Genomic DNA, 56,809 nt, shown 5'->3' with positions numbered 1-56,809 from the left:
GCTCCTGGACGGCAGTCTCCTCGACCCGCTCTCCGGCAACGCGGTGCTGAACGGCGTCCCGGTGGCCGTGGACCCGCTCGACACGCCGGTGGCGGCGGCCCCGGGGAGCTGATCCCGCGCCCCCGGGGGGTCGCCGCACGGGTGCCGCCGGACCGTGCCCGCCCGCCGGAAGACGCGCCGCGCAAGCCCGCTGACCCCCCGTCACACCCCCGTTACGCCCTCCCCGCCGCCCCTCGTCAGCCCCCGGCACGCCCCTCCCTTGCTCCGCCCGAGCGATATCCGGCGACACGTCCGGTGTCGATGCCGTCGGGCGGGGCGTGCATGCGTGACAGTCCCAACGAAAGGTCGGTTTGTATGAAAATCGTCTAACTCGGAGGAGCTTGCATGCCCACCCACACGCTTCCACGTACCTTCTCCCGCGCGGGAGCCACCGTCGTCCTCACCGCCCTCGCCGCGGCGGGCGCCTCGTGGGTGGCGGCGCCCCCGGCCCTGGCGGCCGGTGAGAACGGCGACATCCGCATCCACCGCGAGGGTGTCCCGTTCGGCGTCTCCAAGGACGACCCCACGGTCTGCAAGTTCTACCTGGACGCGGCCAACTTCGACGTCCTCCCCTCGATCGCGTACACCATCAGCCCGCAGCCCCCGCTGCCCACGGCCGCCACCGTCGCGGGCACCATCCAGCTCGCGGGCGGCGCCGGGCACACCGACCCGCTGGGCCTGGCGGACGGGCAGTACAAGATCACGTGGGTGGTCGCGGGCGCCGCCAAGGAGAAGGTGTTCCACGTGGACTGCCGCGACCAGAAGCCGGGCGCGCAGGGACCGGGCCAGATCGAGGACCACCAGAACGACGGCGCCTGGAGCGAGAGCGGCAAGGGCGACGGCCCCAAGGGCGGTGTCCACGCGGGCGGCGGCGGCCTCATCGACCCGAGCGGCGCGTTCTCCCCGGTGGCGGCGGCAGCGGCCGTCGGCCTGGTCGCGGTGAGCGGCGCGGTGTACCTGCGGCTCGTCCGCCGGCGGCCCAATGGCGCCGCGTAGGCGCCGACGCAGGCCGTGGCACCGGACCCGTGCCTTCCGGCTCGCCAGGACGGCCGCCCTCACGGCCGTCCTGGTGACGACGGTGGTCCGGTGCGGCGGGGGCGACGGGGGCACCGGCACCGAGGCGGCGGGCGCCGCCGCCCACGCCGACGGCCGGGGCTCCGGACCCCCGCCGCGCCCGCTGCCCCGGTCCCGGCCGACGTCCCTGCGCATCCCCTCGCTCGGGATCGACGCCCCGGTCATCGGTCTACGGCTGGACAAGGACCGGCAGTTGACGACCCCGCCGCTGGACCGGCCGAAGGAGGTCGGCTGGTACGAGGGAGGGGCCACCCCCGGCGAGATCGGCACCGCCGTCGCGGTCGGCCACCGGGACACCACCACCGGGCCCGCCGTCTTTGCCGCGCTCGCCCAGGTCAAGCCCGGCAAACTCGTCCAGGCGCAGCGCGCCGACGGACGCACCGCCGTCTACACCGTGGACCGGGTCAAGGTCTTCGACAAGGCGGGCTTCCCCGACAAGGAGGTCTACGGTCCGGCCAGCCGCCCCGAACTCCGCGTCCTCACCTGCGGCGGCCTGTTCACCAAGCGCACCGGCTACACCAGCAACGTCGTGGTCTTCGCACACCTGACTGCGACCAAGTAGCGCCTGCGGCAGGGCAGTCCGCCCGGCGGAGCGGTCCCGCCCGGCAGCACGCCCGGCGGGCGGTCGGCGCCCATCCCCGGCCCGGCCGCCCGCAGGCCGCGTACGGGCGCCCCGACCGGCGGGCCCGGGTCCGGAGCCGTCAGACCCCGCTCTCCGACCGGGGCTCCGGGGTCCCCTCCGCCGCCCCTCCCGTCCCCGGCTCCCGCGCGTCCTCACGGCCCGCCGCCCGTGGCGCGGGCCGTGCCGGGCGCGAGCGGGACACCGCCACGCCCGCCAGGCACAGCACCCCACCCGCCAGGGTGAGCATCCCCGGCACCTCGCCCAGCACCAGCCACGACATCAGCACCACCAGCGCGGGCACCGCGTACGTGGTCGCGCCCATACGGCTCGCGGTGGTGCGGGCGAGGGCGTAGGCCCAGGTGGTGAAGGCGAGGGCGGTCGGGAAGACGCCCAGATAGACCATGTCCAGGGTGGCGGCGAGCGGGGCGCGGGACACCTCGTGCAGCAACTGCCCCGCGAACGGCAGACACCCCACCGCGCCGACCAGGCACCCGAACGCCGTCACCTGGAGCGCGCTCGCCGCGCCCAGCGCGGGCTTCTGCGCGACGACCCCGCCCGCGTACGCCACGGCGGCCAGCAGGCACAGCACCACCCCGAGCAGCGACGACCCGCCGCCCCCGGCCGACATCGACAGGCCCACCGTCACCGCACCCGCGAACGACACCGCCATGCCCGCGAGCAGCCTCGGCGGCATCGGATCGCCCAGCAGCCGCGCGCCGAGCAGCGCGATCAGCAGCGGGCCGACGTTCACCACCAGGGCGGCGGTGCCCGCGTCCACCTGACGCTCGCCCCAGTTCAGGACCACCATGTAGAAGCCGAACCACAGCACCCCGGACAGCAGAATCCCGCGCCACGCCTCCCTCGGCGGCCACCCCTCCCGTCGTACGGCGCAGATCGCGCCCAGCACCGCGGCGCCCGACAGCAGCCGCCCGAGCGCCAGCGCGCCCGGTGAGTAGGAGTCACCGGCGCTGCGGATCGCCACGAACGCGGACGCCCACAGCACGACGGTGACGACGGCCGCGGCGACGGGCAGGGCCCGCCGGGGTGTGGTGGTGTGCGTCATGATCCCGAGCATAGGAACCGGGCGGGCGGCGCGGCGGGCGGATCCCCGACCCGCACACCCGGCATGGACGCCGGGCGCGGGCTCCGGTACGGAAGCCGGGTACGGGCCTCAGCCCCCGGCGGATTCCTCCCGTACCCGCCCGAACTGCTCGGCCAGCCCGGCCAGCAGTGCCGACAGGCCCGTCTCGAAGGCGCGTTCGTCGATCCTCTCCTGCCGGTCCGCGAGGAGGTGGGCCTGTCCGAGACGCGGATAGTCGGCCGGGTCGTAGGCGTCGGCGTCGTCCACGAAGCCGCCCGCGAAGGAGCCGAGCGCGGAGCCCATGATGAAGTACCGCATCAGCGCGCCAATGGAGGTGGCCCGGGCCGGGGGCCAGCCCGCGTCCACCATCGCGCCGTAGACCGCGTCGGCCAGCCGCAGCGCGGCCGGGCGGCGGCCGGGGCCCCGCGCGAGGACCGGGACGATGTTCGGATGATCGCGCAGCGCGGCCCGGTAGGAGACGGCCCAGTCGCGCAGGGCGGTGCGCCAGTCGCGGCCGTCCTCGAACATCGACAGGTCCACCTGTGCGCTCACCGAGTCCGCGACCGCCTCCAGGATCTCGTCCTTGGTGCGGAAGTGGTTGTAGAGCGAGGGTCCGCTCACGCCCAGTTCGGCCGCGAGCCGCCGGGTGGAGACGGCGGCCAGCCCCTCCGCGTCCACGAGTTCCCGCGCCGTCCGCACGATCCGGTCGATGCTCAGCAGGGGCTTGCGCGGTCTGGCCATGCCGCACATCGTAGGGCCGCGCCCCAGGTACCAGCGGGCTCGTTCAGCGCGTCCGGGGCGGGGTGCTTCCCCCCGGGCCGATCCCCCCAGCGGTCCGAGCGGTCCGCGTGCTGAGTACCCGACCTGAGTACGGCGACGGATGTCGGCCGGTGCCGCCGTGGCGGATGCTCGTCCCATGAGCGATACACAGGTCAAGCAGCAGAACACCGCCGCCTACTACGGCCAGGCCGTCGCGTCCTTCGGCGTCGCGATCTTCGCCACCGGCATCGGCATCGCACGGCTCCAGGCGGACGCCTGGGTCCGGGCGTTCCTCGGCATCGCCGTCCTCTACCTCGTCACCTCCGCGTTCACCCTCGCCAAGGTGGTCCGCGACCGGCAGGAGGCCGGGCAGATCGTCAGCCGGGTGGACCAGGCCCGGCTGGACAAGCTGCTCGCCGAGCACGACCCCTTCCAGAAGCTCTGAGCCCCGCACGGGACGCGGTCCCGGCCACCGTCCCCAGCACGGGCGCGCTAAGCGAGCGCTCACTCCGGACGGTATGGTGGTGTCCCTGTCACCGAGAGGGGCGAGTGATGAGTACGGCGGAGGAGACGGTCGGCGGAGAGGCCGAACCGTGGGACGAGGTCACCCCGGACGCGGCCCGGCGTCTGCTGGTCGCCGCCGTGGACGCCTTCGCCGAGCGCGGCTACCACGCCACCACCACCCGTGACATCGCGGGCCGGGCCGGAATGAGCCCGGCCGCGCTCTACATCCACTACAAGACCAAGGAAGAACTGCTCCACCGGATCAGCCGCATCGGCCACGACAAGGCCCTCGGCATCCTGCGGGAGGCCGCCGGAGGCGAGGGCACCGCCGCCGAGCGGCTGGCCGACGCCGTCGCCTCCTTCGTCCGCTGGCACGCGGCCCACCGCACCACCGCACGGGTCGTGCAGTACGAACTCGACGCCCTCGGCCCCGACGCCCGCGCCGAGATCGTCGCGCTGCGCCGCCAGGTCGATGCCGAGGTGCGGGGCATGATCGAGGACGGGGTCGCCTCCGGTGAGTTCCGGGTGGCCGACGTGCCCGGCACCACCCTGGCCGTGCTGTCCCTCTGCATCGACGTCGCCCGCTGGTTCAACGTGACCGGGCCGCGCACCCCCGAGGAGGTCGGGGAGCTGTACGCGGGGCTGGTGCTGCGGATGGTGGGCGCCGGGGCGTGAGCCCGGCGCTCCGACGGCGGTCAGAACAGGAACCGGGACACCGACTCCGCCACGCACACCGGCTTGTCGCCGCCCTCGCGCTCCACCGTGTAGACGACGGCGACCTGGACCCCGCCGGTCACGTCCGTCACGTCGGTGATGCTGCCGGTGGCGCGCAGCCGTGAGCCCACGGGCACGGGTGCGGGGAAACGCACCTTGTTCGTGCCGTAGTTGACGCCCATGCGTACGCCCTCTACCGCCATGAGCTGCGGCCCGAACAGTGGGAGCAGGGAGAGGGTCAGATAGCCGTGCGCGATCGTGGTGCCGAAGGGTCCGTCGGCCGCCCGCTCCGGGTCCACGTGGATCCACTGGTGATCGCCGGTCGCCTCCGCGAACAGGTCGATCCGCTTCTGATCGACCTCCAGCCAGTCGGTGTGGCCCAACTGCTCGCCCACCGCCGCCTTCAGCTCCTCGGGGGAGGTGAACGTCCTCGGTTCCGCCATGATCCCGGCCTCTCGCTCGTACGCCTGAGCAACTGCTCAGCATGGTCGGGCGGGTGGGCGATGTCAACGAGAGCGCGGGACGGGCGGGCCGGTGGGGACGCGGGCCGACCCCGGCGGCGGTCCGGAGAGCCCATGACACGCCGCCGGTCGGGAGCGCGGCGGGTCCACCGACCCGCCCGCCCCGGCCGCACGGCGAGGCGAGAACCGGCCAGCCACCGGCCCCCGGCGCCCCGCCGCGCGGGCACGCGGCCGACCCGCCGCCCCGCCCGCCCGCCCGGCGTCGGCGGGACGGCCGTGCCGTCCGTCGTGCGGAGAGTACGGTTCCCCGCGCACCCTCCGCCCCGGACGGGGGTCCGTCAGGCCGACATCAGCAGGCGCTCCCGGCGGGTGTGGGCCAGCGCTCCCGGAGTGAGCAGCGGGCGGGGGACGAGAATGCCGCAGTCGGCGCAGACCGGTCCGGAGGACGGTTCGTGGTCCAGGCCGTACTTCCAGACCAGGCGGCCGCCGTCGCACACCGGGCAGACGGCCCCCGGATCGCGGTTGAGCCCCGCGATCAGACGGCGCAGCACCTCGGCCAACGAGTCACCGGGGTGGACGCGGGGGTCGTCGCACCAGGCGACCCCGAAACCGCCCCAGGTCATCCGGTGCCAGTCGTCCACCGAGCCCGGCCGCCGCAGCCCGTCGTGCTTCTCCTTCCTGCGGCGCTCGGCGAAGTCCGACTCGTACCCGAGCCAGACCGCCCGCGCCTCCTCCAGCTCCTCCAGCGCGGCCACGAGCCGCACCGGATCGGGGGACCGGTCCTCGGGGCCGAAACCGGCCCGCGAGCAGAGATGGTCCCAGGTGGCCCGGTGCCCGTACGGAGCGAACCGCTCCAGGCACTTGCGCAGTGAGTAGCGCCGCAGTGCCAGATCGCACCGCGGGTCGCGCACCTGTCTCGCCAGACTTCGGAATCCGGCCATCGCCCTGCACCTCCGTCACACCTGCGTACGCGCTTGCTTCGCTTCGGCGTCGCCGTACGGGTTCCTCGGGACGTCCCCGAGTAGACGTGGCGACACGGAATTCGGCTCCATCCGTTCTCCGACGGCCTCCCGTGAGGCTCCACGGGGGCCGCCCCCGGACGCCCGTCCCCCTGCCGGAACTTGACGCATGTTCACCTTCCAACGCGGGGATGACCGCCGGTAACGTCCGGCCCCACCCCCGTCGGTAGGAGCTGCCATGTCACGGCGCACCCCACGCAACGTGTCGTCCGACAGAGTGAGAACTCCCCGCATCCTCTCCAGGTTCCTGAAGACCGCCTCGGTATGCGTCCTCGCGGCCGGTCTCCTCACACCACTCACACAGGCCGCCGCCGCACCGGCCCCGAAGGCCGCCGCGAACGACTACTGCGGCGGCCGGTGTTCCGACATCCTGCCGCCCGGCGAGAACGGCAACGCGACCCTCGCGCAGATCCTGCTCAACCAGGCGTTCGGCACCCAGCCCGCGCACGCCGAGGACCAGCTCGGCCCGTACGCGAACCTCGCCAAGGGCTATCCGGCGCTCACCGACGCCAAGATCAACACCTTCTTCAACGACGCCTCGTTCGGCGTCCCCGCCGACCAGGTCGCCTCCACCGAGAAGCCCGCCGGACGGACCGACGTCACCATCGTCCGTGACCGGAGGACCGGCGTGCCGCACATCACCGGCACCACCCGCTACGGCACCGAGTTCGGCGCGGGCTACGCGGCGGCCCAGGACCGGCTGTGGCTGATGGACGTGTTCCGGCACGTGGGACGCGGCCAGTTGACCGGCTTCGCGGGCGGCGCCCCCGCCAACCAGGGCCTGGAGCAGCAGTTCTACCGCAGCGCCCCCTACACCGAGGCCGACCTCCAGGCGCAGATCGACAGCACGGTCGCCAAGAACGGCGCGCGCGGACGGCAGGCCCTGGACGACGTCAACGCCTACGTCGCCGGGGTCAACGCCTACATCGACGCCTCCGACAGCGGCCGGTACTTCCCCGGTGAGTACGTCCTCACCGGCCACAAGGACTCCCTCACCAACTCCGGCACCATCGAGCACTTCAAGGTGACCGACCTGGTCGCGCTCGCCTCCGTCGTCGGCTCGCTGTTCGGCTCCGGGGGCGGCGGCGAGGTGGACAACGCCCGCTCCCTGCTGGCCGCCCAGGCGAAGTACGGCGTGACCGAGGGCACCAGGGTCTGGGAGTCGTTCCGGATGCGCAACGACCCCGAGGCCGTGCTCACCGTGCACGACGGCCGCGGCTTCCCCTACGCGGCCAAGCCCGCCGATCCGCAGGGCGAGGCGCTCCCCGACCCCGGCTCGGTCACCGAGGAACCCCTCGTGTACGACCGCACCGGCGGCGCCGCCACCGCCAAGGCCGAGGCCGCCTCCGGTCCGGCCGCCCGCAGCGCCCTCGGCTCCGCCCGGCGCGGCATGTCCAACGCCCTCGTCGTCAGCGGCGCGCACACCGCGAGCGGCAACCCGGTCGCCGTGTTCGGCCCGCAGACCGGCTACTTCGCCCCGCAGCTGCTGATGCTCCAGGAGATCCAGGGCCCCGGCATCAGCGCGCGCGGCGCCTCCTTCGCCGGCCTGAGCATGTACGTCGAACTCGGGCGCGGCCAGGACTACTCCTGGAGCGCCACCACCTCCGGCCAGGACATCATCGACACCTACGCCGTCGAACTGTGCCAGGACGACCAGCACTACCTGTACCGGGGCACCTGCACCGCGATGCGGCGGATCGAGCAGAAGAACGCCTGGAAGCCGACCGTGGCCGACGGCACCGCCGCCGGGTCGTACACCATGCGCGTCTGGAACACCGCGTACGGGCCGGTGCAGTACCGGGCGACCGTCGGCGGCAAGAAGGTCGCCTACACCACGCTCCGTTCGTCGTACCGGCACGAGGTGGACTCCATCATCGGCTTCCAGATGCTGAACGACCCCGATTACGTGAAGGGCCCGCAGGACTTCCAGAGCGCGGCGCAGCACATCAACTTCACCTTCAACTGGTTCTACGCCGACTCCCGGCACACCGCGTACTACAACAGCGGCGACAACCCGGTCCGCGCGACCGGGGTGGACGCCGAGTTCCCGGTGTGGGCGCGGCCCGCCTACGAGTGGCGGAACTGGGACGCGACGGCCAACACCGCCGACTACACCCCGCCCGCCGAGCACCCCAACTCGGTGGACCAGGACTACTACATCTCCTGGAACAACAAGCAGGCCAGGGAGTACGCCTCCGCGCCCTGGGGCGAGGGCTCGGTGCACCGGGGCGACCTGCTCGACGACCGGGTGGCGAAACTGGTCGCCGCCGGGGGAGTCACCCGTACCCAGCTCGTCCAGGCGATGGGCGAGGCGGCCCTGACCGACCTGCGCGCCGAGGACGTCCTGCCCAAGCTGCTCAAGGTGATCGACTCCGCCCCGGTGACCGACCCGGCCACCGCCTCCGCCGTCACCAGGCTGAAGGCGTGGGTGGCGGCCGGGGCCAGGCGGACGGAGACGTCGGCGGGATCGAAGAAGTACGCCGACGCCGACGCGGTCCGCTTCCTGGACGCCTGGTGGCCGCTGCTGGTGAAGGCCGAGTTCCAGCCCGGCCTGGGCGAGGACCTGTACACCGCCCTCACCCGCGACCTGCCCGTGGACGAGGCCCCCTCCGCCGGACACGGCCCGACCGGCTCGCACGCCGGAAGCTCCTTCCAGTACGGCTGGTGGAGCTACGTGGACAAGGACGTCCGGACCGTGCTCGGCGAGTCCGTACCGGGCCCGCTCGCCCGCGCCTACTGCGGCGGCGGCACCCTCACCGGCTGCCGTGACGTGCTGCTCGGCACCCTCAAGCAGGCCGCCGGACTGACCGCCGCCCAGGTCTACCCCGGCGACGACCAGTGCGCGGCCGGTGACCAGTGGTGCGCCGACGCCATCGCCCAGCGCACCCTGGGCGGCGTCAAGCACGGCCTGATCAGCTGGCAGAACCGGCCGACCTACCAGCAGGTCGTGGAGTACGGCTCACACCGCTGAGCCACGGCCCGGCGTCCGGCGGGGACCTCGTACGGTCCGCCGCCGGGCGCCGCCGGAACGTCCCGGACCGCTCTACCGGTACATCAGATACTTCTCCCGCACCCGCCGGAACGCCCCCAGTTCCCGCTCCCAGGCCGCCGCCACCGTCTCGGTGTCCGCGCCCGCGTCGATCAGCGTGCGTACCGAGGCGGACCCGGTGAGCTTGTCGATCCAGTCGTCCTCCCGCCAGGCGAACCCGTCCCACACCTTCCGCGCGCTCACCAGCAGCGCGATCCCCGTGCGCACCGGGTCGAACGCGTTCCGGTCGGTCACATGCACCTGCACGCCCCCGGCGGTCTTCCCCTCGAACTTGGAGAACGTCGGCGCGAAGTACGCCTCACGGAACCGCACTCCGGGCAGCCCCGCCCGGTTGGCCTCGGCCGCCCAGCGCCCGTCGATGCCGACGGCGCCCAGCAGCTCGAAGGGCCGCGTGGTGCCCCGCCCCTCGGAGAGGTTGGTGCCCTCGAACAGACACGTGCCCGAGTAGACCAGCGCCGTGTCCGGGGTCGGCATGTTCGGGCTCGGCGGCACCCAGGGCAGCCCCGAGGCGTCGTAGAAGTCCGCGCGCCGCCAGCCCGTCATCGCCACCGTCTCCAGCTCGGTCCGCGAGCCGAGGAACTCCGCGTCGAACAGCCGGGCCAGCTCCGCGACCGTCATCCCGTGCGCCTGCGCGATCGGCTGCCGCCCCACGAAGGTGGCGAACTTCTTGTGCAGCACCGGCCCGAGCGCCGCCCGCCCGGTCACCGGGTTCGGCCGGTCCAGCACCACGAACCGCTTCCCCGCCAGCGCCGCCGCCTCCATGCAGTCGTACAGCGTCCAGATGTACGTGTAGAAGCGGGCGCCCACGTCCTGGATGTCGAAGACGACCGTGTCCACACCGGACGCGGTGAACACGTCGGCCAGCGGTTTCCCGCTCTTGAGATACGTGTCGTAGACGGGCAGCCCGGTCGCCGGGTCGTCGTAGCGGCCCTCGGAGCCGCCCGCCTGGGCGGTGCCCCGGAAGCCGTGCTCGGGGCCGAAGACCGCCGTCAGCTCGACGCGCGGGTCGGCGTGCGTCACGTCCACCAGATGGGCCGCGTCACGGGTGACACCGGTGGGGTTGGTGACGATCCCGACCCGCTGTCCGCGCAGGCGCGCGTACCCGTCGGCCGCCAGGCGCTCGAAGCCCGTGCGCAGGCGGTCCCCGGTGCGGGAGTGCCCGGCGGGCGCGCCCGCGACCGGCTGCTGCTCGACGGCCGTGGCCGCCGCCCCCGCCGCCGCCGTGGCGGTCGCCGCCGCGATGAGGGATCTTCTGGACAGGAGCATGGGCTGGGCCTCCGTGGAGTGGAAGGTGCCGTCCGGACAGTCGTGCGGGTGCTGTTCCCCGCGCTCTCAGGTTGGCCCCGTCACCCTTTCCCTCACACATACCGACTGGTTAGTCTGTCGCCGAGCCGCAGCGGGCCACCACGGCGCACCCGGTGCCCCACCCCTGCCGGACGCCGTGCCGGACCGTCTGCCGACCCCTGTGCCGAAGGAGACCGATGGTGGAAGCCGTGCAGGACGCGGGAGTGGTCGTCACCGGCGCGGGCGGAGGCATCGGCGCCGCGCTGGCCCGGCGGTTCGCCGCCGAGGGCGCCCGTGTGGTGGTCAACGACCTCGACGCGGCCCGCGCCGAGGAGGTCGCCGCCTCGATCCCCGGCGCCGTGGCCGTGCCCGGTGACGCCTCCGGCGTCGTCGAGCGGGGCCGCGCGGCGCTCGGCGGCACCATCGACGTGTACTGCGCCAACGCCGGGGTCGGCTTCCAGGACCCGGTCGCGGGCGACGGCCTGGACGAGTCCACCTGGGCCCGCTCCTGGGACGTCAACGTCATGGCCCATGTCCGCGCCGCCGAGGCGCTGCTGCCCGGCTGGCTGGCACGCGGAAACGGCCGGTTCGTCTCCACCGTCTCCGCCGCCGGACTCCTCACCATGATCGGCTCGCCCTCCTACACCGTCACCAAGCACGGCGCGCTGGCCTTCGCCGAATGGCTGTCCCTCACCTATCGGCACCGGGGCGTCGCCGTGCACGCCATCTGCCCGCAAGGGGTGCGCACCGACATGCTGGCCGCCACCGGCAGCGCCGGTGAACTGGTGCTCGGGCCCACCGCCCTCGCGCCCGAGGCGGTCGCGGACGCCCTCTTCGACGCCATCGCCGAGGAACGCTTCCTGGTCCTCCCGCACCCCGAGGTCGCCGGATACGCGGTGACCCGCGCCACCACCCCCGACCGCTGGCTCACCGGCATGAACCGCGTCCAGCAGACCTGGGAGGCCACCCGCTGACCACCTCCCGCGCCCGGCCCGCACCGGCACCCCGGTCGCCCCGGCGCCGGGGCGACCCCGGACGGGTCGGCCGGATACTGTGCCGAGCGGCCGGCCGCGCACACCTACCCGCGCCCGGTGGAGATCCTGCCCGACCCGCCCGGGACGGCGAGTGGGAAGATCCTCCGGCGGGAACCGCGTTCCCGTGATGCGACGATCAGGTGACGACGGAAGGCAGGTGCCGGCAGTGGCCAGAACGACGGACGGGGACGGGACACCGGTCCCCCGGAGGCTGCTCGACGCCGCCACCCGCCTCTTCGCCGAGCAGGGCTACGACCGCACCTCGGTGCAGGAGATCGTGGAGGCGGCCGGGGTCACCAAGGGCGCCCTCTACCACTACTTCGGCTCCAAGGACGACCTGCTGCACGAGGTGTACGCCCGTGTCCTGCGCGTCCAGCAGGAACGCCTCGACGCGTTCGCGGACGCCGACCGGCCGGTCGAGGAACGCGTACGGGGCGCGGCGGCCGACGTGGTCGTCACCACCATCGAGAACCTGGACGACGCCTCGATCTTCTTCCGCTCCATGCACCATCTGAGCCCGGAGAAGTACAAGCAGGTCCGCGCCGAGCGCCGCCGCTACCACGAGAGGTTCCGGGCGCTCATCGAGGAGGGCCAGCGCACCGGCGTCTTCTCCACCGCCACCCCGGCCGACCTCGTCGTGGACTACCACTTCGGCTCGGTCCACCACCTGTCCACGTGGTACCGCCCCGACGGGCCCCTCAGCCCGCAGCAGGTCGCCGACCACCTGGCCGACCTGCTGCTGCGGGCACTGCGGCCCTGACCGGTACCTGTGAGGGCCGCAGGGCGCCCCTCACAGGTACCGCTTGATCTCCCGCCGGGCCAGCGACCGCTGGTGCACCTCGTCCGGGCCGTCCGCCAGCATCAGCGTCCGCGCGGAGGCGTACAGCTCGGCCAGCGGGAAGTCCTGGCTCACCCCGCCCGCGCCGTGCAGCTGGATCGCCCGGTCCAGGATGCCGGTCACCGCGCGCGGGGTGGCGATCTTGATGGCCTGGATCTCGGTGTGCGCGCCCCGGTTGCCGACGGTGTCCATCAGCCAGGCCGTCTTCAGCACCAGCAGCCTGAGCTGCTCCACGGTGACCCGCGCGTCCGCGATCCAGTTCTGCACCACGCCCTGCCGCGCGAGCGCCGTGCCGAAGGCGGTACGGGACACCGCGCGGCGGCACATCAGCTCGATGGCGCGTTCCGCCATGCCGATCAGCCGCATGCAGTGATGGATGCGGCCGGGGCCGAGCCGGGCCTGCGCGATGGCGAACCCGCCGCCCTCCTCCCCGACGAGGTTCGCCACCGGCACCCGGGCCCCGTCGAAGACCACCTCGGCGTGTCCCCCGTGGGAGTGGTCCTCGTAGCCGAAGACCCGCATCGCCCGCTTCACCGTGACGCCGGGGGTGTCGCGGGGGACCAGCACCATCGACTGCTGGCGGCGGATGTCGGCGCCGTCGGGATCGGTCTTGCCCATCACGATGAAGACCGCGCAGTCCGGGTTCATCGCCCCGGAGATGTACCACTTGCGCCCGGTGATCACGTACTCGTCGCCGTCCCGCTCGACGCGGGTGGTGATGTTGGTGGCGTCCGAGGAGGCCACCTCCGGCTCGGTCATGGCGAACGCGGAGCGGATCTCACCGGCCAGCAGCGGTTCCAGCCAGCGCTTCTTCTGCTCGTCCGTGCCGAACTGGGCCAGCACCTCCATGTTCCCGGTGTCGGGCGCCGCGCAGTTGGTCGCCGTCGGCGCCAGGTGCGGGGAGCGGCCGGTGATCTCGGCGAGGGGCGCGTACTGGAGATTGGTGAGTCCGGCGCCGTACTCCCCGTCGGGCAGGAAGAGGTTCCACAGGCCCTGCCGCCTGGCCTCCGCCTTCAGCTCGTCCACCACGGCCGGGGTGTCCCAGGGCGAGCCGAGCGCGGCCCGCTGCTCCTCGGCCACCGGCTCGGCCGGGTACACGTGCTCGTCCATGAAGGCGAGCAGCCGGGTGCGGAGTTCCCCGGTGCGCGCGTCGAACGCGAAGTCCATGTCCGGTCAGCCTTCCTGAAGGGTGGTCAGTCCGTGCTCGACGAAGACGGGCACGAGGTCCCCGATGCGGTCGAAGCCCGCGCCCACGGTCTGCCCGAGGGTGTACCGGTAGTGGATGCCCTCCAGGATCACGGCGAGCTTGAACCAGGCGAACGCGGTGTACCAGGCGACCTGGGAGACGTCCCGGCCGGACCGGGCCGCGTACCGCTCGATCAGCTCGGCCGGTGCCGGGTGCCCGACGGCGTCGGCGGTGGTCGAGACCGGGGAGTCGGGCGTGCCGAGCGGGATGCCGTACATGACCAGCAGGCCCAGGTCGGTCAGCGGGTCGCCGAGCGTGGACATCTCCCAGTCGAGCACCGCGCGGATCGAGTCGTCCGGGCCGATCAGCACATTGTCGAGCCGGTAGTCGCCGTGCACGACGGCGGGCGCGGGGGAGCGGGGCAGGGCGCGGCCAAGGGCCGCGTGCAGCTCGTCGATCCCGGCGAGTTCGCGGTCGCGGGAGGCGTCGAGCTGCTTGCCCCAGCGGCGCAGCTGCCGGTCCAGGAACCCCTCCGGCCGCCCGAAGTCCGCGAGGCCCACCTCGGCGGGGTCCACCGCGTGCAGTTCGACCAGCGTGTCCACCAGGGACAGCACGGTGGCGTGGGTGCGCTCAGGGCCGAGCGCCGCGAGCTGGTCCGCCGTGCGGTACGGGGTGCCGTCCACGTGCTCCATGACGTAGAACGGCGCCCCGATCACGTCCTCGTCCTCGCACAGCAGCTCCGGGCGCGGCACCGGCACGTTCGTCGGGTGCAGGGCGCTGATCACCCGGTGCTCGCGCCGCATGTCGTGCGCGGTGGCCAGCACGTGCCCGAGCGGCGGCCTGCGCACGACCCAGGTCGAGGTGCCGTCGCCCACGGCGTAGGTCAGGTTGGACCGCCCGCCCTCGATCAGCCGCCCGGTCAGCGGGCCGCGCACCAGGCCGGGCCGCTCCCGGTCCAGCAGGGCGCGCAGCCGGTCGAGGTCGAGCCCGGTCGGCCGGTCCGCCGGTGAGCGGTCGCCATCCATACATCGCTCCTACGAACAGGTGAACGGGAACCCGACACATGATGCCGACCGGTCGGTATGCCGTCCAGTGCCCCGGCCCCGCGTGATCCGGCGCGACCCGGTCCACGGTACGGCGACAGCTCCCCGCGCGATGCGCCGGGGAGCTGCCGGAAAGGGGTGCGGGAGGTGCGGGAGGGACGGTGACCGGGACCCGCCGTACGGCCCGTCCCGGTGACCGGTCCGTCAGTGGTCGTCCCAGTGGTCGCCGTGCTCCGCGTGCCGGTGCCCGTCGTGCAGGTAGTCCACGTGGTCCCCGTGCGTGACCCGCGGGTGCCCGCACTCCTCGTGGTGCACGTGCTCGTGCCCCCGGTGCGCGGAGTGTCCGGCCGGTTCGCACTCGTCCCAGTGCCCGGAGTGCTCGCGGTGCAGATGACCGTCGTGCGCGTAGTCCGTGTGGTCGCCGTGCGGCACGGCGGTGTGCCCGCAGTCCGGTCCGTGGCTGTGGGTGCCGTGCGCGTCGTGTTCCTGGTGCGGGGTGCTCATGCTGTTCGCCTCCGCGGAGGTGGGGAAGGGGGCCTGCAACAGGCTACGCGCGAAACGTGCATATCGGTCGATAGGGGTTGCGCGGCGCGCGGACACCCCGGAGGGTCGAAGACATGAAGGGCATCAGCTACCGCCGCTTCGGCGGCCCCGAGGTCCTGGAGTACGGCGACCTGCCCGAGCCCCGGCTCGGCCCGGACCACGTGCTGGTCAAGGTGTGCGCGGCGGCCGTCAACCCGGTGGACTGGAAATGCCGCGAGGGGCGGCTCGACGCGGCCCTCGACACCGTCTTCCCGGTCGTGCCGGGCTGGGACGTCAGCGGGGTGGTCGTCCAGCCCGGCGCCGCCGTCACCGAGTACGCCGTCGGGGACGAGGTGATCGGCTACGTCCGCGAGGACTTCCTCTGCCGGGGCACCTTCGCCGAGTACGTCGCCGCCCCCGTGCGCACCCTGGCCCGCAAACCCCGCGCCCTCTCCTTCGAGGAGGCCGCCGGACTGCCACTGGCCGGGCTGACCGCGTACCAGGTGCTGGTGGGGGCGCTGAAGGTCGGTCGCGGAGACACCGTGCTGGTGCACGCGGCGGCCGGTGGCGTCGGCTCCCTGGCCGTGCAGCTCGCCGCCCATCTCGGCGCCCATGTGGTGGGCACGGCGAGCGAGCACCACCACGACTTCCTGCGCTCCCTCGGCGCCGAACCCGCCGCCTACGGCGAGGGCATGGCCGAACGCGTGCGGGGACTCGCCCCCGAGGGCGTGGACGCGGTGTTCGACACCGTCGGCGGCGACACCCTGCGCGCCTCCGCCGGGCTGCTCGCCGGGGACGGCCGCCTGGCGTCCGTCGCGGACCGGGACGTGGTGGACCTCGGCGGCACCTACTGCTTCGTCCGTCCCGACACCGGCGACCTCACCCGCCTCGCCGACCTCGCCGAACAGGGCGTCCTCACCGTCCACGTGACCGACACCTTCCCCCTGCACCGCACGGCGGACGCCCACCGGCTGAGCGAACGCGGCCACACCCGGGGCAAGATCGTGGTGACGGTGGACTGGGAGACCGAGGAACGCAGGCCGTAGCCACCGATACGCCAGGGGCATACGGCTCCGGCGGCGCCGCCTACGACACCAGTGCGGCGGCGCACACCGCCATCGCCAGCGCGCACAGCACCGCCGCCGTCGCCCGGCGCGGGGTCAGCGTGTCCGGGCGGGGTCCGGCGGCGAGGGCGCGGATACGCCGGTGCGCCAGCACGAGGAAGGCCAGCCAGAGCAGCCCGCACACCCCGCACGCCACCACCCCGGCGGGCGTGGCACCGTCCCGCAGTGCCGCCCGCACCGCGAGCACGGCGGCCACGGTCGCGGACAGCGTCGTACGGCGCCAGGCGAGCCGGGTCCGCTCCGGCTGAAGCCCCGGATCGCGCACCGGCGCGGCGGGGGAGCCGGCCGTACCGACGGGGTCCGCCCCACCGGGAGGGCCCACCGGGCCGGGAGAGTCCGCCGCGCCGGAGGAATCCCCCGGGCCGGAGGAATCCCCCGCGCTCACCCCGCCCACCCGGCGAGCACCACCAGCACCATCACCAGCGCGACCACCGCCACCACCAGGCTCAGCAGCACCGGGAAGCGGGATGCGGGCAGGTCCTCGCCGCGCCGCATCGCCCGCTCGCAGCGCACCCAGTGGTTGACCGCGCGCAGGGCGCACAGCACCCCGGCGGCCAGCAGCGCGAGCGCCAGCCCCACCCGCCATCCCCAGCGCAGGTGCGGCAGGAACTGGTCCACCGCGAACCCGCCGCCGATCAGCGCCAGCGCGGTCCGCAGCCAGGCCAGGAAGGTGCGTTCGTTGGCCAGCGAGAACCGGTAGTCCGGGGTGCCGCCCTCCTCGCGGATCAGCTCCGGGGCGAACCAGAGGCGGACGTTCCGTACGAATTCGATCACGCCCGGGACCCTACCGGCTCGCCGGGATCAGTCCCGGCCCGCCCGGAGCTCCCGCAGCCGGGCGTACGCGTCCAGCCCGTCCGGCACCCACTCCCACTCGGCCAGGCGCCGCTCCACCTCCGCGTCGGTGAGGAACGCGTGCCACTGCACCTCCTCGACCTGCGGGTCCACCGGCAGCTCGCAGCGCACCTCGTACACCGCCGACCACCAGCTCCGCCCGGCTCCGTCGTCGTACAGGAACGTGAACAGGTGCGCGGGGCGGGGCAGTCCGGTGACGCCGAGTTCCTCCTCGGCCTCGCGCAGCGCCGCGTCGTCGTAGGACTCGCCCGCGCCGACGACCCCGCCGACGAACATGTCGTACAGCGCGGGGAACACCAGCTTGGTCGCGGTGCGGCGGTGCACGAAGAGGCGCCCGTCGGCGTCCCGCGCCTGGATGAACACGCAGCGGTGCCGCAGCCCGCGCGCGTACACCTCGCCGCGCGGCACCCGGCCCACCACACGGTCGTGCTCGTCCACCACGTCGAGGATCTCGTCAGAAGGGTTCATGACGGTCATCCAAGCAGCCGCGGAGCGGGACGGGTCAGCGGGACTGGTAGTCCCGGACCGGCGTCTCCCGCTCGCCCTCGCCGGGGGTGCCGCACGGCATCGCCGGGTGCATGCCCAGCAGCACGATGCCCGCGACGATCGCCGCGAGCCCGGCCGCCTCCCAGGCCAGCGCGCCGGTGTCGGTGCGCAGCCGGTCGCCCATGAAGCCGACCCCGCACAGGATGCCCGCCAACGGTTCGGCGGCGGTCAGCGCGGGCAGCGACATCCGCAGCGGCGCCGTCTCGAACGCGCTCTGCACGAGGATCAGCCCGCTGACCCCGACCGCGACCACGCCGTACGGCTGCCAGCTGCCGAACAGCTCCCCGAAGCCGCCCGCCGCGAACAGGGTCCCGCTCACCCGCGTCAGCGCGTCCTGCACGCCGTACAGCAGCCCGGCCGCGGTGGCCAGCAGCACCGGGCCCCAGCTCAGCCGGGACCGCTTCGCGTACGTGGTGAGCAGCAGGGCGGCGCCGACCATCGCGCCGATGATCAGCCAGTGCCGCAGCGGGTCCGCGACGGCGGTGCCGCCGCGCGGCTCGCCCGCCAGGATGAACGTGGTCACCCCGCCCGCGAGCAGCCCCAGACCGGCCCAGCCCTGGCGGCCCAGGCACTGCTTCGTCTGGTGCCGGGACAGCGCGAGCGCGAACAGCAGATTAGTCGCCAGCAGGGGTTCCACCAGGGAGATCTCGCCCTTGGCGAGCGCCACGGCGCCCAGGATCATCCCGGCCACCATCAGCCCGAGCCCGCCCAGCCAGCGCGGCACCCGCATCAGGTCCAGCAGCAGCCGGAACGACAGGAAGTCCCCGAGCGGCGCGTTCTGCGCGGCGTTCTGCTGGAGCACGAAGCCGAAGCCGAGACAGCACGCGGCGCACACGGAAAGGACGAGAACCAGGACGGACACGCTGCGTACCTCGATCATCCGGCTGTGCCACGGACGGGTAGTGGCCGACTGTAGCGCCACCGGAGCGGCATTACTGCGGAGAGTACCCGGAATGGGACGGTTGTCTCCCTGGCGGTGCCGCCCGCCCACGCTCCGGCCGGGCCCCGCCCGTACCGTCCGGCCATGCTGGGGCAGACCCGCGCCCGCCGCCATGTCGTACGCCACACAGCGTGCCGCCGCAGCCCTCCGCTTCCGGCCCCGGCACCTCGGTGACCTGGGGGTCCCGTGCGTCAACTGCCCGGGGAACACGCGGGTTGACCCCCGTCACACAGGGGTTCCGCTTGACGTGGCGGGTGGCTGGGGCTTTGCTGTGCGTGATCGACTGATGGCAGCCCGAACAACAGGAAGTCCTGCGGTGCCCTCACTCCCACCCCTGCTCGGCGCGCACCCCGACGCGCCCGCCCCCGCGCACCCGCACGCCGCGACCCCGGACCCCGCGGGTTCCGGCGCCGCGACTTCCGGCTCCGTCGGGTCCGGCTCAGCGGGTTCCGGCTCGGCGGGTTCCGACTCCGGGGTCTTCGACGACGCCCTCGGCGACACCGCGCTGCTCGCCGCCCGCGCCGAACCCCCGTGCGGCAGACGGCAGGCGTTCCGCGCGCTGCTGCGCGCCACCCGCGACGACTGGGACCGCCGGGGCCACCGCGTCACCGTGCTCGCCGCCCAACCCGGCACCGCCGCCCTCGCCCGCGAGTGGCTCACCGCCGACCCCCGCTCCGCCGACGCCGCCACCCTGCACGCCCACGCCCTCGTACGGCACGCCCTCGACGGCACCGGCGACCCCGGCGCCGCCCGCACCGCCTGCCGCGCCGCCGCCGCGCTGGCCCCCGCCGACCCCACGCCCTGGCTCGGCCTGCTCCTGCTGGCCCGCACCCTCGGCTCCCGGCACGCCACGCACCGCGTCTTCACCGAGATCCGCGCCCGCCACCCCGAGCACCACCACGCCCACCACCTTTACATCGCCCGGCTCGCCGAAGCGCCCGAGGACCGCACCGCCCTCCCCGAACCCGACGACCACCGCGAGCCGTACGGCGCGCACCCGGTGTACGCCGTCGCGGGCAAGGCCGCCCTGTCCGCGCCCGCCGACTCGCCCCTCGCCCTGCTCCCGGTCGTCGCGCACGCCGAACGCTTCCGCGTCCTCGCCGCCACCGGCCGCGCACCCGCCGACCCCGACGCCGTCGCCCACTGGGCGGGACCGCGCGCCCGGCAGGCGCTGAGCACAGCGTTCGACTGGTGGCTGGAATGGGAGCACGGCGACCACCCCCGGCGGCACGTGGACCTCAACCACCTGGCCCACGCCATGTGCGCCGCCGGTCGGCCCGCCGAGGCAGCCGTCCTCTTCCGCCGCATCGGCCGCCACGCCACCCGCGCCCCCTGGTCCCACCCCCACCAGGACCCCGCACCCGCGTTCCACGCGGCACGCGGCCGGGCCCTCGGCACCTCCTGACCGCCTTCACCGGCCCGTGACCGGGGTCACTGGCGTCCACACAGGTCAGGGTGCTCGAATGGACACGTGAACCTTGAACCGTCCGCCGACGAGAGCGGCGAGGAGCCCCGAGGGCCCGAGCCCCGAGGTCCCGAGGGTCCCGACAGCCCCGAGAGGTCCGACAGCCCCGAGAGGTCCGGGTCGCCCGACGAACGCGGCCGTCCCCTCGGCCGCCGGGTCTTCCTGGGCACCCTCGGCCTCGGCGCGCTCGGCGTCGCCGCCGCCCCCGTCCTCCAGCGCGGCCTGGAGGGCTTCCTCGGCGCGGTCTCCGACAACGACCCCACCGGCCTGACTGGTCTGCTCCCCAACGGCGGCGGCTTCCGCTACTACTCCGTCGCCGCCTCCGTCCCCGTCCGGGGCCCCGCCGACTACCGCCTCACCGTGGACGGCCTGGTCGAACGCCCGCACACCTACACCCTCGCCGACCTGCGCGCCCTCCCGCAGACCCGCCTCGTACGGGACGTGCAGTGCGTCACCGGCTGGCGGGTGCCCGGCACCCCGTTCCAGGGCGTGCGCCTGGCCGACCTGCTCGACGCGGCCGGGGTCCGCTCCACGGCCCGCGCGATCCGCTTCACCTGCTTCGACGGCACGTACAGCGAGAGCCTCACCCTCGACCAGGCCCGCCGCCCGGACGTCCTGGTCGCGCTGCGCATGCAGGACAAGGACATCGGCCACGACCACGGCGGCCCCGTCCGCCTCTACGTCGCCCCCATGTACTTCTACAAATCCGCCAAGTGGCTCTCCGGCATCACGGTCACCGACCGCGTCCTCCCCGGCTACTGGGAGCACCTCGGCTACGACGTGGACGCCTGGGTCGGCAAGTCGAACGGACGCACCGATGACCCCACCGGCTGACCCCGCGGACCTGGCCCACCGGCCCGGCCCCGCCACCCCGCCCGCCGGGCGCGTCCGCCGCTTCACCCCGGCCGAGCGCTGGACGCACCGCGCCACCGCCGCCCTCATGGGCGTCTGCGTGGCCACCGCCGCCTGCCTCTACGTCCCCGAACTCGCCGTCATGGTGGGGCGCAGGGAACTCGTGGTCCGCGTCCACGAGTGGGCCGGGCTCGCACTGCCCGTCCCGGTACTGCTGGGCCTCGCCTCACGGGCCTTCCGCGCCGATCTGGGGCGCCTCAACCGGTTCGGCCCGCACGACAGGGTGTGGCTGCGCGCCGCCCTGCGCCGCGACAGGCGGCCCGCGTCCCGCCCGGCGGGCAAGTTCAACGCCGGTCAGAAGATCTACGCCGCGTGGATCGCCGGTGCCACGCTGGTGATGCTCGGCACCGGTCTGATGATGTGGTTCACGCATCTCACCCCGCTGATGTGGCGCACCTCGGCGACCTTCGTCCACGACTGGCTGGCGCTCACCGTCGGCATCGTCCTCGCCGGGCACATCGGCATGGCGGTGGCCGACCCGGAGGCGCGGGCGGGGCTGCGCACCGGGACGGTCAGCCCGGAGTGGGCTCAGCGGCACCACTCGCTGTGGCGCCGCTGAACCCCTGCGACAGCGACCGGCCGGTCTCCCGGGGCGTGCTTCGAGAGCAGCGTCGTCCGCCCGCCGGGCAGCCGGTACTTTCGCAACACGCCCTACACCACCAGCGACAGCAGGAGCACCAGCCCCCCGGCCACCACGGACACGATGGTCTCCATCAGCGACCACGTCTTGAACGTCTGCCCGACGCTCAGCCCGAAGTACTCCTTCACCAGCCAGAACCCGGCGTCGTTGACCTGGCTGAGGAACAGCGATCCGGCGCCGATGGCGAGGACCAGCAGGGCGGTGTGGGTGGTGGACATGTCGGCCGCGAGCGGGGCAACGAGTCCGGCCGCGCTCACCGTGGCCACGGTCGCGGAACCGGTGGCCAGCCGGATCGCCACCGCGATCAGCCAGCCCAGCAGCAGCGCCGGGACGGACCAGTCCCGCGAGACGTCCAGGATCATCTGCCCGACCCCGCAGTCCACCAGGGTCTGCTTGAAGCCGCCGCCCGCGCCGACGATCAGCAGGATGCCCGCGATGGGCATCAGCCCCTTCTCCACGGTCTGCTGGAGCCGGTCCCGGCCGAACCCGGCGGCCCGGCCCAGCGTGAAGAACCCGACCAGTACGGCCGCGAGCAGCGCGATCAATGGTGAACCGATCACGTCGAACACCCGCTGCGTCCTGTTGGCGGGGTCGTCGATCACGATGTCAACCAAAGCCTTGGCCAGCATCAACACCACCGGCAGCAGCACCGTGCCGAGCGTCGCGGCGAAACCGGGGCGCCGCCGAAGCTCCTCCGACGGCCGCTGCGGCAGCATCCGGTCGGGCGCGGGAACGTCCACCCAGCGGGCGGCGACCCGCGAGAACAGCGGCCCGGCGACGATCACCGTCGGCACCGCGACCACCAGACCGAGCGCCAGCGTCACCCCCAGGTTGGCGTGCAGCGCGTCGATGGCGACCAGCGGACCGGGGTGCGGCGGGATCAGCCCGTGCATCACCGACAGACCGGCCAGCGCCGGAATCCCGATGCGCATCAGGGAGTAGCCGCCACGCCGGGCGACCATCAGCACGACCGGGATCAGCAGCACGATCCCGACCTCGAAGAACAGCGGCAGACCGACCACGGACGCGATCAGCACCATCGCCCACGGCATGGCCCGGCCGCCCGCCTTCGCCAGGATCGTGTCCACGATCCGGTCGGCGCCGCCCGAGTCGGCGAGGAGCCTGCCCAGGATCGCCCCGAGCGCGATCAGGACGCCCACACCGGCCACGGTGCTGCCCAGCCCGTTGGTGAAACTGAGGATGACCTTGTCCAGCGGTGCCCCGGCCGCCGCGCCCAGCGCGAGTGAGCCGACGGTGAGCGCCAGGAAGGCGTGCAGCCTGAACCTGGTGATGAGGACGACGATGACGGCGATGCCCACCAGGACGGCGACGCCGAGCTGACCGTGCCCCGCCGAGGTGATCGGCGGGGGCGCGTCCGCTGCCAGCGTCGCCACACGGAGACTGGTCACGGGGTTCCCTTGCGGTGACGTAGGGGGAGGGGCGGGAGGGGTCCGGGATGCCGGGGGTGACGGCTCCGGGCGAGCGGCTGCCGGGGGCGCGGCCTGAGTGAGGTGCCTCCGGGTGGGGACCGGCTCCGGTCCGGGGGGAAGGGGCTAGGCGGGCTGCCCGGACAACGCGTCGAGCGCCCGTACGGCACGCTCGGTGATCTCCTGGGGCCCGCCCGAGACGTCCACGTCCACACCCGCCTCGTCCGCCTGGAGCGGCTGGAGGGTGGCGAACTGGGAGTCCAGCAGCGTGGTCGGCATGAAGTGGCCGCGCCGCCGCGCCATCCGCTCCTCGATCAGCCGACGGTCACCGGTGAGGTGCACGAACACCACACCGGGCGCGACCGAACGCAGCCGGTCCCGGTACGCCCGCTTCAGCGCCGAACTGCTCACCACCCCGCCGAGCCCCGCCCGGCCCTGCGCCCAGTGCCCGATGGCGTCCAGCCAGGGCCACCGGTCGGCGTCCTCCAGCGGGACACCGGCGGTCATCTTGTCGATGTTGGCGCGCGGGTGGAAGTCGTCGCCCTCGGCGTACGGAACGCCCAGCCGGGCGGCCAGCAGCGGACCGATCGTGGTCTTGCCCGTACCGGCGACGCCCATCACGACAACGACGTGGGGGGTGCGCATGACTGCCTCGCTGTCTTCCTCGACATCCGGCGCCGACGTTCCGGCGTCGCCACACTGAAACCCATTACATAGGACTAATTCAAGAGCCTGTGACATATAAGTCTGACTTTTTGGCCGCGTGATCCAGGTCGTACGCTGAGTACATGACCACTCCGGGCCGAGGGCTGCACGGCCGCGTACTGGACAGCCTCGGCCCGGCGATCACGGCGGGCGAGTACCCGCCGGGCAGTGTTCTGCGCACCGACGAACTCGCCCAGCGCTTCGAGGTGTCCCGCTCCGTGATGCGCGAGGCGGTCCGGGTGCTGGAGTCGATGCACCTGGTCGAGTCCCGCCGCCGCGTCGGCGTCACCGTCCGCCCCCGCGCCGAGTGGAACGTCTACGACCCGCAGGTCATCCGCTGGCGCCTGGCCGGTGCCGACCGCCCGCACCAACTGCGCTCGCTGACCGTGCTGCGCTCGGCCGTCGAACCCGTCGCCGCCCGGCTCGCCGCCCGCCACGCCACCCCCGAGCAGTGCGCCGAACTCACCGAGTGCGCCCTCGGGATGGTCGCCAACTCGCGCGGACACCGCCTGGAGCGGTATCTCGTGCACGACATCGCCTTCCACCACGTCGTCCTCACGGCCTCCGGCAACGAGATGTTCGCCCGCCTCGCCGACGTCGTCGCGGAGGTCCTCGCGGGCCGCACCCACCACGAGGTGATGTTCGAGGACCCCGACCCGGCCGCCGTCACCCTGCACGTCCGGCTCGCCGAGGCGGTCCGCTCGGGCGACGAGGACCGCGCGGAGGAACTGACCCGGCAGATCACCGTGGGCGCGCTCCAGGAACTGGACATTCTGGCGCCGTAGGGGGCGTGTGCCGGTGCGGGCGGGGTTCCGGGGTGAGCAGTGTGCTTGCATCAGCGGGTGGAGGTTCCGGGGCGGACCGGTTCCCGTCAGTCCAGGAAGACGCCGTCCACGTACACCCATGCCCCGTCCACCCGTGCGAAGCTGCTGCGCTCGTGCAGCGAACCGCCCCGGTAGGACGCCCGGAAGGTCACCGTGCCGTTGCCGTGGAACGCGGAACCGGCGCTCGTGTCCAGGATCTCCAGCCCCGTCCACCGCATCCGCGGGTCCAGGTCCAGCGACTGCGGCCGGGTGTCCGGGTGCCAGGTCCGCAGCAGATACGACGCCTCGCCCTTCACGAACGCGCAGTAGCGGGACCGCATCAGCGCCTCGGCGGTCGGCGCCGCCGCCGCGCCCGTGTGGAAACGCCCGCAGCAGGCGTCGTACGGCTGGGCAAGTCCGCAGGGGCAGGAGGCGCGCGAGGTCATGGCCCCCATTGTGCCCGCCCGGCGACCGGGCGGGCACAACAAAAAGACCCCAGGTGAACTGGGGTCTTCGTTGGTGTCCGAGGGGGGACTTGAACCCCCACGCCCGATAAAGGGCACTAGCACCTCAAGCTAGCGCGTCTGCCATTCCGCCACCCGGACCAGGTGTCTGTCGAGCGGGCTTCCCCGCGGCGACGAAGGAAACAGTACCAGGCTTTCCGGGGCCTCCGATCACACCCCGTTCCCGCCCCCGCCCGGCGTGAACGGCCGGTGACGGGCCGGGACCGGTCTTGGGCGCGGGGCGGGGCCGGAGGGAGGATGAGAGGGACCCGGCAGCAGTGGGCAGCAGCCAACAGCAGTCAGCAGCAGCAGTCACAGCGGGAGGAAGCACCGTGAGCCAGACGGACACGACCAGCGGCGTCACCGGCGAGGACGAGGTCGTGGACCTCTGCCGCGACCTGATCCGCTTCGACACCAGCAACTACGGCGACCACTCCGGGCCCGGCGAGCGCAAGGCCGCCGAGTACGTCGCGGAGAAGCTCGCCGAGGTCGGCCTGGAACCGCGCATCTTCGAGTCGCATCCGGGCCGCGCTTCCACGGTGGCCCGCATCGAGGGCACGGACCCGTCCCGGCCCGCGCTGCTCATTCACGGCCACCTGGACGTCGTCCCGGCCAACGCCGACGACTGGACCCACCACCCGTTCTCCGGCGAGGTCGCGGACGGCTGCGTCTGGGGGCGCGGCGCGGTGGACATGAAGGACATGGACGCGATGACCCTGGCGGTGGTGCGCGACCGGCTGCGCAGCGGCCGACGCCCCCCGCGCGACATCGTGCTCGCCTTCCTCGCCGACGAGGAGGCGGGCGGCACCTGGGGCGCCCGGCACCTCGTGGACAACCACCCCGACCTGTTCGAGGGCGTCACCGAGGGCATCAGTGAGGTCGGCGGCTTCTCCTTCACGGTCAGCGAGGAGCGGCGGCTCTACCTGATCCAGACGGCCGAGAAGGGCATGCACTGGATGAAGCTCACCGTGGCCGGCACCGCGGGGCACGGTTCGATGATCCACCGGGACAACGCCATCACCGAGCTGTCCGAGGCCGTCGCCCGCGTCGGCCGTCACCGCTTCCCGGTCCGTGTCACCAAGACCACCCGCGCCTTCCTCGACGAACTCGGCGACGCCCTCGGCACCACGCTCGACCCCGAGGACATGGAGTCCACCCTCGCCCGGCTGGGCGGCATCGCCAAGCTCATCGGCGCGACGCTCAGCAACACCGCCAACCCCACGCAGCTGAACGCCGGTTACAAGGTCAACGTCATTCCCGGCGAGGCCACCGCCCACCTGGACGGCCGCTTCCTGCCGGGCCACGAGGAGGAGTTCCTCACCGATCTCGACCGGCTGCTCGGCCCGCACGTGCGCCGCGAGGACGTGCACTCCGACAAGGCGCTGGAGACCGGGTTCGACGGCAAGCTGGTCGAGGCCATGCAGTCGTCGCTGCTCGCCGAGGACCCCACCGCCAAGGCCGTCCCCTACATGCTCTCCGGCGGCACCGACGCCAAGTCCTTCGACGACCTCGGCATCCGCGGCTTCGGCTTCGCGCCCCTCAAGCTGCCTCCGGAGCTGGACTTCGCGGGCATGTTCCACGGGGTGGACGAGCGGGTGCCGGTGGACGGGCTCAGGTTCGGGGTGCGGGTACTGGACCGGTTCATCGACGCGTCCTAGTCCGTCGGGGTCGGTCAATCCGTCGGGGTCGGTCAATGCGGTCAAGGTGATCAATGTCAACCGGTCACCTTGGCCAAGGTGGTCAACCTGATCAAGATGATCAACTCGTTCCATGTTCACCGGTGCTCGTCAACGTGCCGTGCGGGACGCGGGCGCCCGTGAATCGGGCGTCCGTACGAGTGAACCGGGATGAGTGAATCCGACCATAAGCTCGTAGCTCCATTACTCCCTCCTCGTTACACCGGATGCGATCCCGCACCTTGGGGCCGCATTTGCCTACTAGGAGGAACAATGATCAAGAAGGTCGTCGCCGCCGCGGCTGCCACCGGTGGCCTCGTTCTCGCCGGCGCGGGCCTGGCCGTTGCCGACTCCGGTGCCCAGGGTGCCGCCGTGCAGTCGCCCGGCGTCATCTCCGGCAACGTCATCCAGGTGCCCGTCCACGTTCCGGTCAACGTGTGCGGCAACACCGTCAACGTGATCGGGCTCCTCAACCCCGCTTTCGGCAACACCTGCGTCAACAACTGACGCCGACTCCCTCAGGGGGCGTCCAGACCAGCCGTCGGCCCCGGAGCGCGCGCCATGCGCTCCGGGGCCGTCCGGCCTTGTAGGAAGAACGAAGGCAGGGGGGAACACCACAAATGCGACAGGGCACCCGCAAGGGCCTGATGACCGTGGCCGCGGCCACCGGCGTGATCGCCGCCGCGAGCGGCTACGCACACGCGGACTCCGGCGCGTCCGGCGCCGCCACCCGCTCGCCCGGCGTGCTGTCGGGCAACACCGTGCAGGCGCCGGTCCATGTACCGGTCAATGTGTGCGGCAACACCGTCAATGTCGTCGGGCTGCTCAACCCGTCCGTCGGCAACGCCTGCTCCAACACGAGCGGCTCCACCGGCTCCCACCAGGGCGGCTCCCACGCCGGCGGCCACACCAACGGTTCGCCGGGCGTCGGGTCCGGCAACACCGTCCAGGTACCGATCGACGTACCCGTCAACGTGTGCGGCAACAGCGTCAACGTCATCGGGATCGGCAACCTCGCCACCGGCAACAACTGCGACAACGGGGGTCACGGGGGCGGCCACGGAGGTCACGGAGGAGGCAACCCCGGCCAGCCGGGACACCCCGGCCATCCGGGGAACCCCGGTCACCCTGGGAACCCCGGTCACCCGGGCAACCCTGGTCACCCCGGCAATCCCGGTCACCCGGGCAACCCCGGTACACCTGGCAATCCGGGGACCCCCGGTAACCCCGGCACCCCTGGCAACCCCGGCACCCCTGGAACTCCGGGCACCCCCGGGCACCCCGGTACGCCCGGCACCCCCAGCACTCCCGGCCACCCGAGCACGCCGGGCACTCCCTCCGGGGGCGGTAACGGCGGTGGCGGGCACGTGTCCGGTGGCGGGACGGGGACGCAGGTGCGGCAGCAGGGCGGGGTCGGTACCGCCCAGGCGTCCACCGGCGGTCAGCTCGCCCACACCGGCGGCGACGTACCGCTCGGCCTGGCGGTCCCGGCGAGCGCGGGCGCGCTGCTCGCGGGCGTGGTGCTGTACCGCAGGGCACGGCGCTCCGCGTAGCACCCGCGTACGGCACAAGGCGATCGAAACGGGCCCCCGCCACCGGCGGGGGCCCGCTCGTGTCATCGGAGGAGCCTCACCACGTGGCCCGTAGCTGGCGGATGATCCGTCGGCGCAGCCGCACCCTGCGGCTGCCGTCACGCAGCAGGCTCAGTCGGTCAAGTTCCCAGTGTCCGTACTCGGCGTGGTCGGTCAGGAGACGGGTGGTGTCCTTGCGGGAGACCCCGCGCGGCACGTACACATCGACAAATTCGTATTCCGGCATCGCATCTATTGTGCGTCGCGGCGCCCGGTACGGATAGCGTCTGCACTATGTCTGATGCTGCGCAGCCCACCGCTGCCGAGGTACGCGCCGCCGCCGAGGCGGTCAAGACCGCGCTCGACCGTCACCTGGCCGCGGTCGAACGCAGGTCCGGCGAGGACGACCCGGCCGTGTACGAGGCGTTCAACGAGCTGGCCGCTGCCGCCGAGGTGTACGACGAACTGCTCTACGACCGCCACGACGAGGTGACCCCCTTCGAGATCCCCGGCACGGACGACTCCCTGCCCCCGTACGCCGGTCCCGACGAGCCGCACGCGGTCAGCGTGCTGATCCGCCGCGACTACACGGTGGCCGTGCCCCAGCGGCTGCTGGCGCAGGCCCGGCGGGTGGAGGCGGCGGAGACCACCGGGGCCGCCGACTACGCCGCCGCGCTCGGTGAAGCCGCCGGGCCCGCCGCGACGGTCCCCGGCGCGCTGGGCATCCTGTTCGGCGAGTACGAACCCGACGAGATCGCCTCCCGGCACAAGGAGTTCGGTCTGGAGGAGGGCGATTCCACCCTCTGGGTGACCGCCACCGAGGATGCGGCCGATCCGGGGGAGTGGCTGGAGACGCCGTTCGAGCCGGTCGATCCGCAGTCGGTCGTCTGCCGGTTCGACGTCAGCGCCGTCTTCGACGACGAAACCGATGACGACGACGATGACGACGAGGACGACGGCCCCGCCGCCGGACTCGACGACGCCCTCGACACCCTGGACGAGGACGACCTGGAACCGCTCGACGCCGAGCGCTGACAGGAGGCACCCCGCACCGGGCCCGCCAGGGGCGCCGGTGCGGGCCTCCCGCCCCCGCCCACTCCGCTCCCGCCCACTCCGCTCTCCCCCCGGCCTGCTCCGCCCCCCGCCTACTGCCCTCGCCTACTCCGTCGTCGGCACCTGCGCCCGCAGCAGGGTCCGCAGCCGGGTCGTACGCGGCTTGTGCGGGACCTCCGCCACCGCGCGCGGCAGCGCCTGCTCCACCCCGTGCACCACCGACAGATGGCGCTCCGCCCGCCCGAACGCCGTGTACACCCACGGCCTGCTGAGTGTCTGCGCCGCGTCGCCCGGCAGGACGGCCACCACGGCGGGCCAGCGGCCCCCGGCAGCCTGGTGCGCGGTCAGCGCCCACCCGTGCCGCACCCGCTGCTCCACCCGCTCCCTGGGGACGACCACGGGGGCGCCCGCGCACTCCAGGTGCAGCCCGTCCGCGTCCGCGTCCACCACCCGGCCCGGTGTCGTACGGCCCGGCGCGGGGGAGTAGGCGATCCGGTCGCCGGGGTCGAACCCGCCGAAGCGGCCGGGGCCGGGGTTGAGGCGTTCCTTCAGGGCCGTATTGAGCGCGACGGTGCCCACCGGACCGCCGTGGCCCGGCACGATCACCACGGTCCGCTCGGGCGGTACCCCGAGCGCCCTCGGCACCGAGTCCGCGACCAGCTGCACCGCGCGGTGCACCGCCTCGCCCGCGTCCCGCACGGGCACGATGACGATCTCCTTGCCCGGCGCCGCCACCTGCTGCAACTCGCCCACGCCGATCCCCGACACCAACTCGCCCAGCGGGCCGGAGTCCGGGAGCCGGGACGCCACCTGCGGGCAGCTCCGGGCGGCGAGCAGATCCGCGAAGACCCGGCCCGGCCCCGCCGACCACAGCACCGCCGGGTCGCCGCTCAGCACCAGCCGGGCGCCGTCCGGCAGCGACTCGACCAGCATCGCCGCGCTCTCCACGTCGAGCTGCGGGGCGTCCAGCACGACCAGCAGGTCCAGGGCGAGAGCGCCCTCGGCGTCCCGTCCCGGCCCGCCCTCGGTGCCCGACAGCAGCCCGGCGACGGTGCCCACGGGCGCCGCGTCCGTCTCCCGGTCCGACCCGGTGAGGCGGCGGGCGCCGTCGGGGGTGTGACACACGCCGTACGCACGCAGCCCGGCGGCGCGCGCGGCGCCCAGCAGGGCCGCCGGTTCGGCGCGGGCCGCCTCACCGCCGGTGTGCAGCACCAGACCGTGCCCGGCGACCGCGCGGGCCAGCTCCGCCGCACCGCCCGCGAGCGCACCCGCCAGGGACTCCCACGGCCCGCCGGACTCCCCGGCGCCCTCCTTGGGCACCGCGTTCACCAGCCGGGCCAGTGCGTCCGCGAGGCTCTCTTCGGCCAGCGCGTACCGCTCCAGGCCGACCAGGACCCGTACCGGACGCTCCTCCTCCGCCTCCTCGCCGTCCTCGCCGTCTCCGCCGTCCGTCCCGGCCGCGCGGGACGGGGCGGGCGCCCCGGTCTCCTCCACGGCGTCCTGGAAGACCAGCGCCTCGCCCTCCCCGAGCGCGCCCTGCACGGCCGCGTCCGCGTCGGGGACGCCCTGTCGGCCCAGGGCCGTGACCAGCGCGGCCAGGTCGAGCGCGGTGTGCCCGGCGACGGCCGCCTGTTCCAGCAGCCACACCGTCAGAGCGCGGCCCCTGCGCTCGTCGTCCGGGCCGCACTCCGCGCCGAGCAGCGCCCGCGCAAACCCGTCCGCCTGCTCCGGTTTCACCCCGCCGACCCGCAGCAACTGCCACGGGTCGTCCCGCAGCACCGCCTCCGCGTCCTCGCCGACGGCCGCCGTAACCCGTACCGCGAGCGGCTCGGGCGCCCCGCCCTCGGCGAGCACCCGGCGCACCGCCTCCACGGCCCCGGCCGACGGCCCGCCCGGCTCCACCGGCACGGGCACCGGACGGGGCGCGCGCACCGGCTGCTCGGGCGGGGTCCGGGGCACCGCCTCCGCCTCCACGAAGTCCAGCCGAACCGGCTTGTCCCCGCTCTCCACCGCCCGTACGGCGGCCAGCAGTTCGGCCGCGCTCCCGCTCAGCTTGCCGCCGCTCTCCACCGGCCCCTGCCGCGCCGCCCGCCGTCGCTCGATCCGCTCCCGCTCCACCCGCTGCGCGGCCAGCTCGGCCTCTGCCTCGGACCGCTTGGCCACGCCGTCGTCGGCGCCTTCGCCGACGTCACCTCCGTCGGCCGCCGCCCCGGAGACCTCGCCGTCAACCTCCGCCTCCCCGGCCGGTGCCGTGTCGGTGTCCCCGGCAGCGGGCTCCGTACCGGCGTCCCCGGCCGCCGTCCCGGCGCCGTCCGCGTCCCCGGAACGCTCCCGCGCACCCTCGGGTGTCCTCGGTTCTTCCGGGGTTGCCGGGGTGGCCTCCGGGTCCGTGCTCACAGGGTGCTCCAGTCGTGATCGGGGTAGCGGTGTATGGGCGCCGAGACGTCGTCGAGGGCCCGGCAGATCTCGTGAGGAAGCGTAAGCGCCTCCACCGACAGAGCGGCCGTGAGCTGGCGGGCGTTGCGCGCGCCGACGATCGGGGCGGTGACGCCGGGCCGGTCGCGGACCCAGGCGAGGGCCACCTGGAGCGGGGTGACGGCGAGTCCGTCGGCGGCGGTGGAGACCGCGTCCACGACCCGGCTCGCGGTGTCGTCCAGATACGGCTCGACGAAGGGCGCCAGATCCTCGGAGGCGCCCCGCGAGTCCGAGGGCGTGGCGGTGCGGTACTTGCCGGTCAGCACACCCCGGCCGAGCGGAGAGGAGGGCAGCAGCCCTATGCCGAGGTCCCGCGCGGCCGGGAGCACCTCCCGCTCCACCCCGCGCTGGAGCAGGGAGTATTCGAGCTGGGTGCTGGCCAGCCGGGTCCGGGTCCCCGGTGCCGCGAGCTGCCAGGTGGCCGCCTTGGCGAGCTGCCAGCCGCAGTAGTTCGCCACGCCCGCGTACCGTGCCCGCCCGCTGCTGACCGCCAGGTCGAGCGCCTGGAGCGTCTCCTCCAGGGGCGTGTCGGGGTCGTAGGCGTGCACGTGCCACACGTCCACGTGGTCCGTGCCGAGCCGGGCGAGGGAGGCGTCCAGCGCGGCGAGCAGATGGCCGCGCGAGGCGTCGAACCGCCGCTCGGGGTCGGGCACACTGCCCGCCTTGGTGGAGATCACCAGGTCCCGGCGCGGCACCAGACGCTCCATCAGCTGCCCGAGCAGATACTCCGCCTCCCCGTCGCCGTACACGTCGGCCGTGTCCACGAGGTTGCCGCCGGTCTCCCAGAACGCCTTGAGCATGTCCGCGGCGTCGTGCTCGTCGGTGTCCCGGCCCCAGGTCAGGGTGCCGAGCCCGATCCGGGACACGCGCAGGCCGGTGCGGCCGAGATGCCTCTGCTCCATGTGCGCGAGATTACTGGCCCGGCCCGCCGCCGTGGGATGCCTGTGGACAACGTTTCCACAGGCCCGCGCGCCGGGTCCGCACCGGCCGCCGGGACACGGTTCCCCGGTGCCCCACCCCCGCCCCCGTCCGTCCGTACCCGTCCGCACCCGTCCGCCGGGACGCCGTTCCACCCCCGCCCGCACGGCCGCGCTAAGGTCTGCGACAACGGACGTTACTCACGGGTAAGGGGAATCGGCCATGCAGCTCGGGATCAACCTCGGCTACTGGGGTGCCGGAATGGACGCGGACAACCTGGCCGTCGCCCAGGAGGCCGACCGGCTCGGCTACGCCGTCTGCTGGGCGGCGGAGGCGTACGGCTCGGACGCGGCCACCGTGCTGACCTGGGTCGCCGCGCACACGGAACGCATCGACGTCGGCTCGGCCATCTTCCAGATCCCGGCCCGCCAGCCCGCGATGACCGCCATGACGGCCGCCACGCTCGACTCGCTCTCCGGGGGCCGCTTCCGCCTCGGCCTCGGCGTCTCCGGACCGCAGGTCTCCGAGGGCTGGTACGGCGTCACGTTCGACAAGCCGCTCTCCCGCACCCGTGAGTACGTGGAGATCGTGCGCCGCGCCATGAGCCGCGAGCGCCTCTCCTTCGAGGGCGAGCACTGGACGCTCCCGCTGCCCGGCGGGCCCGGCAAGCCGATCCGGCTCACCGTGCACCCCGAACGCCCGCACATCCCGCTCTACATCGCCGCCATCGGCCCGAAGAACCTGGAGCAGACCGGCGAGATCGCGGACGGCGCCCTGCTGATCTTCCCCTCCGCCGACCACCTGGAGGACACCGCCGTCCAGTACCTGCGCGCGGGCCGGGAGAAGGCGGGCAGGACCCTCGACGGGTTCGACATCTGCCCCACGCTGCCGCTGGCCGCGGGCGACGACAAGGACCTGTCCGCGCTCGCCGACACCTTCCGCCCGTACACCGCGCTGTACGTCGGCGGCATGGGCAGCCGCAAGCAGAACTTCTACAACCAGCTCGCCCGGCGCATGGGCTACGAGCGGGAGGCCGCCGAGATCCAGGACAAGTACCTCGCCGGTGACAAGCAGGGCGCGGCCGCCGCCGTACCGCAGGACCTCATCGACAACACCACCCTGCTCGGCTCCGTGGACCGCATCGCGGACCGTATGAAGGCGTACGCCGCCGCCGGGGTCACCACCCTCAGCCTCGCCCCCGCCGGGTTCACCCTGGACGAGCGCCTCACCTCGCTCCGCGCGGGCGTCGAGGCCCTGGAGCGTTCCGGCCTCGCCTGAGCCGCACCCCCCTGGCACCCCGGCACCCCGTACGCCAATGAGAACTCCCCCGGTCCCGCGCTGTCGCGGGACCGGGGGAGGAGGTTCCGCGGCCGTGGTGGGGGCTCGGGGGGTCTTCCCCGCCACGGCCGTCACCACCACAACGCGCCGCACACCCGCCGGGTCACGGCCTCGCGTTCCCCCGTTCGGCGGAACGCCGCCCCCACCCCCGTCGCCCCACCCCCGTCGATCAGAGCCACCCGCGACGTTTGAACGTCCGGTACAGCAGAACCTCCAGCACCGCCATCACGGCGATCACCGCGGGGTAGGACCACACCCAGTGCAGCTCCGGCATGTACTCGAAGTTCATGCCGTAGATCCCGGCGATCATGGTCGGCACCGCGGCCATCGCCGCCCACGCCGAGATCTTCCGCATGTCGTCGTTCTGCCGGACGCTCATCTGCGCCAAGTGCGCCGACAGGATGTCCGACACCAGCCGGTCCAGGCTCTCCACCGAGTCGTTCACCCGGGTCAGGTGGTCGCCCACGTCCCGGAAGAACGGCCGCGCCGAGTCGTCCACGTACGGCATCCCGGCGCCGAACTGCCCCGCACCCGCGAGCCGGTTCAGCGGCGGCGCCAGCGGTCCCGTCGCCCGGCGGAACTCCAGCACCTGCCGCTTGAAGGTGTAGATCCGCGACGCGGTGTTCCGCGAGCCGCCGCCCTCCGGCCGGAACACCTCCGCCTCCAGCTCCTCCAGGTCCGTCTGCAACTCGGTCGCCACCTCCAGATAGTGATCGACCACCGTGTCCGAGATCGCGTACAGCGCCGCCGTGGGACCCTTCGCCAGCATCTCCGGATCGCTCTCCAGCCGCTGCCGCACCGCCGACAGCGGCGCCCCCGACCCGTGCCGCACCGTCACCACGAAGCACGACCCGACGAACACCATCACCTCACCCGCCGACACCGTGTCGCTCGCCGCCTCGTACACCACCGGCTTGAGCACCATGAACAGCGAGTCGTCGTACGTCTCCAGCTTCGGCCGCTGATGCGCCTTCAGCGCGTCCTCCACCGCCAGCGGATGCAGCCCGAACTCCTCCGTCACCAGAGCGAACTCGCGTTCCGAGGGCTCGTGCAGCCCGATCCACACGAAACCGCCCGCCGCCCGCGCCTCCTCCAGCGCGTCGGAGAAGTCCTCCGGGCCCTCGATCCGGTGCCCGTCCTTGTAGATGGCACAGTCCACGATCACGGAGCGCATTCTCCCCTCGCCCGAACACCACCGCACTCGGCGGTGCGCTTACCCTGGCCGCATGCCCACGCTGATCCTCGTCAGGCACGGACGTTCGACCGCCAACACCTCGGGAGTGCTCGCCGGCTGGACCCCCGGCGTCGCCCTCGACGAGCGCGGCACCGCCCAGGCCGCCGCGCTCCCCGCCCGCCTGGCGGACCTCCCGCTCGCCGAAGTCGTCGCCAGCCCCCTCCAGCGCTGCCAGGAGACCGTACGCCCGCTGCTGGACGCCCGCCCCGGCCTGCGCGCGCACACCGACGAACGGATCGGGGAGTGCCACTACGGCGACTGGTCCGGCCGCAAACTCGCCGAACTGAACGACGACCCCCTGATGGAGGTCGTCCAGTCCCACCCCTCCGCCGCCGCCTTCCCCGGCGGCGAGTCCATGCGCGCCATGCAGACCCGCGCCGCCGAGGCCGTCCGGGAGTGGAACGCCCGGATCGAACGCGACCACGGCCCCGACGCCGTCTACCTGATGTGCTCGCACGGCGACATCATCAAGTCCCTCGTCGCCGACGCCCTCGGCCTCCACCTCGACCTCTTCCAGCGGGTCTCCGTCGAACCCTGCTCCGTCACCGCGATCCGCTACACCCGGCTGCGCCCCTACCTCGTCCGGCTCGGCGACACCGGCGACCTCGCCTCCCTCGCCCCGCACGGCGCCCCCTCCGGCAGCGCCGGGGAAGACGCACCGGTCGGTGGCGGTGCGGGCGCACCGTGATCGTCGGCCGCAGTAGGGTTGAGCGGTCCCCGCAGACGCCCTCCCGCATGACCGGCGCCGCAGCAACCACGATTCTCAATGGAGTCAGGACGTGTCCCGTCAGGTGTTCCTCTACGATCCGCCGGACCGCTTCGTGGCCGGCACGGTCGGACTGCCCGGACGCCGTACGTTCTTCCTCCAGGCCACCTCGGGCCCCCGGGTGACCAGTGTGGCCCTGGAGAAGACACAGGTCGCCGCGCTCGCCGAGCGCATCGACGAACTGCTGGACGAGGTCGTCCGGCGCAGCGGCGGCAACGCGGCCGTCCCCGCCGTCGCCCCCACCGAGGTCTCCGACACCGCGCCCCTGGACACCCCCGTCGAGGAGGAGTTCCGGGTCGGCACGATGGCCCTCGCCTGGGACGGCGACGAACAGCGCATGATCGTCGAGGCACAGGCCCTCGTCGAACTCGACGCCGACTCCGAGGAGGATCTCGCCGAGGCCGAGGAACGCCTCCTCCAGGACGAGGAGAACGGGCCCCCGATGCTGCGGGTCCGGCTGACCGGCGCGCAGGCCAGGTCCTTCGCCAAACGCGCCCTGGACGTCGTCAACGCCGGAAGGCCGCCGTGCCCGCTGTGCAGCCTCCCGCTCGACCCGGAAGGACACGTATGTCCGCGCCAGAACGGATACCGCCGCGGAGCGTGACCGCCGACCCGCACGCCGCCGAACTCCTCGCGCGGGGTGAGCTGTCCGTCCGCGGACGCATCCGCGAGGCCTCCAACGCGGCCCTGCTCTGCACGGTGGCCCTCGACGGCCGCGAGGCGTCCTGCGTCTACAAACCCGTCGCCGGTGAACGCCCCCTGTGGGACTTCCCCGACGGCACCCTCGCCGCCCGCGAGGTCGCCGCGTACGAGGTCTCCGAGGCCACCGGCTGGGGCCTGGTCCCGCCGACCGTGCTGCGCGACGGCCCGTACGGCGAGGGCATGTGCCAGCTCTGGATCGACGTCGGCGGCGAGAGCGAACTCCTCGCCCTGCTCGACGCCGAGGAGGCCGGGCCCGGCTGGAAGGCCATCGGGCTCGCGGAGGTGGACGAGGACCGCACCGCGCTGCTCGTGCACGCCGACGACGAACGGCTGCGCCGCCTCGCCGTCCTCGACGCCGTCGTCAACAACGCCGACCGCAAGGGCGGCCACCTGCTGCCCACCGCGGACGGCCGCCTCTACGGCATCGACCACGGCGTCACCTTCAACGCCGAGAACAAACTCCGCACCCTGCTGTGGGGCTGGGCCGGGGAACCCCTCACCGAGGAGGCCCTGGCCGTGCTCAAGACCCTGCGCGACGCCCTCGCCGACGGCGCACCGCTCGCCGTCCGGCTGGCCGGGCTGATCACCCCGGCCGAGGTGGACGCCACCCGCGCCCGCGTGGACGCCCTGCTGGCCTCCGGCACCCACCCGGAACCCGACGGGGAGTGGCCCGCGATCCCCTGGCCGCCGGTCTGACACCCGGCCCGCGACCGGCCCGGCGGTGCCCCCGCGCACCCCGCGCCGGGCCGTCGCGGGCCGCCCCCCGGCCGCCCGGCCGGAGGCCGCAGGCATCCGCGCCCCCCGGCCGGGTTACGCTCATGTACATGCATGCCTGGCCCGCTTCCGAGGTCCCCGCCCTGCCTGGTCAGGGCCGCGACCTGAGGATTCACGACACCGCGACCGGCGGACCCGTGACCCTCGAACCCGGTCCCGTCGCCCGTATATACGTCTGCGGCATCACCCCGTACGACGCGACCCACATGGGACACGCGGCGACCTACAACGCGTTCGACCTCGTACAGCGCGTCTGGCTCGACACCGAGCGGCAGGTCCACTACGTCCAGAACGTCACCGACGTGGACGACCCCCTCCTGGAGCGCGCCCAGCGCGACGGCGTGGACTGGGTCGGTCTCGCCGAGCAGGAGACCGCCCTGTTCCGCGAGGACATGACCGCCCTGCGGATGCTCCCCCCGAAGCACTACATCGGCGCCGTCGAGGCCATACCCGGCATCGTCCCGCTGGTGGAACGCCTCCGCGACCTCGGCGCCGCCTACGAACTGGACGGCGACGTCTACTTCTCCGTCGAGTCCGACCCGCACTTCGGCACGGTCTCCGGCCTCGACGCCGCCGCGATGCGGCTGCTGTCCGCCGAACGCGGCGGCGACCCGGACCGCCCGGGCAAGAAGAACCCGCTCGACCCGATGCTGTGGATGGCCGCCCGCGAGGGCGAACCCAGCTGGGACGGCGGCTCGCTGGGCCGGGGCCGCCCCGGCTGGCACATCGAGTGCGTCGCCATCGCCCTCGACCACCTCGGTATGGGCTTCGACGTCCAGGGCGGCGGCTCCGACCTCGCCTTCCCGCACCACGAGATGGGCGCCTCGCACGCCCAGGTGCTCACCGGCGAGTTCCCGATGGCCACGGCGTACGTGCACGCCGGGATGGTCGGCCTGGACGGCGAGAAGATGTCCAAGTCCCGGGGCAACCTCGTCTTCGTCTCCCAGCTGCGCCGCGACGGAGTGGACCCGGCCGCCGTACGGCTCGCCCTGCACTCCCGCCACTACCGCTCCGACTGGGAGTGGACCGACGGCGTGCTCCAGGACGCCGTGGACCGGCTCGGGCGCTGGCGTGCCGCCGTGTCCCGGCCCGACGGCCCCTCCGCCGAGGCGCTGGTGGACGAGATCCGCGAGGCCCTCGCCGACGACCTCGACGCGCCCGCCGCACTGGCCGCCGTGGACCGCTGGGCGGCCCGCCAGGAGGCCGACGGCGGCACCGACACCGGCGCGCCGGGCCTGGTGAGCCGCGCGGTGGACGCGCTGCTCGGCGTGGCTCTCTGACGACACGGTCGGTCCGCACACACGTCCGTACCCACGGCGGAGGGGCGGTTCCCGTACCGGGAACCGCCCCTCCGCCGTACTGCTCTGCCGGGCCTCGCGCTCAGTCCTCCGACGCGTCCCCGGAGGAGTCGCCCGAGGAGTCCCCGGAGCCGCCGTCCTGCGGTCCCTCGCCGCCGCCCTCCGGCGACGCGGTGCCGGACGCCCCCGGCTTCGGGCGCTGCGGCCTGCCGCGGCCACCGGGTGCCGGGCCGTCCCGCAGATACGCGTCCTGGCCGTCCGCCGTGGCGTGTCCGCCGGGCGGGCTCACGTCACGGCGCCGCAGATAGCGCTCGAACTCACGGGCGATGGCCTCACCGGACGCCTCGGGCAGCTCCGCGGTGTCGCGGGCCTCCTCCAGCGACTGGACGTACTCCGCGACCTCGCTGTCCTCGGCCGCGAGCTGGTCCACGCCCACCTGCCAGGCCCGCGCGTCGTCGGGCAGCTCGCCCAGCGGCATCCGCAGGTCCAGCAGATCCTCCAGCCGGTTCAGCAGCGCCAGGGTGGCCTTCGGGTTGGGCGGCTGCGACACGTAGTGCGGCACGGCCGCCCACAGCGACACCGCCGGGACACCCGCGTGCGCGCACGCCTCCTGGAGCACGCCCACGATGCCCGTCGGGCCCTCGTACTTGGTCTCCTCCAGGTCCATCCGGCGCGCCAGTTCCGCGTCGGAGGTGACCCCGCTGACCGGCACCGGCCGGGTGTGCGGGGTGTCGCCCAGCAGGGCGCCCAGCACGACGACCATCTCCACGCCCAGTTCGTGGGCGAAGCCCAGCAGTTCGTTGCAGAACGAGCGCCAGCGCATGGACGGTTCGATACCGCGCACCAGGACCAGGTCGCGCGGCTTGTCGCCGCCCGTCCGGACCACCGAGAGCCGTGTCGTCGGCCAGGTGATCTTGCGCACCCCGGCCTCCGTGAACACCGTGGGACGGTTGACCTGGAAGTCGTAGTAGTCCTCGGCGTCCAGCGCCGCGAATACCTCGCCCTTCCACTCGCGCTCCAGATGCGCGACCGCCGTGGAGGCGGCGTCACCGGCGTCGTTCCAGCCCTCGAACGCGGCCACCATGACTGGGTCGATCAGCTCGGGAACCCCCTCCAGCTCGATCACCCAGTGCCTCCTTCCGACGTGCTCTCGCTTGACGTGCCAACTTTACGGCGTCCCGCCGCGACTCCCGCAGTCCGTGCGCTCCCCGCGAATGGATCACTGCCCCGCCCCCGGGCCCCGGACACCCCTGTCGGGGGCGGCTCCGGGACGAATCGGGGACGGGGCAGCGGATGCCCGGGTGCGGGCCGGGCGGCTCAGTGCCGTTGGTCGAGCAGGTTCTGCACCCCGGCGCGGATCTCGTCGGTGGCGAGCCCCCGGACGGTCAGGGTCAGCCGTCGGCGCAGCACGTCGTCCTGCGTCTCGGCCCACTCGTGGTCCCTGGCCCACACCACCTGCGCCCAGATCTCGGGCGCGTCGGGGTGCATCCGCCGGGCCAGGTCCGGGTTCTCGTTGGCCAGCCGGACGATGTCGAAGGCCAGCGAGCCGTAGTGGGTGGCCAGATGGCGGGCGGTGTCGGCGGCCATCCGGGGGCCCGGCGCCGGGTTGTCCACCAGCAGCCGGTGCGCGACCGCGCGCGGGTTGGCGACACCGGGCAGCGGCAGCCTCTTCGGCAGCGAGGAGACCGGCTCGAAGTCGTCGCCCAGCGGGTGGCCGGGCAGCCGCTCCAGCTTCTGCATCACCGTGCGCCCGATGTGCCGGAACGTCGTCCACTTGCCGCCGGCCACCGACAGCATGCCGCCGGGACCCTCGGTGACGACCGTCTCCCGCTTGGCCTTCGCGGTGTCGCCGGGACCGCCCGGCAGCACCCGCAGACCGGCGAACGAGTAGGTGATCAGCTCCCGCCGCACCTGCTCGTCCCGCACCGACAGCGACGCCTCGTCCAGGATCTGCGCGGTGTCCTTCTCGGTGACCGCCACGTCCGCCGGGTCGCCCTCGTACACCTCGTCGGTGGTGCCGAGCAGCAGCATGTCCTCCCAGGGGAGGGCGAAGGTGATGCGGTACTTGTCGATCGGCGTGGCCAGCGCGGCCTTCCACGGCGCGGTGCGCCGCAGCACCAGATGCGCGCCCTTGGACAGCCGGATCGACGGCGCCGCGTGCGCGTCCTCCATGCGGCGCAGATGGTCCACCCAGGGGCCGGTCGCGTTCAGCACCAGCCGGGCGTTGACCCCGAACTCCACGCCGTCGATCCGGTCGCGCAGATCGGCGCCGGTGACGCGGCCGCGGGTGAAGCGCAGCCCGCCGACCTCCGCGTGGTTCAGGACGACCGCGCCCGCCTCGACGGCCGCGCGGACCGTCATCAGCGCCATCCGGGCGTCGTTCATCTGGTCGTCGCCGTACACGGCCACGGCCCTGAGGTTCTCGGTGCGCAGCTCCGGCACGTCCTGCGCGGCCCGCGCGGGGGACAGCAGGTGGCCGACGCCGTCGCCGAACGCGGACAGCGCCGAGTAGGCGAAGACCCCCGCGCCCAGCTTGGCGGCGCCGTGCGGGCCGCCCTTGTAGACGGGCAGGTAGAAGGTGAGCGGGTTCGCCAGGTGCGGGGCGACCTGGCGGGACACCGCGCGGCGCTCGAAGTGGTTCTCCGCGACCAGCTTCACCGCGCCGGTCTGCAGGTAGCGCAGACCGCCGTGGAGCAGCTTGGAGGAGGCGGAGGAGGTGGCTCCGGCGAAGTCGCCGGCATCGACCAGCGCCACCCTGAGCCCGGACTGCGCGGCGTGCCAGGCGGTGGAGATGCCCAGGATGCCGCCGCCGATGACAAGGAGGTCGTACGACGCCTTGGCGAGCTGCTCCCTGGTCTCGGCCCGGCTCGGGTGGGAGCCGGAGGCCGGGTGCGTCCCCAGGGCAGGTACGGAACTCAGGGTGGACTGACTGGTCATGTCGGGTATTACTCCTCGTCGGAGCCGATGGGGGGTCCGGCCCTCAGCTCTCGTCCTCGATCCAGCCCGTGGACCGCTCTACGGCCTTGAGCCAGTTCTTGTACTCACGGTCGCGGGTCTCCGCGTCCATGTGGGGCGTCCATTCGGCCGCCCGGCGCCAGTTGGCGCGCAGTTCCTCGGTGCCGCCCCAGAAGCCGACGGCCAGACCGGCGGCGTAGGCGGCGCCGAGGCAGGTGGTCTCCGCGACCATCGGGCGCACCACGGGCGCGTCCAGCACGTCGGAGAGCGTCTGCATCAGCAGGTTGTTGGACGTCATGCCGCCGTCCACCTTGAGCGTGACCAGCTCGTCGCCGGAGTCCTTGACCATCGCGTCCGCGATCTCGCGGGTCTGCCAGGCCGTGGCCTCCAGCACCGCGCGGGCCAGGTGCGCCTTGGTGACGTACCGGGTCAGGCCGGTGATCACCCCGCGCGCGTCGGCCCGCCAGTGCGGGGCGAACAGGCCGGAGAACGCGGGCACGAAGTAGGCGCCGCCGTTGTCCTCGACCGACAGCGCGAGCGTCTCGATCTCGGCGGCGGTGGAGATCAGCCCCATCTGGTCGCGCATCCACTGCACCAGCGAGCCGGTGACGGCGATGGAGCCCTCCAGCGCGTACACCGTCGGCTGGTCGCCGATCTTGTAGCCGACCGTGGTCAGCAGGCCCGCGTACGAGTTGATGATCTTGGTGCCGGTGTTCATCACCATGAACGTGCCGGTGCCGTACGTGGACTTGGTCTCGCCCTCCGCGAAACAGGTCTGCCCGAACAGGGCCGCCTGCTGGTCGCCGAGCGCGGAGGCGACCGGGACGCCGCCGAGCAGGTCGCCCAGGCGCCCGCCGGTGATCTCGCCGTACACCTCGGCGGAGGAGCGGATCTCCGGGAGCATGGCCAGGGGCACCCCGATGGACTCCGCGATCTTCGGGTCCCACCGCATGGTGTGCAGGTTCATCAGCAGGGTGCGCGAGGCGTTGGTGACGTCGGTGACGTGCCGGCCGCCGTTGACGCCGCCGGTCAGGTTCCAGATGACCCAGCTGTCCATCGTGCCGAACAGGATGTCGCCCGCCTCGGCACGCTCCTGGAGGCCGTCCACGTGGTCGAGCAGCCAGCGCGCCTTGGGACCGGCGAAGTACGACGCCAGCGGCAGCCCGGTCTCGCGCCGGAAGCGGTCCTGGCCGACGTTGCGGCCGAGTTCCCGGCAGAGCGCGTCGGTGCGGGTGTCCTGCCAGACGATGGCGTTGTGGACCGGCTCACCGGTGGTCCTGTCCCACAGCACGGTCGTCTCGCGCTGGTTGGTGATGCCGATGGCCTTGATGTCGTCCCGGGTGATCCCGGCCTTCTCGATCGCACCGGCGACGACCTCCTGGACGTTGGTCCAGATCTCGTTCGCGTTGTGCTCGACCCAGCCGGGCTTGGGGAAGATCTGCTCGTGCTCCTTCTGGTCCACCGAGACGATCCGGCCGTCCCGGTCGAAGACGATGCAGCGCGAGGAGGTGGTGCCCTGGTCGATCGCCGCGATGAACGGGCCTGTGGTGTGCGCGTCGGTCACTGTGTGCTCCTGGAGGTCCGTGGGTGTGGGCTCTGTGTACGGGCGCGCGGTGCGCGCTCCCCTAGGCGAAGGCGACGTTGTAGATACCGGCCGCGGCGGCGGCGCCGAGCAGCGGGCCGACCACCGGAACCCAGGCGTAGCTCCAGTCGGAGCCTCCCTTGTTGGGCAGCGGGAGCAGGGCGTGGACGATACGGGGGCCGAGGTCGCGGGCGGGGTTGATCGCGTACCCGGTGGGTCCGCCGAGCGACAGGCCGATGGCCACCACGACAAGCGCGGTGATCAGACCGCCGAGGACGCCGAGCCCGGTGCCCTTGGCGTTGAGACCCTGGGTGAGCACCGCCAGGATCAGGACGAAGGTGCCGACGATCTCCGTCAGCAGGTTCATGACCGCGTTGCGCACCTCGGGGCCGGTGGAGAAGATGCCGAGGACCGGACCCGCGGCCGGTTCCGTCGCCTCCACGGCCTTGACGGCCGCCCGCTCCTCATCGGTGCCGACGATCTCAGGGTCGGTCATGTGGGCCTGGAACTGCCCGTAGTAGGCGACCCAGACCAGCGCCGCGCCGATCATCGCGCCCAGCAGCTGGCCGAGCAGATAGACCCAGACCTGGCTCCAGACGCCGCTGGTGAGGGCGAGCGCGATCGTGACGGCCGGGTTGAGCTGGGCCCCGGAGAGCGGCCCGGAGATGTAGACGGCCGTCAGGACCGCGAAGCCCCACCCGAAGGCGATGGCGAGCCACCCGGCGCCGCGCGCCTTGGAGGCCTTCAGCGTGACCGCGGCGCACACACCGCCGCCGAGCAGGATGAGTACGGCGGTACCTATGGTCTCGCCGATGAAGATGTCGGAGCTGGACACCCGCGACTCCTTTGTCCTTCGTCCAGGGATGCCGAACCCCGTCCCATCAGGGGTTCCGGCGCCCTCGTGGTGAGAGCGACTCCGGCCCTTGGCGTTGCCCACTCTAACGCGTACTTGCCGATAGGTGTTCGACAATGCCGACCGTTGGTCGGGAGTCTCGCGCCGTGGTCACGGGTGCGTCAAGAGCTCTGTTGTCGAAAACGGGATCGTTACTGATCGCCCCGCCGATCGCCGTCCGGGGTCTCCCACCGTTCACTCGCTACGGTCTCGCCCGTTATGTCCATTTCAGAGTAGGTCGAGATCGGCAACGCCGCCTCGCGTCCCGGACGGCACCCGGGAGACACCCCCGCCGACCAGGGAGAACCCGCCGCGGACCGGGTGGGGGGAGCGGGGAGCCGCGCCCCTGCCGGGGCCGCGCGCGGGACGGTCAGAAGCGGCCCGCGCCCAGGTCGCGGGAGACCGCGCGGGCACAGTCCCGCACCGCCGCGATCAGTTCGGGGCGCAGCTCCCCGCCGAGCCCCACCCGCTCCACCGCGCCCGTGATGGCGACCGCGCCCACCGGCATCCGCCGCCGGTCGTGCACCGGCGCCGCGATCGACGCGACACCCTCCCAGGTCTCCTCCACGTCGGCCGCGTATCCGCGTGCCCGCGTCAGGTCCAGCACGTCCTCGAAGCCCCGGGCGTCGCACACCGTACGGTCCGTGAACGCGACCCGCTCCGCCTCCAGTGCCTCGCTGTGCGCCACCGGGTCGTACGCCGAGAGCACCTTGCCCAGCGCGGTGGAGTGCAGCGGCTGCATCGCGCCGATCTCCAGCACCTGGCGGCTGTCGTCGGGCCGGAAGACGTGGTGCACGATCAGCACGCCCTGCTGGTGCAGGACGCCCAGATAGACGCTCTCGCCGCTGGAGCGGGCCAGGTCGTCGGTCCACACCAGGGCCCGCGCCCGCAGTTCGTGCACGTCCAGATAGGTGGTGCCCAGGCGCAGCAGTTCCGCTCCGAGCTGGTAGCGGCCCGACGCCTCGTCCTGCTCCACGAACCCCTCCTGCTGGAGGGTGCGCAGGATGCCGTGTGCGGTGCCCTTGGCGAGCCCCAGCGACGAGGCGATGTCCGACAGGCCGAGCCGGCGCTCGCCGCCGCCCAGCAGCCGCAGCATCGCCGCCGCCCGTTCGAGCGACTGGATGTTCCGTGCCATCGCCGTCCTGCCTCCGTCCCTCGCGCACCGGCCGCCGCCGGGCGGGCTCCGCCCGGTCCCCGCGGCGCACCCACCGCACAACCACGTTCGGCAATGTCGAACACTACCGGTCGATGCCGACCTCCCGCCAATGGTTCACCCCACACCCACCCGTTCCCCGCAGCGCACCCCGCTCCACGCCCCGCCCCCACACCCCGAGCGCCCCCGCGCACACCCCCGCGCGCCCCACCCCCGGCACACCACCTCCGTCGAGACCCCGCCCGTGCTCTGCGCCATCCGGGGCGACACCGGCGACACCCCGTCCGCCCCGTGGACGCGCCCGACCTCCGGCGCGCCCGCCCGGTTACGCTGGCGCCGTGCCCCGTACCCGCACCATCGGGGAAGGCGCATAGCCGACAGCCGTCGCAACCAGGGAGTCCCTTCATGGCCTCGTCGCCAACGTCCCCTTCCGCCGACAGCCGGACCCGTGTGTCCGCGCTCCGAGAGGCGCTGGCCACCCGTGTGGTCGTCGCCGACGGGGCGATGGGCACGATGCTCCAGGCCCAGGACCCCACCCTCGCGGACTTCCAGGACCTCGAAGGCTGCAACGAGATCCTGAACCTCACCCGCCCGGACATCGTCTCCTCCGTCCACGACGCCTACTTCGCGGTCGGCGTGGACTGCGTCGAGACCAACACCTTCGGCGCCAACCACGCCGCGCTCGGCGAGTACGACATCCCCGACCGCGTCTTCGAGCTGTCCGAGGCCGGGGCCCGCGTCGCCCGCGAGGCCGCCGACCGGTTCACCGCCGGTGACGGCCGCCCCCGCTGGGTCCTCGGCTCCATCGGCCCCGGTACGAAACTGCCGACCCTCGGCCACGCCCCGTACACCACCCTGCGCGACGCCTACCAGCGCAACGCCGAGGGCCTGATCACCGGCGGCGCCGACGCGCTCCTCGTGGAGACCACCCAGGACCTCCTCCAGACCAAGGCCGCCGTCCTCGGTGCCCGACGGGGCCTCACCGCGCTCGGCCTGGACGTGCCGGTGATCGTCTCGGTCACCGTCGAGACCACCGGGACCATGCTGCTCGGCTCCGAGATCGGCGCGGCCCTCACCGCGCTGGAGCCCCTCGGCATCGACATGATCGGCCTGAACTGCGCCACCGGCCCCGCCGAGATGAGCGAGCACCTGCGCTACCTCGCCCGACACTCCCGCATCCCGCTGTCCTGCATGCCCAACGCGGGCCTGCCGGTGCTCGGCAAGGACGGCGCCCACTACCCGCTGACCGAGCGGGAGCTGGCCGACGCGCAGGAGACGTTCGTCGGGGAGTACGGCCTCTCGCTGGTCGGCGGCTGCTGCGGCACCACCCCCGAGCATCTGCGCCAGGTCGTGGAGCGGGTCCGCGACCTCACCCCCACCTCGCGCGACCCGCGCCCCGAGCCGGGCGCCGCCTCCCTCTACCAGACCGTCCCGTTCCGGCAGGACACCTCGTACCTGGCGATCGGGGAGCGCACCAACGCCAACGGTTCGAAGAAGTTCCGCGAGGCCATGCTGGAGGCCCGCTGGGACGACTGCGTGGAGATCGCCCGCGAGCAGATCCGCGAGGGCGCGCACATGCTCGACCTGTGCGTGGACTACGTCGGCCGGGACGGCGTCGCGGACATGGAGGAGCTGGCCGGGCGGTTCGCCACCGCCTCCACCCTGCCCCTGGTGCTGGACTCCACCGAGGTGGACGTCCTGCGCGCGGGACTTCAGAAGCTCGGCGGCCGGGCGGTCGTCAACTCCGTCAACTACGAGGACGGCGACGGCCCCGAGTCCCGGTTCGCGCAGGTCACCGCGCTGGCCGCGGAGCACGGCGCCGCGCTGATCGCGCTCACCATCGACGAGGAGGGCCAGGCCCGCACCCCGGAGAAGAAGGTGGAGATCGCGGAGCGCCTGATCGCGGACCTCACCGGGAACTGGGGCATCCGCGAGGACGACATCCTGGTGGACACCCTCACCTTCACCATCTGTACCGGGCAGGAGGAGTCCCGCAAGGACGGCATCGCCACCATCGAGGCGATCCGCGAGCTGAAGAAGCGCCACCCGGCGGTGCAGACCACCCTCGGTCTGTCCAACATCTCCTTCGGCCTCAACCCGGCCGCCCGCATCCTCCTCAACTCCGTCTTCCTGGACGAGTGCGTCAAGGCCGGGCTGGACTCCGCGATCGTCCACGCGAGCAAGATCCTCCCCATCGCCCGGTTCAGCGAGGAGGAGGTGCGGACCGCGCTCGACCTCGTCCACGACCGGCGCACCGAGGGCTACGACCCGCTCCAGAAGCTGATGCAGCTGTTCGAGGGCGCCACCGCGAAGTCCCTGAAGGCGGGCAAGGCCGAGGAACTGGCCGCGCTGCCGCTGGAGGAGCGGCTCAAGCGGCGCATCATCGACGGTGAGCGCAACGGCCTGGAGGCCGACCTGGACGCGGCCCTGACCGAGCGGCCCGCCCTGGACATCGTCAACGACACCCTGCTGGACGGCATGAAGGTCGTCGGTGAACTCTTCGGCTCCGGGCAGATGCAGCTGCCGTTCGTGCTGCAGTCCGCCGAGGTGATGAAGACGGCCGTCGCCCATCTGGAACCGCACATGGAGAAGACCGCCGACGGCGAGGAAGGCGCGGGCAAGGGCACCATCGTGCTCGCCACCGTCCGCGGCGACGTCCACGACATCGGCAAGAATCTCGTGGACATCATCCTGTCCAACAACGGCTACAACGTCGTCAACCTCGGTATCAAGCAGCCCGTCTCGGCGATCCTGGAGGCCGCCGAGGAGCACCGCGCCGACGTCATCGGCATGTCGGGGCTGCTGGTGAAGTCCACCGTCATCATGAAGGAGAACCTCCAGGAGCTGAACCAGCGCGGCCTGGGCACCCGGTTCCCCGTCATCCTCGGCGGCGCCGCCCTCACCCGCGCCTACGTCGAGCAGGACCTGCACGAGCTGTACGAGGGCGAAGTCCGCTACGCCCGCGACGCGTTCGAGGGACTGCGCCTGATGGACGCCCTGATCGGCGTCAAACGCGGCCTGCCCGGCGCCCGGTTGCCCGAGCTGAAGCAGCGCCGGGTGCGCGCCGCCGCCGTACCGGTGGAGGAGGAACGCCCGCAGGAGGGGCACGTCCGGTCCGACGTCGCCACCGACAACCCCGTGCCCACCCCGCCGTTCTGGGGCACCCGCGTCATCAAGGGCATCCAGCTCAAGGAGTACGCGAGCTGGCTGGACGAGGGCGCGCTGTTCAAGGGGCAGTGGGGTCTGAAGCAGGCCCGTACCGGAGAGGGACCGTCGTACGAGGAACTGGCCGAGACGGAGGGACGGCCCCGGCTGCGCGGACTGCTCGACCGGCTCCAGACCGACGGCCTCCTCGAAGCGGCCGTCGTGCACGGCTACTTCCCGTGCGTCTCCAAGGACGACGACCTGATCGTGCTGGACGAACGCGGCAACGAGCGGACCCGGTTCACCTTCCCCCGCCAGCGCCGGGGCCGCCGCCTCTGCCTGGCCGACTTCTTCCGCCCCGAGGAGTCCGGCGAGACCGACGTGGTCGGCTTCCAGGTCGTCACCGTCGGCTCCCGCATCGGTGCGGAGACGGCCCGGATGTTCGAGGCCAACGCCTACCGCGACTATCTCGAACTGCACGGCCTGTCCGTCCAGTTGGCCGAGGCGCTCGCCGAGTACTGGCACGCGCGGGTCCGCGCCGAACTCGGCTTCGCGGGCGAGGACCCGGCCGGGATCGAGGACATGTTCGCCCTCAAGTACCGGGGCGCCCGCTTCTCCCTCGGCTACGGCGCCTGCCCCGACCTGGAGGACCGGGCCAAGATCGCCGCGCTCCTGGAGCCCGAGCGGATCGGCGTCCAGCTCTCGGAGGAGTTCCAGCTCCACCCCGAGCAGTCCACCGACGCCATCGTCATCCACCACCCCGAGGCGAAGTACTTCAACGCCCGGTGACGCACGGTGACCTCCGGCCGCGCGGGGACCGGTGTACCGGCTCGCCCGTGACGTACGAGGCGGTTCGCACGCGCGCGACGTAGACTGGTCGGTCCACCGCAGGCCGGTTCCCGTTCCGGGAACCGGCCTGGTCGTCCCTCAAGGAGGTGCGCCGGATGACCAGTACGGTCCCCGCGCTCGGAACCCGTACGGCCGAAGGCTCCGCCCTGCAGGCGGTGCTGCTCGACATGGACGGGACCCTGGTGGACACCGAGGGCTTCTGGTGGGACGTGGAGGTCGAGGTCTTCGCCGGCCTCGGACACGTCCTGGACGAATCCTGGAAGCACGTCGTGGTCGGCGGCCCGATGACCCGCAGCGCCGGGTTCCTCATCGAGGCCACCGGCGCGGACATCACCCTCGCCGAGGTCTCGGTGCTCCTCAACGACGGTTTCGAGGCCCGGATCGGGCGCACGCTGCCGCTGATGCCCGGCGCCGCCCGGCTGCTCGCCGAACTCCACGCGCACGGCATCCCGACCGCCCTGGTCTCCGCGTCCCACCGGCGCATCATCGACCGGGTGCTGGGGGTGCTCGGCGCCCACCACTTCGGGCTGTCCATCGCCGGTGACGAGGTGTCGCGCACCAAGCCGCACCCCGACCCGTATCTGCTGGCCGCCGCCGGACTGGGCGTCGATCCGGCCCGGTGCGCCGTCGTGGAGGACACCGCGACCGGCGTCGCCGCCGCCGAGGCCGCCGGGTGCCAGGTCGTCGCCGTACCCTCCGTCGCGCCCATCGTGCCCGCCGAGCGGCGCACCGTCGTGGCCTCGCTGGAAGACGTGGACCTGGCATTTCTGCGCGGTCTGATGACGGAAATGCGCTAGCCCTTCACTTAGCGTGGGAAAGTGCTTTGCGTCACGCCGTGGGCATTCCCCGGTCGTACACGGGCGGGGAATTCCGGGCAAGAGATAAACCGAATTCAACTATCTCGTGGGGTTGTTGAAGGTGTGAGCTTCCCCACGTGTACGGGCCTCGACACCCGTGCCCGGATGTGCGTCCCACCCCCCGCACTCCGTGCCGCCCTCACCCTTGTGTCCCGATTGGGGAGACGCTGCACCAATCCCGCCACGCCCCCTCTTCCGGTGCGTCCGCACCCGGTTCCACTGCGTGATGAACCCTCAACTCAAGGCCCCGTGAACCCTCCAGCGAGCGCGGACTAATCTCGACGCGAGAACATCGCCGCCACCCCCGTGATCGGCCCGCGTCACCCCTGCATGCCGAATGCACGGACCCGATCAGCTCTGGAGAAACTCCCGCATGAACCGCAAGATTTTGGTGCTGCCGGCCGTGGCCGGGCTGCTCACGCCGGTTCTCGCCGCGTGCGGCGGATCGGACAGCGGGAGCAAGGCCCAGGACCCCATCGTCGTCGGCACCACCGACCGGTTCACCGCGACCAGCGACGCACCGGCCCCCCTCGACCCCGCCTACGCCTACGACGTCGGCACCTGGAACATCCTCCGCCAGACCGTGCAGACCCTCATGACCCAGCCCAAGGGCGACGGCGACCCCGTCCCCGAGGCCGCCGAGAGCTGCTCCTTCACCGACAGCGGCAACGAACGCTACGTCTGCAAGCTGCGCGACGGACTCGTCTTCGCGGACGGCGACAAGGTCACCGCCGCCGATGTGAAGTTCTCCATCGAGCGCGCCATCCACATCAACGCCGACTCCGGTGTCTCCACCCTGCTCAACACCATCGACACCGTCGAGACACAGGGCGACCGCGAAGTGATCTTCCACCTGAAGACCGCCGACGCGACCTTCCCGTTCAAGCTGTCCACCCCCGTCGCCGGGATCATCGACCCCAAGCAGTACGCGGCCGACAAACTCCGCGACGGCTTCCAGATGGACGGCTCGGGCCCCTACACCTTCAAGGCCGACGTCAGGAACAACGCCGTCGTCAGCGCCACCTTCACCAAGAACCCGAAGTACAAGGGCAGCGTGACCGTGGACAACGACCAGGTCGTCATGCGCTCCTACGCCGACGCCGACGCGATGGGCCGCGCCATCGACAAGGGCGACATCGACGTGATGACCCGCACCATGTCGCCGTCCCAGATCCAGAAGCTCGACAACGGCAGCGACGAGAACGTCGATCTCGTGGACATGCCCGGCCTCGAAATCCGCTACCTGGCGTTCAACACCAACGCCGACACCGTCAAGTCCAAGGCCGTCCGCGAAGCGATGGCCCAGGTCATCGACCGCGGTGAACTCGTCGCCAAGGTCTACGGCACCCAGGCCGAGCCCCTCTACTCGCTCGTCCCCGCCAGCGTCACCGGACACTCCAACTCGTTCTTCAACAAGTACGGCGACCCCAGCCCCGCCAAGGCCAAGCAGTTCCTCACCAAGGCCGGCATCACCACCCCCGTCAAACTGACGCTGCACTACACCACCGACCACTACGGCTCGGCCACCAAGCAGGAGTTCCAGGTCCTGCAGAAGCAGCTCAACAACAGCGGCCTGTTCGACGTCGGCATCGAAGGACACCCCTGGGCGACCTTCCGGCCCGCCGAACAGAAGGGCAAGTACGACGTCTACGGCATGGGCTGGTTCCCCGACTTCGCCGACGCCGACAACTTCCTCGCCCCCTTCCTCGACAAGGGCAACTTCCTCGGCTCCCCCTACAACAACGGCGAGATCCAGCACACCCTGATCCCGCAGTCCCGCCGCGAGGCCGACCGCATCAACGCCGGCGGCAGCCTCACCACCATCCAGGACATCGTCGCCGACGACGTCCCCGTCATCCCGCTCTGGCAGGGCAAGCAGTTCATCGCCGCCCGCGACAACATCACCGGCGTCGCCTACGCCCTCAACTCCTCCTCCACCCTCCAGCTCTGGGAGCTGAGCCGCGGCGTCAGCGAGTGACCCACCGGCCCGCCGACCGCACCTGACGGCACGAAAGGGCGCCCCCCTCCTTCCCGGAGAGGGGCGCCCCTTCGCCACGCCGCGCGGACGACGCGCCCGCCTACTGCGCCCCCGGACGCACCAGACCGCTCTCGTACGCGTACACCGCCGCCTGCACCCGGTCCCGCAGACGCAGCTTCGTCAGCACATGCCCCACATGCGTCTTCACCGTCGTCTCGCTCACGAACAGATCCGCCGCGATCTCCGCGTTCGACAACCCCCGCGCCACCAGCTTCAGCACCTCCACCTCACGGTCCGTCAGCGTGTGCAGGGTGTCCGGCACCCGCTCCTCGCCCGACGGCAGATGCGTCGCGTACTTGTCCAGCAACCGGCGCGTGATGCTCGGCGCCAGCATCGCCTCACCCGCCGCCACCACCCGGATCGCCTGCACCAACTCGTCCGCGGGCACGTCCTTCAGCAGAAACCCGCTCGCCCCCGCCCGCAACGCCTCCACCACGTACTCGTCCAGATCGAACGTCGTCAGCACCAGCACCTTCGCCGGACCGTCCCGGCCCGGACCACTGATCTGCCGCGTCGCCTCCACCCCGTCCATCCGGGGCATCCGGATGTCCATCAGCACGACATCCGGCTGCAACGCCCGCACCTGCTCCAGAGCCTGCAGACCGTCACCGGCCTCACCGACGACCGCGACATCCTGCTCCGCCTCCAGAATCATGCGGAACCCCGTACGCAGCAGCGGCTGGTCATCGACCAGTAGGACACGGATGGCCACCTGACACTCCTTCGCTAGTCCGCGCCCATTCTGCCCTGCGCCACCGGCCCCGACGCCCCCGCCCGCACCGGCAGCGGATACGGCGGGGGAGTCCCCCCGAACTCCGGACACAGCGCCCGGTGATCACACCAGCCGCACAGCTTCGTCGGCCTCGGCCGCCACTCACCCGACTCCGTCGCCTCCCGGATCGCCGCCCACAACGCCAGCAGCTTCCGCTCCACCCGCTCCAGATCCGCGACCACCGGGTCGTACGTCAGCACATCACCACTGCCCAGATACACCAGCTGCAGCCGACGCGGCACCACCCCCTTCAGCCGCCACACCACCAGCGCGTAGAACGTCATCTGGAACAACGCGCCCTCGGCGTACTCCGGCCGCGGCGCCTTCCCCGTCTTGTAGTCCACGATCCGGACCTCACCGCTCGGCGCCACATCCACCCGGTCGATGATCCCGCGCAGCCGCAGCCCCGAATCCAGCTCCGTCTCCACGAACAGCTCACGCTCCGCCGGTTCCAGCCGCACCGGGTCCTCCAGCGTGAACCAGCGCTCCACCAGCGCCTCCGCCTCACCCAGCCAGCGGGCCAGCCGCGCACCCTCCGGATCGTCCGCGAACAGCTCCCCGACCTCCGGACGGCTCTCCCGCAACCGGTCCCACTGCCCCGGCACCAGCGCCCGCGCCCGCGGCGCCGTACGCTCCGCCGCCGGCGCGTCGAACAACCGCTCCAGCACCGCGTGCACCAGCGTCCCCCGCGTCGCCGCCTCGCTCGGCCGCTCCGGCAGCCGGTCGATCACCCGGAACCGGTACAGCAACGGACACCGCATGAAGTCACTCGCCCGCGACGGCGACAACGACGACGGCGGAGCCACCACCCGCCCCGCCTCCCCGCCCCCCACGGGCACCTCCACCGAACCCGCCGGGGAACCCGCCCCGTCCACGCTGCTGTCCATGACCCCAGACCATACGGCCCCCCACCGACATCGACCCCGCCCCGGCCACCCCGCCGCACCACCTGCCCGGCGGACACAAGGGGTGCCGGGGCGGAACACCGGGCCGAGGACGCATACCATCGACCACGAACCCTCCGCCCGGCGGGCGGGGAGACGCTTCGAGCGAGGGGACAGTGTGGACGCGAGCGGCGGGAGCGGGCAGCCTCGGTCCGGCGACGACGAGCCGACCGAGCACCCCGCGGACCCTACGGCCCCGACGAACGACCCCACCCACCACCCCGAACCGGAACACCGGCCCACGAAACCCCCCACCCGGCCCGGCGACCCCGACCCCCAGCCCGAACACCGCTCCCTCGCCCACACCGAACCCCACGGCCCCGACCACGGCCCCACCGGCACGGCCGACGGCCGACCCCCCGCACGACGCCCCAGGGAACCCGGCGGCGGCCTCCTCATGGGCCGCCCCTTCGGCGTACCCGTCTACGTCGCCCCCAGCTGGTTCCTCGTCGCCGCCCTCATCACCTGGGTCTTCGGCGGCCAGCTCGACCGCGTCCTCCCCGAACTCGGCGCCCTCCGCTACCTCGTCTCCCTCTTCTTCGCCGTCGCCTTCTACGCCTCCGTCCTCGTCCACGAACTCGCCCACACCGTCGCCGCCCTTTGCTTCAAACTCCCCGTACGCCGCATCCAGCTCCAGTTCTTCGGCGGCGTCTCCGAGATCGAGAAGGAAGCCGAGACCCCCGGCCGCGAATTCGTCCTCGCCTTCGTCGGCCCCCTCCTCTCCCTCGTCCTCGCCGGACTCTTCTACCTCGCCCTCAAACCCGTACGACCCGACACCGTCCCCGGCGTCCTCCTCGCCGGACTGATGATCTCCAACCTCATCGTCGCCGCCTTCAACCTCCTGCCCGGCCTCCCCCTCGACGGCGGACGCATGCTCCGCGCCGTCGTCTGGAAGATCACCGGCAAACCCATGAACGGCACCGTCGCCGCCGCCTGGGTCGGCCGCGCCCTCGCCCTCTCCGTCCTCGTCGGCCTCCCCCTGCTCAACAACTCCGCCGCCCTCGGCGGCGACGGCACCGTCAGCGGCATGGACACCGTCACCGACGCCCTGCTCGCAGCCATCCTCGCCGCCATCATCTGGACCGGCGCCGGAAACAGCCTCCGCATGGCCCGGCTGCGCGAACACCTCCCCGAACTCCGCGCCCGCACCCTCACCCGCCGCGCCGTCCCCGTCGAGACCGACACCCCCCTCTCCGAAGCCCTCCGCCGCGCCAACGCCGCCGGGGCCCGCGCCCTCGTCGTCGTGGACACCGACGGACACCCCCTCTCCCTCGTCCGCGAGGCCGCCATCGTCGGCGTACCCGAACACCGCCGCCCCTGGGTCGCCGTCAGCTCACTCGCCACCGACCTCACCGACCGCATGCGCGTCTCCGCCGAACTCTCCGGCGAAGAACTCCTCGACGCCCTCCGCGCCGCCCCCGCCACCGAATACCTCGTCGTCGAGAACACCGGCGAGATCTACGGCGTCCTCTCCGCCGCCGACGTCGAACGCGCCTTCGTCAAGGCGATGGCCCGCCCCAGCTGACCCCCCCCGCACCCCCGCCCACCGTGGTCGGCGGCCCCGCCCCGGCCCGGTAGGCTGGTCACATGTCCGAACCGACCGGTGCCGCCCGCAGGCGCGGGCCCTTCACGGTCGGGGATCAGGTTCAGCTGACCGACCCCAAGGGCCGCCACTACACGTTCACGCTCGAAGCCGGGAAGAACTTCCACACCCACAAGGGTTCCTTCCCGCACGACGAACTGATCGGCGCTCCCGAGGGCAGCGTTGTCCGCACCACCGGCAACGTCGCCTACCTCGCGCTGCGCCCCCTGCTCCCCGACTACGTCCTGTCCATGCCCCGCGGGGCCGCCGTGGTCTACCCGAAGGACGCGGGACAGATCCTCGCCTTCGCCGACATCTTCCCCGGCGCCCGCGTCGTCGAAGCGGGAGTCGGCTCCGGCTCGCTCAGCAGCTTCCTGCTCCGCGCCGTCGGCGACCAGGGCATGCTGCACTCCTACGAGCGCCGCGAGGACTTCGCCGACATCGCCCGGCAGAACGTCGAACGCTACTTCGGCAGCCCCCACCCCGCCTGGCAGCTCACCGTCGGCGACCTCCAGGACAACCTGTCCGACACCGACGTGGACCGCGTCATCCTCGACATGCTCGCCCCCTGGGAATGCCTGGAGGCCGTCTCCAAGGCCCTCGTCCCCGGCGGCATCCTCTGCGCCTACGTCGCCACCACCACCCAGCTCGCCCGGACCGTCGAGTCCATCCGCGAGATCGGCTCCTTCAACGAGCCCACCGCCTGGGAGAGCATGATCCGCAACTGGCACATCGAGGGCCTCGCCGTACGCCCCGACCACCGCATGATCGGCCACACCGGCTTCCTGCTCACCGCCCGCCGCCTCGCCGACGGCGTCGAACCCCCCATGCGCCGCCGCCGCCCCGCCAAGGGCGCCTACGGCGAGGACTACGCGGGACCCAACGCCGACGCCGGCAACGGCCGCTGACCGCACCCCGCACCCGAACCACCCGAGGGCGCCGCGCCCCGGTCACCCGGCCCCGCCGGACCACCGGAGCACGGCGCCCCACCCACACCCCGGACCACCGGCCCGCACCCCCGCCCCCCGCCCCCCGGAAACCCGTCCCACCCCCCCCCTCCCCCCCGCCGGGACGGGGGGCACCCTGCTGG

Annotated in this window: 53 protein-coding genes and 1 tRNA gene (1 of these 54 cut by a window edge); 27 read left to right on the top strand and 27 right to left on the bottom strand. The window is 72.8% G+C overall.

All coding sequences use genetic code 11. The features are described from left to right. The 3 genes from KUM39_RS17760 to KUM39_RS17750 all read left to right on the top strand — a co-directional run. A protein-coding gene (locus KUM39_RS17760; RefSeq protein WP_217786660.1) for a molybdopterin oxidoreductase family protein crosses the window boundary here: on the top strand, positions 1-112 show its 3' end. 2,144 nt of this gene lie to the left of the window's left edge; only the last 112 of its 2,256 coding nucleotides appear in the window; its start codon lies off the left edge, out of view; the stop codon is at positions 110-112. Between the two features lie 272 nt (positions 113-384). Further along, entirely contained in the window at positions 385-1,035 is a 651-nt protein-coding gene (locus tag KUM39_RS17755) for a hypothetical protein (protein WP_217786659.1), read from the top strand. After that, positions 1,022-1,675 carry a class F sortase gene (locus KUM39_RS17750; RefSeq protein WP_217786658.1) on the top strand — a complete coding sequence of 218 codons (654 nt, stop codon included), beginning with the start codon at positions 1,022-1,024 and terminating at the stop codon, positions 1,673-1,675. The genes KUM39_RS17755 and KUM39_RS17750 overlap by 14 nt, the downstream gene beginning before the upstream one ends. A 139-nt stretch (positions 1,676-1,814) precedes the next feature. On the opposite strand, the gene KUM39_RS17745 is transcribed toward KUM39_RS17750, so the two are convergent. Further along, positions 1,815-2,798, bottom strand: a complete 984-nt coding sequence (locus tag KUM39_RS17745) for a DMT family transporter (RefSeq protein ID WP_217786657.1) — start codon at positions 2,796-2,798, stop codon at positions 1,815-1,817. Between the two features lie 108 nt (positions 2,799-2,906). Then, on the bottom strand, positions 2,907-3,557 hold the full coding sequence (locus KUM39_RS17740) for a TetR/AcrR family transcriptional regulator (RefSeq protein WP_217786656.1): 651 nt from the start codon (positions 3,555-3,557) through the stop codon (positions 2,907-2,909). Between the two features lie 175 nt (positions 3,558-3,732). Between KUM39_RS17740 and KUM39_RS17735 the strand changes: the two genes are divergently transcribed. Together KUM39_RS17735 and KUM39_RS17730 are read left to right on the top strand one after the other, a co-directional pair. After that, positions 3,733-4,020, top strand: a complete 288-nt coding sequence (locus tag KUM39_RS17735; protein ID WP_217786655.1) for a YiaA/YiaB family inner membrane protein — start codon at positions 3,733-3,735, stop codon at positions 4,018-4,020. Between the two features lie 107 nt (positions 4,021-4,127). Next, a complete protein-coding gene (locus tag KUM39_RS17730) occupies positions 4,128-4,754 on the top strand; it encodes a TetR/AcrR family transcriptional regulator (RefSeq protein ID WP_217786654.1) in 627 nt (208 codons plus the stop codon). A 20-nt stretch (positions 4,755-4,774) separates the two neighbouring features. On the opposite strand, the gene KUM39_RS17725 is transcribed toward KUM39_RS17730, so the two are convergent. Further along, positions 4,775-5,236, bottom strand: a complete 462-nt coding sequence (locus KUM39_RS17725) for a MaoC family dehydratase (RefSeq protein ID WP_217786653.1) — start codon at positions 5,234-5,236, stop codon at positions 4,775-4,777. A 356-nt stretch (positions 5,237-5,592) separates the two neighbouring features. Next, positions 5,593-6,195, bottom strand: a complete 603-nt coding sequence (locus KUM39_RS17720; RefSeq protein WP_217786652.1) for a hypothetical protein — start codon at positions 6,193-6,195, stop codon at positions 5,593-5,595. Between the two features lie 256 nt (positions 6,196-6,451). Here KUM39_RS17720 and KUM39_RS17715 point away from each other — a divergent pair, with 256 nt between their 5' ends. Then, on the top strand, positions 6,452-9,244 hold the full coding sequence (locus tag KUM39_RS17715; protein WP_217786651.1) for a penicillin acylase family protein: 2,793 nt from the start codon (positions 6,452-6,454) through the stop codon (positions 9,242-9,244). Between the two features lie 72 nt (positions 9,245-9,316). Here the strand turns inward: KUM39_RS17715 and KUM39_RS17710 are convergent, their stop codons facing one another. Then, the gene (locus tag KUM39_RS17710; RefSeq protein ID WP_217786650.1) at positions 9,317-10,588 is read right to left on the bottom strand and encodes an exo-beta-N-acetylmuramidase NamZ family protein; all 1,272 of its coding nucleotides are present in this window, start codon (positions 10,586-10,588) and stop codon (positions 9,317-9,319) included. A gap of 215 nt (positions 10,589-10,803) precedes the next feature. On the opposite strand from KUM39_RS17710, the gene KUM39_RS17705 reads away from it, so the two are divergent. Both KUM39_RS17705 and KUM39_RS17700 read left to right on the top strand, forming a co-directional pair. Continuing rightward, positions 10,804-11,580, top strand: a complete 777-nt coding sequence (locus KUM39_RS17705; RefSeq protein WP_217786649.1) for an SDR family oxidoreductase — start codon at positions 10,804-10,806, stop codon at positions 11,578-11,580. Positions 11,581-11,806: 226 nt separating this feature from the next. Then, the gene (locus KUM39_RS17700) at positions 11,807-12,400 is read left to right on the top strand and encodes a TetR/AcrR family transcriptional regulator (RefSeq protein ID WP_217786648.1); all 594 of its coding nucleotides are present in this window, start codon (positions 11,807-11,809) and stop codon (positions 12,398-12,400) included. Between the two features lie 30 nt (positions 12,401-12,430). Here KUM39_RS17700 and KUM39_RS17695 read toward each other — a convergent pair whose 3' ends face one another. From KUM39_RS17695 to KUM39_RS17685, 3 genes are all read right to left on the bottom strand, one after another. Further along, positions 12,431-13,645, bottom strand: coding sequence for an acyl-CoA dehydrogenase family protein (locus tag KUM39_RS17695; protein ID WP_217786647.1), 1,215 nt, complete (start codon positions 13,643-13,645; stop codon positions 12,431-12,433). Positions 13,646-13,651: 6 nt separating this feature from the next. Beyond that, a complete protein-coding gene (locus KUM39_RS17690; RefSeq protein WP_217786646.1) occupies positions 13,652-14,689 on the bottom strand; it encodes a phosphotransferase family protein in 1,038 nt (345 codons plus the stop codon). 222 nt (positions 14,690-14,911) lie between these two features. Further along, a complete protein-coding gene (locus KUM39_RS17685) occupies positions 14,912-15,211 on the bottom strand; it encodes a hypothetical protein (protein WP_217786645.1) in 300 nt (99 codons plus the stop codon). A gap of 113 nt (positions 15,212-15,324) precedes the next feature. On the opposite strand from KUM39_RS17685, the gene KUM39_RS17680 reads away from it, so the two are divergent. Then, positions 15,325-16,275 (top strand): NADP-dependent oxidoreductase, encoded by a 951-nt coding sequence (locus KUM39_RS17680; RefSeq protein ID WP_217786644.1) that lies wholly within the window; start codon positions 15,325-15,327, stop codon positions 16,273-16,275. A gap of 40 nt (positions 16,276-16,315) precedes the next feature. On the opposite strand, the gene KUM39_RS17675 is transcribed toward KUM39_RS17680, so the two are convergent. The 4 genes from KUM39_RS17675 to KUM39_RS17660 are packed head-to-tail and all read right to left on the bottom strand — an operon-like array spanning position 16,316 to position 18,613. Then, on the bottom strand, positions 16,316-16,675 hold the full coding sequence (locus KUM39_RS17675) for a DUF202 domain-containing protein (protein WP_217786643.1): 360 nt from the start codon (positions 16,673-16,675) through the stop codon (positions 16,316-16,318). A gap of 59 nt (positions 16,676-16,734) precedes the next feature. Beyond that, positions 16,735-17,127, bottom strand: coding sequence for a YidH family protein (locus tag KUM39_RS17670; RefSeq protein WP_217786642.1), 393 nt, complete (start codon positions 17,125-17,127; stop codon positions 16,735-16,737). Positions 17,128-17,154: 27 nt separating this feature from the next. Then, complete coding sequence (locus KUM39_RS17665) at positions 17,155-17,673, bottom strand: NUDIX hydrolase (RefSeq protein ID WP_217786641.1); 519 nt, start codon at positions 17,671-17,673, stop codon at positions 17,155-17,157. Between the two features lie 34 nt (positions 17,674-17,707). Beyond that, entirely contained in the window at positions 17,708-18,613 is a 906-nt protein-coding gene (locus KUM39_RS17660; RefSeq protein WP_308288164.1) for a DMT family transporter, read from the bottom strand. Positions 18,614-19,007: 394 nt separating this feature from the next. Here KUM39_RS17660 and KUM39_RS17655 point away from each other — a divergent pair, with 394 nt between their 5' ends. From KUM39_RS17655 to KUM39_RS17645, 3 genes are all read left to right on the top strand, one after another. Beyond that, the gene (locus KUM39_RS17655; RefSeq protein ID WP_308288163.1) at positions 19,008-20,096 is read left to right on the top strand and encodes a hypothetical protein; all 1,089 of its coding nucleotides are present in this window, start codon (positions 19,008-19,010) and stop codon (positions 20,094-20,096) included. A 222-nt stretch (positions 20,097-20,318) separates the two neighbouring features. Further along, positions 20,319-20,990, top strand: coding sequence for a molybdopterin-dependent oxidoreductase (locus KUM39_RS17650; RefSeq protein WP_246620323.1), 672 nt, complete (start codon positions 20,319-20,321; stop codon positions 20,988-20,990). Continuing rightward, positions 20,974-21,627, top strand: a complete 654-nt coding sequence (locus tag KUM39_RS17645) for a cytochrome b/b6 domain-containing protein (protein WP_217786638.1) — start codon at positions 20,974-20,976, stop codon at positions 21,625-21,627. Before KUM39_RS17650 ends, KUM39_RS17645 begins: the two co-directional genes overlap by 17 nt. A 92-nt stretch (positions 21,628-21,719) precedes the next feature. On the opposite strand, the gene KUM39_RS17640 is transcribed toward KUM39_RS17645, so the two are convergent. Together KUM39_RS17640 and KUM39_RS17635 are read right to left on the bottom strand one after the other, a co-directional pair. Further along, on the bottom strand, positions 21,720-23,117 hold the full coding sequence (locus KUM39_RS17640; protein ID WP_217786637.1) for a GntP family permease: 1,398 nt from the start codon (positions 23,115-23,117) through the stop codon (positions 21,720-21,722). A 144-nt stretch (positions 23,118-23,261) separates the two neighbouring features. Next, entirely contained in the window at positions 23,262-23,780 is a 519-nt protein-coding gene (locus KUM39_RS17635; protein WP_217786636.1) for a gluconokinase, read from the bottom strand. Positions 23,781-23,923: 143 nt separating this feature from the next. Here KUM39_RS17635 and KUM39_RS17630 point away from each other — a divergent pair, with 143 nt between their 5' ends. After that, on the top strand, positions 23,924-24,625 hold the full coding sequence (locus KUM39_RS17630; protein ID WP_217786635.1) for a FadR/GntR family transcriptional regulator: 702 nt from the start codon (positions 23,924-23,926) through the stop codon (positions 24,623-24,625). An 86-nt stretch (positions 24,626-24,711) separates the two neighbouring features. On the opposite strand, the gene KUM39_RS17625 is transcribed toward KUM39_RS17630, so the two are convergent. After that, positions 24,712-25,089: a YchJ family protein gene (locus KUM39_RS17625; protein WP_217786634.1), complete on the bottom strand. Its 378-nt coding sequence runs from the start codon at positions 25,087-25,089 to the stop codon at positions 24,712-24,714. Between the two features lie 71 nt (positions 25,090-25,160). Continuing rightward, positions 25,161-25,248, bottom strand: a tRNA-Leu gene (locus KUM39_RS17620). A 230-nt stretch (positions 25,249-25,478) separates the two neighbouring features. On the opposite strand from KUM39_RS17620, the gene KUM39_RS17615 reads away from it, so the two are divergent. From KUM39_RS17615 to KUM39_RS17605, 3 genes are all read left to right on the top strand, one after another. Next, entirely contained in the window at positions 25,479-26,804 is a 1,326-nt protein-coding gene (locus KUM39_RS17615; RefSeq protein ID WP_217786633.1) for a M20/M25/M40 family metallo-hydrolase, read from the top strand. Between the two features lie 291 nt (positions 26,805-27,095). Further along, positions 27,096-27,329, top strand: coding sequence for a chaplin ChpH (gene chpH / locus KUM39_RS17610; protein WP_217786632.1), 234 nt, complete (start codon positions 27,096-27,098; stop codon positions 27,327-27,329). 113 nt (positions 27,330-27,442) lie between these two features. Next, positions 27,443-28,375: a chaplin gene (locus KUM39_RS17605; RefSeq protein ID WP_217786631.1), complete on the top strand. Its 933-nt coding sequence runs from the start codon at positions 27,443-27,445 to the stop codon at positions 28,373-28,375. Between the two features lie 76 nt (positions 28,376-28,451). Here the strand turns inward: KUM39_RS17605 and KUM39_RS17600 are convergent, their stop codons facing one another. Further along, the gene (locus KUM39_RS17600; protein ID WP_217786630.1) at positions 28,452-28,640 is read right to left on the bottom strand and encodes a DUF5703 family protein; all 189 of its coding nucleotides are present in this window, start codon (positions 28,638-28,640) and stop codon (positions 28,452-28,454) included. Between the two features lie 47 nt (positions 28,641-28,687). On the opposite strand from KUM39_RS17600, the gene KUM39_RS17595 reads away from it, so the two are divergent. Continuing rightward, positions 28,688-29,428, top strand: coding sequence for a hypothetical protein (locus tag KUM39_RS17595; protein ID WP_217786629.1), 741 nt, complete (start codon positions 28,688-28,690; stop codon positions 29,426-29,428). A 123-nt stretch (positions 29,429-29,551) separates the two neighbouring features. On the opposite strand, the gene KUM39_RS17590 is transcribed toward KUM39_RS17595, so the two are convergent. Together KUM39_RS17590 and KUM39_RS17585 are read right to left on the bottom strand one after the other, a co-directional pair. After that, on the bottom strand, positions 29,552-31,843 hold the full coding sequence (locus tag KUM39_RS17590; protein WP_217786628.1) for a helix-hairpin-helix domain-containing protein: 2,292 nt from the start codon (positions 31,841-31,843) through the stop codon (positions 29,552-29,554). Then, positions 31,840-32,823: an aldo/keto reductase gene (locus KUM39_RS17585; protein ID WP_217786627.1), complete on the bottom strand. Its 984-nt coding sequence runs from the start codon at positions 32,821-32,823 to the stop codon at positions 31,840-31,842. Before KUM39_RS17585 ends, KUM39_RS17590 begins: the two co-directional genes overlap by 4 nt. A gap of 238 nt (positions 32,824-33,061) precedes the next feature. On the opposite strand from KUM39_RS17585, the gene KUM39_RS17580 reads away from it, so the two are divergent. Continuing rightward, on the top strand, positions 33,062-34,117 hold the full coding sequence (locus KUM39_RS17580) for an LLM class F420-dependent oxidoreductase (RefSeq protein WP_217786626.1): 1,056 nt from the start codon (positions 33,062-33,064) through the stop codon (positions 34,115-34,117). Between the two features lie 229 nt (positions 34,118-34,346). On the opposite strand, the gene corA is transcribed toward KUM39_RS17580, so the two are convergent. Continuing rightward, positions 34,347-35,342, bottom strand: a complete 996-nt coding sequence (gene corA / locus KUM39_RS17575) for a magnesium/cobalt transporter CorA (protein ID WP_217786625.1) — start codon at positions 35,340-35,342, stop codon at positions 34,347-34,349. A 61-nt stretch (positions 35,343-35,403) separates the two neighbouring features. Between corA and KUM39_RS17570 the strand changes: the two genes are divergently transcribed. From KUM39_RS17570 to mshC, 4 genes are all read left to right on the top strand, one after another. After that, on the top strand, positions 35,404-36,099 hold the full coding sequence (locus tag KUM39_RS17570; RefSeq protein WP_217786624.1) for a histidine phosphatase family protein: 696 nt from the start codon (positions 35,404-35,406) through the stop codon (positions 36,097-36,099). Between the two features lie 91 nt (positions 36,100-36,190). Continuing rightward, on the top strand, positions 36,191-36,781 hold the full coding sequence (locus KUM39_RS17565; protein WP_217786623.1) for a DUF3090 domain-containing protein: 591 nt from the start codon (positions 36,191-36,193) through the stop codon (positions 36,779-36,781). Continuing rightward, positions 36,745-37,575: an SCO1664 family protein gene (locus KUM39_RS17560; protein WP_217786622.1), complete on the top strand. Its 831-nt coding sequence runs from the start codon at positions 36,745-36,747 to the stop codon at positions 37,573-37,575. The genes KUM39_RS17565 and KUM39_RS17560 overlap by 37 nt, the downstream gene beginning before the upstream one ends. Positions 37,576-37,703: 128 nt before the next feature. After that, positions 37,704-38,933 (top strand): cysteine--1-D-myo-inosityl 2-amino-2-deoxy-alpha-D-glucopyranoside ligase, encoded by a 1,230-nt coding sequence (mshC, locus tag KUM39_RS17555; protein ID WP_217786621.1) that lies wholly within the window; start codon positions 37,704-37,706, stop codon positions 38,931-38,933. A 100-nt stretch (positions 38,934-39,033) separates the two neighbouring features. Here mshC and KUM39_RS17550 read toward each other — a convergent pair whose 3' ends face one another. The 5 genes from KUM39_RS17550 to KUM39_RS17530 form a co-directional block, all read right to left on the bottom strand. After that, entirely contained in the window at positions 39,034-40,077 is a 1,044-nt protein-coding gene (locus tag KUM39_RS17550; RefSeq protein WP_217786620.1) for a PAC2 family protein, read from the bottom strand. 191 nt (positions 40,078-40,268) lie between these two features. Further along, a complete protein-coding gene (locus KUM39_RS17545; RefSeq protein WP_217786619.1) occupies positions 40,269-41,888 on the bottom strand; it encodes a glycerol-3-phosphate dehydrogenase/oxidase in 1,620 nt (539 codons plus the stop codon). A 43-nt stretch (positions 41,889-41,931) separates the two neighbouring features. Beyond that, positions 41,932-43,470: a glycerol kinase GlpK gene (gene glpK, locus KUM39_RS17540; RefSeq protein ID WP_217786618.1), complete on the bottom strand. Its 1,539-nt coding sequence runs from the start codon at positions 43,468-43,470 to the stop codon at positions 41,932-41,934. A gap of 61 nt (positions 43,471-43,531) precedes the next feature. Further along, entirely contained in the window at positions 43,532-44,323 is a 792-nt protein-coding gene (locus KUM39_RS17535) for an MIP/aquaporin family protein (RefSeq protein ID WP_217786617.1), read from the bottom strand. Positions 44,324-44,750: 427 nt separating this feature from the next. Then, positions 44,751-45,515, bottom strand: coding sequence for an IclR family transcriptional regulator (locus KUM39_RS17530; protein WP_217786616.1), 765 nt, complete (start codon positions 45,513-45,515; stop codon positions 44,751-44,753). A gap of 423 nt (positions 45,516-45,938) precedes the next feature. Here KUM39_RS17530 and metH point away from each other — a divergent pair, with 423 nt between their 5' ends. From metH to KUM39_RS17515, 3 genes are all read left to right on the top strand, one after another. Further along, positions 45,939-49,466, top strand: a complete 3,528-nt coding sequence (metH, locus tag KUM39_RS17525; protein ID WP_217786615.1) for a methionine synthase — start codon at positions 45,939-45,941, stop codon at positions 49,464-49,466. Between the two features lie 155 nt (positions 49,467-49,621). Next, positions 49,622-50,323 carry an HAD family hydrolase gene (locus KUM39_RS17520; protein WP_217786614.1) on the top strand — a complete coding sequence of 234 codons (702 nt, stop codon included), beginning with the start codon at positions 49,622-49,624 and terminating at the stop codon, positions 50,321-50,323. A gap of 433 nt (positions 50,324-50,756) precedes the next feature. Next, entirely contained in the window at positions 50,757-52,361 is a 1,605-nt protein-coding gene (locus KUM39_RS17515) for an ABC transporter substrate-binding protein (RefSeq protein WP_217786613.1), read from the top strand. Positions 52,362-52,461: 100 nt separating this feature from the next. Here the strand turns inward: KUM39_RS17515 and KUM39_RS17510 are convergent, their stop codons facing one another. Next, a complete protein-coding gene (locus tag KUM39_RS17510) occupies positions 52,462-53,133 on the bottom strand; it encodes a response regulator (RefSeq protein WP_217786612.1) in 672 nt (223 codons plus the stop codon). Positions 53,134-53,147: 14 nt separating this feature from the next. Then, positions 53,148-54,080: a RecB family exonuclease gene (locus tag KUM39_RS17505; protein ID WP_217786611.1), complete on the bottom strand. Its 933-nt coding sequence runs from the start codon at positions 54,078-54,080 to the stop codon at positions 53,148-53,150. A gap of 175 nt (positions 54,081-54,255) precedes the next feature. Here KUM39_RS17505 and KUM39_RS17500 point away from each other — a divergent pair, with 175 nt between their 5' ends. Further along, a complete protein-coding gene (locus tag KUM39_RS17500; RefSeq protein WP_217786610.1) occupies positions 54,256-55,662 on the top strand; it encodes a site-2 protease family protein in 1,407 nt (468 codons plus the stop codon). 62 nt (positions 55,663-55,724) lie between these two features. Continuing rightward, a complete protein-coding gene (locus KUM39_RS17495; RefSeq protein ID WP_217786609.1) occupies positions 55,725-56,627 on the top strand; it encodes a tRNA (adenine-N1)-methyltransferase in 903 nt (300 codons plus the stop codon). The last annotated feature ends 182 nt before the right edge of the window (positions 56,628-56,809 follow it).

The sequence above is a fragment of the Streptomyces corallincola genome, assembly GCF_019104725.1.
In the GTDB taxonomy this organism is placed as follows: Bacteria; Actinomycetota; Actinomycetes; order Streptomycetales; family Streptomycetaceae; genus Streptomyces; species Streptomyces corallincola.
The sequence above is the reverse complement of the archived record's forward strand: the minus strand, read 5'-3'. Positions and strand labels throughout refer to the sequence as shown.

Bases quoted from the DNA above. Each gene is read 5' to 3' on its own strand.
- KUM39_RS17755 (WP_217786659.1), top strand. From the start codon at position 385: ATGCCCACCCACACGCTTCCACGTACCTTCTCCCGCGCGGGAGCCACC.
- KUM39_RS17750 (WP_217786658.1), top strand. From the start codon at position 1,022: ATGGCGCCGCGTAGGCGCCGACGCAGGCCGTGGCACCGGACCCGTGCC.
- KUM39_RS17745 (WP_217786657.1), bottom strand. From the start codon at position 2,798: ATGACGCACACCACCACACCCCGGCGGGCCCTGCCCGTCGCCGCGGCC.
- KUM39_RS17740 (WP_217786656.1), bottom strand. From the start codon at position 3,557: ATGGCCAGACCGCGCAAGCCCCTGCTGAGCATCGACCGGATCGTGCGG.
- KUM39_RS17735 (WP_217786655.1), top strand. From the start codon at position 3,733: ATGAGCGATACACAGGTCAAGCAGCAGAACACCGCCGCCTACTACGGC.
- KUM39_RS17730 (WP_217786654.1), top strand. From the start codon at position 4,128: ATGAGTACGGCGGAGGAGACGGTCGGCGGAGAGGCCGAACCGTGGGAC.
- KUM39_RS17725 (WP_217786653.1), bottom strand. From the start codon at position 5,236: ATGGCGGAACCGAGGACGTTCACCTCCCCCGAGGAGCTGAAGGCGGCG.
- KUM39_RS17720 (WP_217786652.1), bottom strand. From the start codon at position 6,195: ATGGCCGGATTCCGAAGTCTGGCGAGACAGGTGCGCGACCCGCGGTGC.
- KUM39_RS17715 (WP_217786651.1), top strand. From the start codon at position 6,452: ATGTCACGGCGCACCCCACGCAACGTGTCGTCCGACAGAGTGAGAACT.
- KUM39_RS17710 (WP_217786650.1), bottom strand. From the start codon at position 10,588: ATGCTCCTGTCCAGAAGATCCCTCATCGCGGCGGCGACCGCCACGGCG.
- KUM39_RS17705 (WP_217786649.1), top strand. From the start codon at position 10,804: ATGGTGGAAGCCGTGCAGGACGCGGGAGTGGTCGTCACCGGCGCGGGC.
- KUM39_RS17695 (WP_217786647.1), bottom strand. From the start codon at position 13,645: ATGGACTTCGCGTTCGACGCGCGCACCGGGGAACTCCGCACCCGGCTG.
- KUM39_RS17690 (WP_217786646.1), bottom strand. From the start codon at position 14,689: ATGGATGGCGACCGCTCACCGGCGGACCGGCCGACCGGGCTCGACCTC.
- KUM39_RS17685 (WP_217786645.1), bottom strand. From the start codon at position 15,211: ATGAGCACCCCGCACCAGGAACACGACGCGCACGGCACCCACAGCCAC.
- KUM39_RS17680 (WP_217786644.1), top strand. From the start codon at position 15,325: ATGAAGGGCATCAGCTACCGCCGCTTCGGCGGCCCCGAGGTCCTGGAG.
- KUM39_RS17665 (WP_217786641.1), bottom strand. From the start codon at position 17,673: ATGAACCCTTCTGACGAGATCCTCGACGTGGTGGACGAGCACGACCGT.
- KUM39_RS17645 (WP_217786638.1), top strand. From the start codon at position 20,974: ATGACCCCACCGGCTGACCCCGCGGACCTGGCCCACCGGCCCGGCCCC.
- KUM39_RS17635 (WP_217786636.1), bottom strand. From the start codon at position 23,780: ATGCGCACCCCCCACGTCGTTGTCGTGATGGGCGTCGCCGGTACGGGC.
- KUM39_RS17630 (WP_217786635.1), top strand. From the start codon at position 23,924: ATGACCACTCCGGGCCGAGGGCTGCACGGCCGCGTACTGGACAGCCTC.
- KUM39_RS17625 (WP_217786634.1), bottom strand. From the start codon at position 25,089: ATGACCTCGCGCGCCTCCTGCCCCTGCGGACTTGCCCAGCCGTACGAC.
- chpH (WP_217786632.1), top strand. From the start codon at position 27,096: ATGATCAAGAAGGTCGTCGCCGCCGCGGCTGCCACCGGTGGCCTCGTT.
- KUM39_RS17605 (WP_217786631.1), top strand. From the start codon at position 27,443: ATGCGACAGGGCACCCGCAAGGGCCTGATGACCGTGGCCGCGGCCACC.
- KUM39_RS17600 (WP_217786630.1), bottom strand. From the start codon at position 28,640: ATGCCGGAATACGAATTTGTCGATGTGTACGTGCCGCGCGGGGTCTCC.
- KUM39_RS17595 (WP_217786629.1), top strand. From the start codon at position 28,688: ATGTCTGATGCTGCGCAGCCCACCGCTGCCGAGGTACGCGCCGCCGCC.
- KUM39_RS17585 (WP_217786627.1), bottom strand. From the start codon at position 32,823: ATGGAGCAGAGGCATCTCGGCCGCACCGGCCTGCGCGTGTCCCGGATC.
- KUM39_RS17580 (WP_217786626.1), top strand. From the start codon at position 33,062: ATGCAGCTCGGGATCAACCTCGGCTACTGGGGTGCCGGAATGGACGCG.
- KUM39_RS17570 (WP_217786624.1), top strand. From the start codon at position 35,404: ATGCCCACGCTGATCCTCGTCAGGCACGGACGTTCGACCGCCAACACC.
- KUM39_RS17560 (WP_217786622.1), top strand. From the start codon at position 36,745: ATGTCCGCGCCAGAACGGATACCGCCGCGGAGCGTGACCGCCGACCCG.
- mshC (WP_217786621.1), top strand. From the start codon at position 37,704: ATGCATGCCTGGCCCGCTTCCGAGGTCCCCGCCCTGCCTGGTCAGGGC.
- KUM39_RS17545 (WP_217786619.1), bottom strand. From the start codon at position 41,888: ATGACCAGTCAGTCCACCCTGAGTTCCGTACCTGCCCTGGGGACGCAC.
- KUM39_RS17530 (WP_217786616.1), bottom strand. From the start codon at position 45,515: ATGGCACGGAACATCCAGTCGCTCGAACGGGCGGCGGCGATGCTGCGG.
- metH (WP_217786615.1), top strand. From the start codon at position 45,939: ATGGCCTCGTCGCCAACGTCCCCTTCCGCCGACAGCCGGACCCGTGTG.
- KUM39_RS17520 (WP_217786614.1), top strand. From the start codon at position 49,622: ATGACCAGTACGGTCCCCGCGCTCGGAACCCGTACGGCCGAAGGCTCC.
- KUM39_RS17515 (WP_217786613.1), top strand. From the start codon at position 50,757: ATGAACCGCAAGATTTTGGTGCTGCCGGCCGTGGCCGGGCTGCTCACG.
- KUM39_RS17505 (WP_217786611.1), bottom strand. From the start codon at position 54,080: ATGGACAGCAGCGTGGACGGGGCGGGTTCCCCGGCGGGTTCGGTGGAG.
- KUM39_RS17495 (WP_217786609.1), top strand. From the start codon at position 55,725: ATGTCCGAACCGACCGGTGCCGCCCGCAGGCGCGGGCCCTTCACGGTC.